At 41.0% G+C, this 57671-nt stretch carries 57 protein-coding genes and 5 pseudogenes (1 of these 62 cut by a window edge); 29 read left to right on the top strand and 33 right to left on the bottom strand.

Annotated elements, in window-relative coordinates:
• A pseudogene (locus CDC33_RS12480) lies at nucleotides 1–691 on the top strand (ISAzo13 family transposase); it begins 326 nt to the left of the window's first position.
• Between the two features lie 166 nt (nucleotides 692–857).
• Here CDC33_RS12480 and CDC33_RS38660 read toward each other — a convergent pair.
• The 3 genes from CDC33_RS38660 to CDC33_RS12470 all read right to left on the bottom strand — a co-directional run bounded on the left by CDC33_RS38660 (nucleotide 858) and on the right by CDC33_RS12470 (nucleotide 2037).
• A complete protein-coding gene (locus tag CDC33_RS38660; protein ID WP_181373986.1) occupies nucleotides 858–1019 on the bottom strand; it encodes a hypothetical protein in 162 nt (53 codons plus the stop codon).
• A gap of 576 nt (nucleotides 1020–1595) precedes the next feature.
• A complete protein-coding gene (locus CDC33_RS12475; protein WP_109008745.1) occupies nucleotides 1596–1781 on the bottom strand; it encodes a hypothetical protein in 186 nt (61 codons plus the stop codon).
• A gap of 64 nt (nucleotides 1782–1845) precedes the next feature.
• Nucleotides 1846–2037, bottom strand: a complete 192-nt coding sequence (locus CDC33_RS12470) for a hypothetical protein (RefSeq protein ID WP_244919214.1) — start codon at nucleotides 2035–2037, stop codon at nucleotides 1846–1848.
• A 12-nt stretch (nucleotides 2038–2049) separates the two neighbouring features.
• Here CDC33_RS12470 and CDC33_RS40360 point away from each other — a divergent pair, with 12 nt between their 5' ends.
• Both CDC33_RS40360 and CDC33_RS40355 read left to right on the top strand, forming a co-directional pair.
• Nucleotides 2050–2565, top strand: a complete 516-nt coding sequence (locus tag CDC33_RS40360; RefSeq protein WP_244919213.1) for a hypothetical protein — start codon at nucleotides 2050–2052, stop codon at nucleotides 2563–2565.
• A 27-nt stretch (nucleotides 2566–2592) separates the two neighbouring features.
• Nucleotides 2593–3357 (top strand): helicase HerA domain-containing protein, encoded by a 765-nt coding sequence (locus tag CDC33_RS40355; RefSeq protein WP_244919212.1) that lies wholly within the window; start codon nucleotides 2593–2595, stop codon nucleotides 3355–3357.
• A gap of 38 nt (nucleotides 3358–3395) precedes the next feature.
• Here CDC33_RS40355 and CDC33_RS12460 read toward each other — a convergent pair whose 3' ends face one another.
• Together CDC33_RS12460 and CDC33_RS12455 are read right to left on the bottom strand one after the other, a co-directional pair.
• Entirely contained in the window at nucleotides 3396–3635 is a 240-nt protein-coding gene (locus tag CDC33_RS12460; protein WP_280524447.1) for a double zinc ribbon domain-containing protein, read from the bottom strand.
• A 159-nt stretch (nucleotides 3636–3794) separates the two neighbouring features.
• The gene (locus tag CDC33_RS12455) at nucleotides 3795–4061 is read right to left on the bottom strand and encodes a helix-turn-helix domain-containing protein (RefSeq protein WP_244919211.1); all 267 of its coding nucleotides are present in this window, start codon (nucleotides 4059–4061) and stop codon (nucleotides 3795–3797) included.
• A 77-nt stretch (nucleotides 4062–4138) separates the two neighbouring features.
• Here CDC33_RS12455 and CDC33_RS40350 point away from each other — a divergent pair, with 77 nt between their 5' ends.
• The 3 genes and pseudogenes from CDC33_RS40350 to CDC33_RS12435 all read left to right on the top strand — a co-directional run bounded on the left by CDC33_RS40350 (nucleotide 4139) and on the right by CDC33_RS12435 (nucleotide 6868).
• Entirely contained in the window at nucleotides 4139–4390 is a 252-nt protein-coding gene (locus CDC33_RS40350; protein ID WP_109008744.1) for a hypothetical protein, read from the top strand.
• 121 nt (nucleotides 4391–4511) lie between these two features.
• Nucleotides 4512–5249: pseudogene (locus CDC33_RS12440) on the top strand (Tn3 family transposase); the annotation flags it as partial.
• Nucleotides 5250–5287: 38 nt separating this feature from the next.
• Complete coding sequence (locus CDC33_RS12435) at nucleotides 5288–6868, top strand: TniQ family protein (protein WP_109008743.1); 1581 nt, start codon at nucleotides 5288–5290, stop codon at nucleotides 6866–6868.
• 139 nt (nucleotides 6869–7007) lie between these two features.
• Here CDC33_RS12435 and CDC33_RS40345 read toward each other — a convergent pair.
• Nucleotides 7008–7644, bottom strand: a pseudogene (locus CDC33_RS40345) (ISL3 family transposase); the annotation flags it as partial.
• Between CDC33_RS40345 and CDC33_RS12425 the strand changes: the two are divergent.
• A pseudogene (locus tag CDC33_RS12425) lies at nucleotides 7640–8696 on the top strand (ISNCY family transposase); the annotation flags it as partial. The pseudogenes CDC33_RS40345 and CDC33_RS12425 overlap by 5 nt on opposite strands.
• Before the next feature lie 211 nt (nucleotides 8697–8907).
• Here the strand turns inward: CDC33_RS12425 and CDC33_RS12420 are convergent.
• The 6 genes from CDC33_RS12420 to CDC33_RS12395 form a co-directional block, all read right to left on the bottom strand.
• The gene (locus CDC33_RS12420) at nucleotides 8908–9528 is read right to left on the bottom strand and encodes an IS630 family transposase (protein ID WP_244919405.1); all 621 of its coding nucleotides are present in this window, start codon (nucleotides 9526–9528) and stop codon (nucleotides 8908–8910) included.
• Nucleotides 9459–9857, bottom strand: a complete 399-nt coding sequence (locus tag CDC33_RS12415; protein ID WP_244919209.1) for a helix-turn-helix domain-containing protein — start codon at nucleotides 9855–9857, stop codon at nucleotides 9459–9461. Before CDC33_RS12415 ends, CDC33_RS12420 begins: the two co-directional genes overlap by 70 nt.
• Nucleotides 9858–9901: 44 nt before the next feature.
• Nucleotides 9902–10237, bottom strand: a complete 336-nt coding sequence (locus CDC33_RS12410; protein ID WP_109008741.1) for an HNH endonuclease — start codon at nucleotides 10235–10237, stop codon at nucleotides 9902–9904.
• Complete coding sequence (locus CDC33_RS12405) at nucleotides 10234–10596, bottom strand: hypothetical protein (RefSeq protein WP_109008740.1); 363 nt, start codon at nucleotides 10594–10596, stop codon at nucleotides 10234–10236. The genes CDC33_RS12410 and CDC33_RS12405 overlap by 4 nt, the downstream gene beginning before the upstream one ends.
• A 227-nt stretch (nucleotides 10597–10823) precedes the next feature.
• Nucleotides 10824–11771, bottom strand: a complete 948-nt coding sequence (locus CDC33_RS12400; protein WP_109008739.1) for an IS5 family transposase — start codon at nucleotides 11769–11771, stop codon at nucleotides 10824–10826.
• Nucleotides 11772–11807: 36 nt separating this feature from the next.
• Entirely contained in the window at nucleotides 11808–12293 is a 486-nt protein-coding gene (locus tag CDC33_RS12395; RefSeq protein ID WP_244919208.1) for a PAS domain-containing protein, read from the bottom strand.
• Nucleotides 12294–12338: 45 nt separating this feature from the next.
• Between CDC33_RS12395 and CDC33_RS38645 the strand changes: the two genes are divergently transcribed.
• Nucleotides 12339–12476, top strand: a complete 138-nt coding sequence (locus CDC33_RS38645; RefSeq protein WP_181373985.1) for a hypothetical protein — start codon at nucleotides 12339–12341, stop codon at nucleotides 12474–12476.
• 23 nt (nucleotides 12477–12499) lie between these two features.
• Nucleotides 12500–12754 carry a hypothetical protein gene (locus CDC33_RS12390; RefSeq protein WP_109008737.1) on the top strand — a complete coding sequence of 85 codons (255 nt, stop codon included), beginning with the start codon at nucleotides 12500–12502 and terminating at the stop codon, nucleotides 12752–12754.
• Nucleotides 12755–12853: 99 nt separating this feature from the next.
• Here CDC33_RS12390 and CDC33_RS12385 read toward each other — a convergent pair whose 3' ends face one another.
• Entirely contained in the window at nucleotides 12854–14101 is a 1248-nt protein-coding gene (locus CDC33_RS12385; RefSeq protein ID WP_109008736.1) for an ISL3 family transposase, read from the bottom strand.
• A gap of 235 nt (nucleotides 14102–14336) precedes the next feature.
• On the opposite strand from CDC33_RS12385, the gene CDC33_RS12380 reads away from it, so the two are divergent.
• From CDC33_RS12380 to CDC33_RS12370, 3 genes are all read left to right on the top strand, one after another.
• Complete coding sequence (locus CDC33_RS12380) at nucleotides 14337–14537, top strand: aspartyl/asparaginyl beta-hydroxylase domain-containing protein (protein ID WP_109008735.1); 201 nt, start codon at nucleotides 14337–14339, stop codon at nucleotides 14535–14537.
• A 297-nt stretch (nucleotides 14538–14834) separates the two neighbouring features.
• Complete coding sequence (locus CDC33_RS12375) at nucleotides 14835–15035, top strand: hypothetical protein (RefSeq protein ID WP_109008734.1); 201 nt, start codon at nucleotides 14835–14837, stop codon at nucleotides 15033–15035.
• A gap of 181 nt (nucleotides 15036–15216) precedes the next feature.
• Nucleotides 15217–17130, top strand: a complete 1914-nt coding sequence (locus CDC33_RS12370; protein ID WP_109008733.1) for a sensor histidine kinase — start codon at nucleotides 15217–15219, stop codon at nucleotides 17128–17130.
• A gap of 5 nt (nucleotides 17131–17135) precedes the next feature.
• Here the strand turns inward: CDC33_RS12370 and CDC33_RS12365 are convergent, their stop codons facing one another.
• Nucleotides 17136–18116, bottom strand: a complete 981-nt coding sequence (locus CDC33_RS12365) for a sugar-binding transcriptional regulator (protein WP_109008732.1) — start codon at nucleotides 18114–18116, stop codon at nucleotides 17136–17138.
• A gap of 101 nt (nucleotides 18117–18217) precedes the next feature.
• Nucleotides 18218–19018 carry an SDR family NAD(P)-dependent oxidoreductase gene (locus CDC33_RS12360; RefSeq protein WP_109008731.1) on the bottom strand — a complete coding sequence of 267 codons (801 nt, stop codon included), beginning with the start codon at nucleotides 19016–19018 and terminating at the stop codon, nucleotides 18218–18220.
• Between the two features lie 148 nt (nucleotides 19019–19166).
• Here CDC33_RS12360 and CDC33_RS12355 point away from each other — a divergent pair, with 148 nt between their 5' ends.
• From CDC33_RS12355 to CDC33_RS12330, 7 genes are all read left to right on the top strand, one after another.
• Nucleotides 19167–20534, top strand: a complete 1368-nt coding sequence (locus CDC33_RS12355; RefSeq protein WP_109008730.1) for an ABC transporter substrate-binding protein — start codon at nucleotides 19167–19169, stop codon at nucleotides 20532–20534.
• Between the two features lie 141 nt (nucleotides 20535–20675).
• Nucleotides 20676–21599 (top strand): carbohydrate ABC transporter permease, encoded by a 924-nt coding sequence (locus tag CDC33_RS12350; protein WP_109008729.1) that lies wholly within the window; start codon nucleotides 20676–20678, stop codon nucleotides 21597–21599.
• Nucleotides 21600–21700: 101 nt separating this feature from the next.
• Nucleotides 21701–22522 (top strand): carbohydrate ABC transporter permease, encoded by an 822-nt coding sequence (locus CDC33_RS12345; protein ID WP_109008728.1) that lies wholly within the window; start codon nucleotides 21701–21703, stop codon nucleotides 22520–22522.
• Nucleotides 22523–22725: 203 nt separating this feature from the next.
• Nucleotides 22726–23883: an ABC transporter ATP-binding protein gene (locus CDC33_RS12340; RefSeq protein ID WP_109008727.1), complete on the top strand. Its 1158-nt coding sequence runs from the start codon at nucleotides 22726–22728 to the stop codon at nucleotides 23881–23883.
• On the top strand, nucleotides 23840–25345 hold the full coding sequence (locus tag CDC33_RS12335) for a mannitol dehydrogenase family protein (RefSeq protein ID WP_109008726.1): 1506 nt from the start codon (nucleotides 23840–23842) through the stop codon (nucleotides 25343–25345). The genes CDC33_RS12340 and CDC33_RS12335 overlap by 44 nt, the downstream gene beginning before the upstream one ends.
• A 329-nt stretch (nucleotides 25346–25674) precedes the next feature.
• Complete coding sequence (locus CDC33_RS39815; RefSeq protein WP_219930021.1) at nucleotides 25675–25890, top strand: FGGY family carbohydrate kinase; 216 nt, start codon at nucleotides 25675–25677, stop codon at nucleotides 25888–25890.
• Nucleotides 25824–26558: an FGGY-family carbohydrate kinase gene (locus CDC33_RS12330; protein WP_219930020.1), complete on the top strand. Its 735-nt coding sequence runs from the start codon at nucleotides 25824–25826 to the stop codon at nucleotides 26556–26558. Before CDC33_RS39815 ends, CDC33_RS12330 begins: the two co-directional genes overlap by 67 nt.
• Nucleotides 26559–26603: 45 nt before the next feature.
• On the opposite strand, the gene CDC33_RS12325 is transcribed toward CDC33_RS12330, so the two are convergent.
• From CDC33_RS12325 to CDC33_RS12310, 4 genes are all read right to left on the bottom strand, one after another.
• Nucleotides 26604–27131 (bottom strand): thioredoxin domain-containing protein, encoded by a 528-nt coding sequence (locus CDC33_RS12325; RefSeq protein ID WP_109008725.1) that lies wholly within the window; start codon nucleotides 27129–27131, stop codon nucleotides 26604–26606.
• 139 nt (nucleotides 27132–27270) lie between these two features.
• Nucleotides 27271–28662: an ATP-binding protein gene (locus tag CDC33_RS12320; protein ID WP_109008724.1), complete on the bottom strand. Its 1392-nt coding sequence runs from the start codon at nucleotides 28660–28662 to the stop codon at nucleotides 27271–27273.
• 18 nt (nucleotides 28663–28680) lie between these two features.
• Nucleotides 28681–30345 (bottom strand): FAD-dependent oxidoreductase, encoded by a 1665-nt coding sequence (locus CDC33_RS12315; RefSeq protein WP_109008723.1) that lies wholly within the window; start codon nucleotides 30343–30345, stop codon nucleotides 28681–28683.
• 62 nt (nucleotides 30346–30407) lie between these two features.
• Nucleotides 30408–30617: a hypothetical protein gene (locus CDC33_RS12310; RefSeq protein WP_109008722.1), complete on the bottom strand. Its 210-nt coding sequence runs from the start codon at nucleotides 30615–30617 to the stop codon at nucleotides 30408–30410.
• Between the two features lie 682 nt (nucleotides 30618–31299).
• Between CDC33_RS12310 and CDC33_RS12305 the strand changes: the two genes are divergently transcribed.
• The gene (locus CDC33_RS12305; protein WP_109008721.1) at nucleotides 31300–35100 is read left to right on the top strand and encodes a PAS domain S-box protein; all 3801 of its coding nucleotides are present in this window, start codon (nucleotides 31300–31302) and stop codon (nucleotides 35098–35100) included.
• A gap of 188 nt (nucleotides 35101–35288) precedes the next feature.
• On the opposite strand, the gene hpnI is transcribed toward CDC33_RS12305, so the two are convergent.
• Both hpnI and CDC33_RS12295 read right to left on the bottom strand, forming a co-directional pair.
• Nucleotides 35289–36506 carry a bacteriohopanetetrol glucosamine biosynthesis glycosyltransferase HpnI gene (hpnI, locus tag CDC33_RS12300; RefSeq protein WP_109008720.1) on the bottom strand — a complete coding sequence of 406 codons (1218 nt, stop codon included), beginning with the start codon at nucleotides 36504–36506 and terminating at the stop codon, nucleotides 35289–35291.
• A 444-nt stretch (nucleotides 36507–36950) separates the two neighbouring features.
• Nucleotides 36951–38570 (bottom strand): cyclic peptide export ABC transporter, encoded by a 1620-nt coding sequence (locus tag CDC33_RS12295; protein WP_109008719.1) that lies wholly within the window; start codon nucleotides 38568–38570, stop codon nucleotides 36951–36953.
• 201 nt (nucleotides 38571–38771) lie between these two features.
• Between CDC33_RS12295 and hpnJ the strand changes: the two genes are divergently transcribed.
• From hpnJ to hpnK, 3 genes are all read left to right on the top strand, one after another.
• Nucleotides 38772–40226, top strand: a complete 1455-nt coding sequence (gene hpnJ, locus CDC33_RS12290; RefSeq protein WP_109008718.1) for a hopanoid biosynthesis associated radical SAM protein HpnJ — start codon at nucleotides 38772–38774, stop codon at nucleotides 40224–40226.
• Nucleotides 40227–40629: 403 nt separating this feature from the next.
• Nucleotides 40630–41490 (top strand): ferritin-like domain-containing protein, encoded by an 861-nt coding sequence (locus CDC33_RS12285; protein ID WP_109008717.1) that lies wholly within the window; start codon nucleotides 40630–40632, stop codon nucleotides 41488–41490.
• A gap of 12 nt (nucleotides 41491–41502) precedes the next feature.
• Nucleotides 41503–42393 (top strand): hopanoid biosynthesis-associated protein HpnK, encoded by an 891-nt coding sequence (hpnK, locus tag CDC33_RS12280; RefSeq protein WP_109008716.1) that lies wholly within the window; start codon nucleotides 41503–41505, stop codon nucleotides 42391–42393.
• A 180-nt stretch (nucleotides 42394–42573) separates the two neighbouring features.
• Here hpnK and CDC33_RS12275 read toward each other — a convergent pair whose 3' ends face one another.
• The 5 genes from CDC33_RS12275 to CDC33_RS12255 form a co-directional block, all read right to left on the bottom strand.
• Nucleotides 42574–43881, bottom strand: coding sequence for a CO2 hydration protein (locus CDC33_RS12275; protein ID WP_109008715.1), 1308 nt, complete (start codon nucleotides 43879–43881; stop codon nucleotides 42574–42576).
• A 52-nt stretch (nucleotides 43882–43933) separates the two neighbouring features.
• On the bottom strand, nucleotides 43934–45430 hold the full coding sequence (locus CDC33_RS12270) for an NADH-quinone oxidoreductase subunit M (protein WP_109008714.1): 1497 nt from the start codon (nucleotides 45428–45430) through the stop codon (nucleotides 43934–43936).
• Between the two features lie 112 nt (nucleotides 45431–45542).
• Complete coding sequence (locus CDC33_RS12265) at nucleotides 45543–46259, bottom strand: carbonic anhydrase (RefSeq protein ID WP_181373984.1); 717 nt, start codon at nucleotides 46257–46259, stop codon at nucleotides 45543–45545.
• A 30-nt stretch (nucleotides 46260–46289) separates the two neighbouring features.
• The gene (locus CDC33_RS12260; RefSeq protein WP_109008713.1) at nucleotides 46290–48167 is read right to left on the bottom strand and encodes an NAD(P)H-quinone oxidoreductase subunit F; all 1878 of its coding nucleotides are present in this window, start codon (nucleotides 48165–48167) and stop codon (nucleotides 46290–46292) included.
• A 346-nt stretch (nucleotides 48168–48513) separates the two neighbouring features.
• Nucleotides 48514–48699: a hypothetical protein gene (locus CDC33_RS12255; RefSeq protein WP_109008712.1), complete on the bottom strand. Its 186-nt coding sequence runs from the start codon at nucleotides 48697–48699 to the stop codon at nucleotides 48514–48516.
• Between the two features lie 417 nt (nucleotides 48700–49116).
• Here CDC33_RS12255 and CDC33_RS12250 point away from each other — a divergent pair, with 417 nt between their 5' ends.
• Nucleotides 49117–50628 carry a hypothetical protein gene (locus CDC33_RS12250; protein ID WP_109008711.1) on the top strand — a complete coding sequence of 504 codons (1512 nt, stop codon included), beginning with the start codon at nucleotides 49117–49119 and terminating at the stop codon, nucleotides 50626–50628.
• Between the two features lie 177 nt (nucleotides 50629–50805).
• On the opposite strand, the gene CDC33_RS12245 is transcribed toward CDC33_RS12250, so the two are convergent.
• On the bottom strand, nucleotides 50806–50985 hold the full coding sequence (locus tag CDC33_RS12245) for a type II toxin-antitoxin system RelE family toxin (protein ID WP_219930019.1): 180 nt from the start codon (nucleotides 50983–50985) through the stop codon (nucleotides 50806–50808).
• Nucleotides 50978–51220 (bottom strand): hypothetical protein, encoded by a 243-nt coding sequence (locus tag CDC33_RS12240; RefSeq protein WP_109008710.1) that lies wholly within the window; start codon nucleotides 51218–51220, stop codon nucleotides 50978–50980. The genes CDC33_RS12245 and CDC33_RS12240 overlap by 8 nt, the downstream gene beginning before the upstream one ends.
• 39 nt (nucleotides 51221–51259) lie before the next feature.
• Here CDC33_RS12240 and CDC33_RS12235 point away from each other — a divergent pair, with 39 nt between their 5' ends.
• Nucleotides 51260–51574 carry a hypothetical protein gene (locus tag CDC33_RS12235; RefSeq protein ID WP_109008709.1) on the top strand — a complete coding sequence of 105 codons (315 nt, stop codon included), beginning with the start codon at nucleotides 51260–51262 and terminating at the stop codon, nucleotides 51572–51574.
• A 51-nt stretch (nucleotides 51575–51625) separates the two neighbouring features.
• A complete protein-coding gene (locus CDC33_RS12230; RefSeq protein ID WP_244919207.1) occupies nucleotides 51626–52054 on the top strand; it encodes a pentapeptide repeat-containing protein in 429 nt (142 codons plus the stop codon).
• Here CDC33_RS12230 and CDC33_RS12225 read toward each other — a convergent pair.
• On the bottom strand, nucleotides 52040–52660 hold the full coding sequence (locus CDC33_RS12225; protein ID WP_109008708.1) for a hypothetical protein: 621 nt from the start codon (nucleotides 52658–52660) through the stop codon (nucleotides 52040–52042). The genes CDC33_RS12230 and CDC33_RS12225 overlap by 15 nt on opposite strands.
• Nucleotides 52661–53057: 397 nt before the next feature.
• On the bottom strand, nucleotides 53058–53381 hold the full coding sequence (locus CDC33_RS39810; protein ID WP_219930018.1) for a hypothetical protein: 324 nt from the start codon (nucleotides 53379–53381) through the stop codon (nucleotides 53058–53060).
• A 63-nt stretch (nucleotides 53382–53444) separates the two neighbouring features.
• Between CDC33_RS39810 and CDC33_RS12215 the strand changes: the two genes are divergently transcribed.
• Nucleotides 53445–53915, top strand: a complete 471-nt coding sequence (locus CDC33_RS12215; protein WP_109008707.1) for a hypothetical protein — start codon at nucleotides 53445–53447, stop codon at nucleotides 53913–53915.
• A gap of 137 nt (nucleotides 53916–54052) precedes the next feature.
• Here CDC33_RS12215 and CDC33_RS12210 read toward each other — a convergent pair whose 3' ends face one another.
• Nucleotides 54053–54622, bottom strand: coding sequence for a Uma2 family endonuclease (locus tag CDC33_RS12210; RefSeq protein WP_109008706.1), 570 nt, complete (start codon nucleotides 54620–54622; stop codon nucleotides 54053–54055).
• Nucleotides 54623–54725: 103 nt separating this feature from the next.
• Between CDC33_RS12210 and CDC33_RS12205 the strand changes: the two genes are divergently transcribed.
• Both CDC33_RS12205 and CDC33_RS12200 read left to right on the top strand, forming a co-directional pair.
• Nucleotides 54726–56267, top strand: coding sequence for an FAD-binding oxidoreductase (locus CDC33_RS12205; protein WP_109008705.1), 1542 nt, complete (start codon nucleotides 54726–54728; stop codon nucleotides 56265–56267).
• Between the two features lie 30 nt (nucleotides 56268–56297).
• The gene (locus tag CDC33_RS12200; protein ID WP_109008704.1) at nucleotides 56298–57002 is read left to right on the top strand and encodes an actin-binding WH2 domain-containing protein; all 705 of its coding nucleotides are present in this window, start codon (nucleotides 56298–56300) and stop codon (nucleotides 57000–57002) included.
• 168 nt (nucleotides 57003–57170) lie between these two features.
• On the opposite strand, the pseudogene CDC33_RS12190 reads toward CDC33_RS12200, so the two are convergent.
• Nucleotides 57171–57290, bottom strand: a pseudogene (locus tag CDC33_RS12190) (L,D-transpeptidase); the annotation flags it as partial.
• A gap of 167 nt (nucleotides 57291–57457) precedes the next feature.
• Nucleotides 57458–57580 carry a hypothetical protein gene (locus CDC33_RS41220; protein ID WP_280524409.1) on the bottom strand — a complete coding sequence of 41 codons (123 nt, stop codon included), beginning with the start codon at nucleotides 57578–57580 and terminating at the stop codon, nucleotides 57458–57460.
• Nucleotides 57581–57671: the final 91 nt, after the last annotated feature.

The raw sequence follows: 57671 nt of genomic DNA, 5'->3' as shown, positions 1-57671 counted from the left end.
TAAAGATGATGAAAGCGTTTTACGTCTAAGTCTTGATGCCAAAGCTCGTGTAAATATTGGCGACTTTGACCGTGGAGGTAGAAATCGAGTTCCAACGGAGACTCAAGACCATGATTATGATCCAAAAACAACTGTAAAACCCTATGGTATCTTCCTTCCAGAGTTAGATGAACTATTTTTATACTTTACAGAATCGAAGGTGACAAGTGATTTTATTGTTGATATTTTAGCAGATTTTTGGAAAAGCGAGAGTTGGCGATTTGCAGATATAAAAACACTTGTTCTTAACCAAGATAATGGTGGAGAAAATAATTCTAGACGTACACAATTCATGAAACGTATAATCGAGTTTGCTCATCAATATCAACTTAACATACGTTTAGCTTACTATCCCCCATATCACAGCAAGTATAATCCAATCGAACGAACATGGGGGATCTTAGAAAAGTCTTGGAATGGCAGCGTTATAGATGAGGTAGAGACGGCTTTAAAATTTGCTGAAAACATGAGATGGAAAGGTAAACATCCAGTTGTAAAGTTAGTAACTCAAACTTACTCTATCGGAGTTAAGCTTACTAAGAAAGCTATGTCAGCCATCGAAAGTCAAATCCAGCGTCTAACCAATTCTACAAATGAAAAATTTCCCAATCTCGGAAATTGGTTTATTGATATCTGTGGTGGAGTAACCTAATTAGAGTCCATTTTTATAAAAGGTTGAAGCTGTCAAAATAATCAATACTAATTATTATCATGCACCTGAAATTTGCTACAGAGTGCAAAGCTTTTAATGGATATTTAAGGGGGGAGAAAGCGGTTGCCTTCAGCAACCGCTTTCTCCCCCCTTAAAATGATTATCATTATTGTTTAAGCGTGTATTCTTGATTTTTGTTGATTAATTTATTCTTTGGAAGTCCCTTATAAATAGTCTCTAAGGTATTGACTATTGCGGTTATCTCGTGGCGCAGCGATCGCCACCGAAAAGAGCGAGTACGCCATCGCTTAGGCTTAGTATCAGCCATTCCCCAAAGTCAGTAGACCGAAAAGTTTTCCAGAAGCGTTACCAGTCCTTGATCTGGGCTTTGGAATAGCAGGAGCCGAAATCAGCTTCTAAGGAGCGTTTCAAGAACTTTTGTTCTAGGCAGACTTAAGAGCGATCGCAACTGGCTATGATTGCTAGTCCCAAAACCGACGGCTGAAACCCTCATTGTTTCGTCAACTTCCAAAAGTTTTCGATCTACTGAAAGTATAGTGTCAGAAACTCGCTCGGGAAGCCATAGGGCGATTTTACTGGAAAAGCTTGAGTGGATAATGAGGGCCTTTGTTGTAAGTGAAAGGGACATTAATTTTAAAAAACTGGATTTACATAGCTAGACCATCATTTAACAGTGAACAGTGAACAGTAAACAGTTATCAGTGATCTATTTATCCCTGGGTTTAAGTCCCCCACCTCCAGGTGGAATGCGTTGGTGGCGGGTCTAAATCCCCCACCATACGCCTGATAACTGATAACTGATAACTGATAACTGATTTAAATTGCACAGAGCTAAAAAATCGAGCGTTTGGACACTAATTATTTAAAACTGACAAATAATTCTTTAATGGACACCAAATAATTGATTTAGTCTAGCTAGTCTCTCCTCGTTCGTTAATGGTGGTTGTGGTTCTATAATTTGATTGGCAATAAATTCTACGTCTATGATTATCTCTGTCCCATCTGGAATATTATTGAGTTCTTCTAATATTTCGATGTTTTGACCACGTTTTATCCCTCTAACCTTCATATTTGATTATCTCCTGTAATTATTAGTTGACGGTTGACAGTTGTCTGTTAATGGTGAACAGCCCTCAATCATCAATCTCTAAATTCAAACTCATTTGTCCATAATTTAAGGATAGCTCAGGTTGCAGATAAGACACTTTCGCTTTGATTTCATCCATAGCCAACCACAAATCTAATAACGCTTTTTCTTCAGTCAGGCGTTTCTTTTCATCACCAATGCGCGGAATTATTTTTAACGCTATTTCAAATGTCCGCATAAATAAGTAACTGTGTTTTCGCGTGAAGTGATTTATGATGTTGAAATCATCACAGAAATCAGCCCAGCCGATCAAAAACTGACTAGGCTAACTCAACAATTAATAACTAGGCGTTCGCGTCATGCGGAAATAAGTGCCAGCAAAAAAACTATCGACGTAGCATCACAGATTAATACTGAATGGTCGGTAAATGCACAAAAGCAGTTATACACAGGTGATGTGCCAGAAAATCTAGCATTAATTGTTCTTGTATACCGCAACTCCTTAGAAGAAATTGATGATGCTTGCAGACTGATTTCAGGTTATATAAACCAGCCAACGGAGTTAATACGGGAAACCCAGTATGCATGGTCTATCTGGTTAGATACTTTACTGATAAAACAAAAACCACAACTAACAAGCCCTTACAACAGACGGACAACATTTTTCACGAGCGAGATAATCGGATTAACGCCAGTAATACAGAATATGAAAGCCGATGAAAAAGGCTTTGAATTGATTGCGGATGAAGCGCACTCACCAGTTTAGATAGATTTCGCAAAAACGAAGAATGTAATGATTATTGGTACTACAGGGAGTGGGAAATCAGTATTAGTATCGTCAATTATTGCGGAGTGCTTGGCAAAAGATATGTCAATATTAATTATCGATCTGCCAAACGATGACGGTTCAGGAACATTTGGAGACTTTACGCCATACTACAACGGATTCTACTTTGATATCTCCAGACAATCAAATAATATTGTTCAGCCGCTAGATTTATCAAAAATTCCATTAGAACAAAGAGAGGACAGGGTAAAAGCACATCGCAATGATGTAAATCTAATAGTGTTGCAGTTGGTTTTGGGTTCACAGCAGTTTGACGGGTTTCTTGCTCAAACAATAGAATCGTTGATACCTTTAGGGACAAAAGCTTTTTACGAAAATGCAGATATAGAGCGACGTTTTGAGTTGGCACACTCAGCAGGAATCGGAACGCCAGAGTGGGATAACACGCCGACTCTAGTTGATATGGAACAGTTTTTCCAAGCCGATTGTATTGATTTAGGTTATGAGGATGAGAATGTTGAGAAGGCGCTCAATTATATACGCTTACGACTACAGTACTGGCAGGCAAGCTCAATAGGAAATGCGATTTGTAAACCTTCAACTTTCCAAACAGACAGTAAGCTAATTACGTTTGCATTAACAAATCTGCAATCGGACAGAGAAGCAGAGGTGTTCGGGATGTCAACGTATATTGCGGCATCGAGACAATCACTATCCTCGACAAACAGGGGTAAATATAGCAAAGCTGTTACCAGGGGCAAGATAGCCTGAAAGTATTGTGGAGTATGGGTTTGAGAAAAAAGAGTAGCTCATTGGATTTTAGCGTTTTTGACGGGCGTTTTATAAGCACAGCCACAAATTGGACAAAATCGGTGTCTCAAAGACAACACCAACTCACCGCAATTCGCGCAGTTAGCTCGAATCGGTGTACCGCAGAGATAACAAAACTTGGCTTTGACATGACCCCACATAGGGTCAACTGCAGCGCCAGGATTCCAACATTGGGGACAAAACTTAACCCCTCTAACCTGAGATACTTCCTCCCGGATTTCTCACAAAGGTTTAAACGAGTAGCCCAAAACGCTTATGCCATTTAGACTTGAGATAAAATACCCCGTTCACATACTGCTGTAATTCATGCAGTGTCTAAAACGCTCAAAATCTAAGCCTGATAAAGGTTTGGTCATAGCGATGCCTACGGCGGCAAGCTACGCACTGCTTGTGAGAAATGCGGGTTCCTCACCCTTGATCAGAGCATCCAAATATTCTTGAGGCACGCCAAGCGCGATCGCTAACCCTTGAAGTGTCCTACGATTAATTTTAACCGTAAGTCCCCGCTCAATTTTCCAGATAGAGCGTCCATGTATACCAGCAGCATCCGCCAACTGAAACTGAGTTAAATTGAGTTTCTTCCTGATCCGCGATACATAACTGGACAGAGATTCAGATGGCTGAGGAGTTTTAAAAGTATCCATAAAAAGCTGTTAGTTAACTGCTCAAAAGATATATAATTTATCAATAAAAAACCAAGCGAGAGAATACAGAAACAACCGTGAAATCGGCTGTAACTTTAGCCACTGTCACGACCGAATTTTTAGAGCGTCCTGGTCTAGCACCCAGTACTAGAGAAACCTATGAACTGACCCTCGGACTTTTACGTATTGAAGAATTATGCTCGTTAATGGGACATGAAAGCATTCAGACAACTTTACGTTACGCTAAAGTCACCTCACAGAAATCAGAATCAGCCGCACGTCATGCCTTGAATATACTAATTAATTCTGACCAAAAAGCTGACCTTTAAGGCAATTATATAGAATTACTCAGTTCCAGTATGTTTTTCACAGAGAAACAGCATTTTATCTCAGTTAAAGATTCTTACCCCAAAGAAGATAGAATACTGTTTGGTTGAAGAGTGAGACTTAATGAAAAAAACCTGGCAGCCAGAAGAATTAGTAGAGTATTGGACGCTACTCCCAGAAGAATTAGCACTACTGAATCAGAAAAATGACGAAAATCGGTTAGGTTTTGCTATATTGCTCAAGTTTTTTGAGATTTATGCCAGATTCCCTGAAAATAATCAAGAAATATCCAAAAATGTTGTTGATTATGTTGCCAAACTTTTAGATATTTCTCCCCAAAAATACTCTTTACTGGGTTTTCAGTTAATGCCGCGTCTTAAACGTATCAATGTTCAGAAATTATACCGTCCGTCAACTGGAAATAATGATGCTTATCCAAACTTGCAACCGATTTTAACTCGCGCTATTAATTGGGATTTAATTCGCCAACAATACGACCAAATGGTTAAGTATGCTACTGCTCTGCGTTTGGGTATGGCGGAAACTGAAGCCATCTTAAAGCGTTTTACTAGGGGTAATTTATTACACCCTACTTATCAAGCATTATCCGAATTGGGCAAGGCTGTAAAAACTATATTTTTATGTAAATACCTGCATTCGGTTGAACTGCGACAAGAGATAAATGCTGGACTAAATGTCGTGGAGAACTGGAATAGTGCTAACAGTTTTATTTTTTATGGCAAGGGTGGGGAGATTGCTACTAATCGTTTGTCCGACCAAGAATTAGCTGTGTTATCTCTGCATTTACTCCAGATATCTTTGGTATATATAAATACGTTGATGATTCAGGAGGTTTTGTCCACGTAAACCTCAACGGGATTCCGTAGGGATTGAAACTCATGAAGTATAAGAAATTAAGTATTTATGAATCGTTAGAATTACACCCACCGGAAATTTCCGAATGTAGCCGTTTATATTCTTTAGAGCCAATTGGAATTGGAACACCTGATTGTGAAAGTTTGACCAGTTATATAATTCGTTTATCTCAAGCTCATTGTGTGACTGTAAACAAGCTACTTCATCCCAACATTCTCAAGCATTTTGAAAGAAAAGATTTATCTGATTATAGCCAATTAATTTACCGATTACTTAGATTACCTCAGAATTTAAAATCTTTCAATGGATTAGGATTAATTACCACTAAATTATCTCAACAACTAGAAGCTTTAACTTTACGTAATGATTTATCTTTTCTCACTATGCTTTCTTGGTCTGAGGTTACTACTTATCATCAACTATTTCGTGGCCATCAAGCTTGGTGTCCAGTTTGCTATGAAGAATGGCAGATGAATAAAAAACCTTTGTATACTCCCCTACTTTGGTTTCTTCATCCAGTTAAAATTTGTCTTCACCATTGCCAATACTTACTTGAGGAGTGTCCTCATTGCCAGAAGATGCTCCCGATAATTGTAAAGCAAATGCAACCTGGTTACTGTTCACAATGTGGCAAGTGGTTAGGATCTTCCTCATCAATTAAAACCTGTCCTCAAAGCATATACGAAGATAATATTAAGTGGCATGAATATGTAACAATAAGTATCGGCGAGTTAATTGCTGCTGCTCCTCATCTATCTTCTCTGCCAACGAGGGACAGAACTGCTCAGGTTCTCAATGCTTATTTTAGTGCTAATAATATAACTAAAGGGAAGATAGCGACATTTACTCGTTTTATTGCTATTGATCCTGGAAATATATTTGCTTACATTTATAAAAAACGAATTCCCAGAATTGATAAGCTACTACAAATTACATCTGCCTTACAAGTATCGCCATTGAAATTCTTTACGGAAGATATCAATACTCTTATTGGTAAACTCCAGGTTAATTCTCAGCCATTTGTCAAAGTCCAAGACCAAGATAATAAACCAAAACAAACAAAATTAGACAAGATAAAAATTCAACAAGTTCTTACAGAAGCTCTTGGTGAAGAAGCACCTCCGAGTCTCACAGAAGTTGCTAAACGCCTTAAATGCTCCCGTCAGTCTCTCAAAAATTATTGTCCTGAACTACATCAAATACTCAAATTGCGTCATGCTGAATATGTGAAAACCATTAGTAAGTATTCTTTAAAAATGAGACATTTCTTGGAAGCAGGACTGATAGAAAATCCTCCTCCTTCAATGCAATCTCTTATCAAACGACTTGAGATAAATAACAGTCCCACGTTGTATAAACTCTTTCCTGAGCTTTGTCATCAAATCTCCAAGCGTCACAAAGAATATCGAAACGCTTGCACATTAGAGAAGAGAAATCAAGTGATTCATGAAATGAATGAAGCTATTTATAAGCTTCATAAGCAGGGAAAAGAACCTACCCTTGCTCAAATTAGGAAACTTTTAACAAAACCAGGATATACACGGGATCAATTTTTTCAAAATGCCTTATTTAAAACTCGAAAGGAACTCGGTTATGAAAATTGATATACCACGATAATAATGATTTGATAAATCATGCTCAACCTAGTTCTTTTAGGGGAAACCAATATTTTTGTTCATCTCTGCTTGGAAGCATAACTTTTCTGAGGTCTATGTCACTTAAAGGATAAGATGGTTCTTGGCAACTGAGGAGGTAATCATGATAAGGGTTGAGAAGACTCAGACCGTGGTCGCTACGTTCACGACGTTCGGTAAAAGTTGAGCTACGCAAGTAATTGAATACGGTAGTTTTAGAAACTCCCAGCTCTTGAGCGATTGCTAGCCCTGATAAGCCAATAGACCGCAGTCTCCAAACTTGCTCATGGATTTCCCTCCGTCTATCCCGTGCTTTGGCGGATTGAACTTTTCTTTTTAAAGATGTGTTTTGGGGAAACCTTGGCACAACTGGACTCTTATTAGTCTCAGCAATCATGGAAAGGTTATCGGGGAAAGGCAGAGAGCAGACGGCAGACGGCAGAATGTTGGTTTGAGGGTTTTCCTGTACAGTCAATCCGTCTGTATTCTCTGCCAAAAAGGGTTTAACATCGCCACACTCGTTTTGAATTTCAGTGGTCTGCAATTGTGTGGGGTATGTATCCTCATCCAATTCCCGAATGCCTTCAATTAGTGATGTTTCCACCTCTAAATGCACTTTAGTATCAGTACTAAATACTTGTTTTTCCACAACTTTTACGTACTTTGGTATTCATACCAAAGACTTGATAGAGCGTTTGAGATAAGTTCTGCAATAAGTGAAAACGGTCTGCAACTTGAATAGCTTCTAAGGGAAAAGATAATGCTGAAAGTTTATTTTCAATTGAGATAATTCCCAGTGATAATCAAATAAGAAATTTGTTAGATCCAGTTCCTGCTACCAGAATATTTAATTCTTTTGAAAAAGTCTATCAATGGTTAAAGTTAAATGGAGTTTTGAAAAAGTTTCTCTACTTAGATGGAGAAATTTTAATCGCCTTAGATGGCACAGAATATTTCTCATCTAAGAAAATTAATTGCTCTCATTGTAATTGTCGTCATCATCGAAATGGAACTACAACTTATTTTCATGGCTGTGTCACACCTGTTATGGTTTCTCCTAATCAAAAACAAGTGAAAAACTACGAACCAGAATTTATTAAAAAACAAGATGGGCATCAAAAATAAGATTGTGAAAATGCGGCTGTTAAAAGATGGTTAAATAAGAATCATCAAAATAAGTATGGCTATCCTGTAACCATTTTAGGAGATGACTTGTATTCTCGGCAACCTATTTGTCAATTAGCACTAAAACAAGGTTATAATTTCATTTTTGTTTGCCTAGAAACGTCACACAAAACTTTATATGAATGGCTAGAATTCTTAGAAAGAAGTGGAGAAGTTACAACTGTTGAAAAGAAACAATGGGATGGGCGAAAAAATCTAATTTATCGTTATCGTTATGCTTCTAGAGTTCCGCTACGAGATGGAGACTCAAGTCTTGAAGCTAATTGGTGTGAAGTAACTGTTATTAATGAGAAAACACAGAAAATTATCTACAGAAATAATTGGATCACTAATCATAAAATCACTCTCAATAATGTTGAGGAAATTGTCAAAGCTGGACGCAGTAGGTGGAAAGTTGAGAATGAAGGTAATAACGTTCTAAAAAATCACGGTTACAATTTAGAGCATAACTTTGGTCATGGTCAAAATCATCTGTGCGAATTTTTATTGTCTTTAAATTTACTAGCTTTTTTATTCCATACTGTTTTAGATTTAGTTAATTATACTTATCAAAAAGTTCGTGAGCTATTAGCAACTCGGACTAGTTTTTTTAATGATATTCGTACCTTATTAAAATTTATTTGGTTTAAAAGTTGGTCGGAGTTTTTCTTATTTATTCTTGCCGAATATATCCCGCTCACAAAAGGAAATTCTAGTTAAAAATGTCAAAATTCGAGGGGAGGTAAAGATTATTAATTGAGAGAACTTACAAAAAAAGGTCGGAATTTCAGCTATATTTATAAGTTGAAATCTATTTTTTAATGGGCAGATATTTACAGCAATTTTCAGGTAAATAGACCACAGTGATTGAACCAACCGAAGGCATCTTCTTCGGTAATGTAATTGACAGCAAGAGCCATTGCTTGGTCGAGTGATTCGAGCGTGCGTGCTTCACAGGAACGGAGAAATTGCTTGAGTTTCGACCAACATAATTCTATAGGAGATAAATCTGGAGAGTAGGGGGGCAAAAACTTGACTTTTGCACCGACAGACTCAATTGCAATTTTGACACGTTCGGCGTGATGAACTTTCAGGTTATCCATGACTACAATAGCTCCTTTCCACAACTGAGGTGCTAAGACTTGAGTGACATAAATAACAAATGCCTCAGTATTTATGCTTCCTGGCACGGTCATTGCTGCAACCAGTCCATCAAGGTTCAAAGCACCCACTAAAGAAACTTTTCCACCTTTATTTCCAGGAATACTACCAACTGCTCTTTCGCCATCTACTGCTCTGGCGAACAACCTTGTCATTGATAAATTTAATCCGGCTTCATCGACAAATAAGAGGTTTCGGACATCAATTTTATCTAAACTTCGCCGATAATCGTGCCTTAGCTCTTGCACTCGTGGGCTATCTTGCTCGCTGGCATAAAGACTTTTTTTTTTACACGTAAGCCTAATTTTTCTACAGCACGGTGCATTGTTGTGATACTCACATTTATCCCTGTATGTTCTGCATAGCGATCGCATAATTCTCTGAGTAACAAATCATTTTTTCCCTCAACCAAAAACTGGATAAACGATAGATGTTCGTTAACTATTGTCGGCTTTTGGTATCCTCCACGTCGTTTCGCCTCGATTTGTCCATTTGTCCGATATTGACGCAGTAGGTTTCGCACAAATGATAAGCTAACCTTAAATCTTTGCGCCAATTGACGTTGAGAGCCTTCTTTTGCTTCCCAAGCCCTAATCACACGCTCACGCAAATCCTTTGAGTAAGATACTGGCATCTATTTAAACAATGCTATCTCTTCAGTCTATCTGAATATGTGGTTCAATTACCTGAAAATTGCTGTAAAGGCACAAATTCAGACCCACTCAGGCGAAAATGTTCATGCCAGATGTCTTGGCGAGGATGATACAAGGGTACAATTTTTCCGGTTTCTGGATCGACAGAGGCGAGATCACTTCCTTTGTGCTTATTGCACAGAGTACAGGATAGGGCTAAATTTTCCGCTTCAGTCCGTCCACTATGTTTTTCCGCAATGATGTGGTCAATCTCATGAGGCGCAAAGGTAGCGACATCAGGAATCAGACAATACTCACAACAAGCTTTTGCCCGTTCATAAACCTGTCTTCGGAGAGCTACAGGAATATAGGTTTTACTCATTCTGCGTCAGCTTCTTTGATCTTCAAGAAGGCTCTAGCCTTAGCCATTCTGACAATATGCTCTAAATATTGATACCCCTGCCATTGCTGCTCTTCTGTTGCGGTTAAACCTACCGTCCGATTTTTTTCTAGGAGAGTGTTAATTTGAGCTTGCAGGGATTCAGAGGGACGCAGGGCAATAATAGCTTCAGCAGTGGGTAGGCTTGCCAGAAATTCTACAACTTCAGCCATACCTGAAAATCCTGACTGAGCGATCGCATTCAATTCTCGTAACCCTAACTCTAGGATTTGAGGCAGTTTGTCTGCAAAGGGTTGAAGCTGATTGACAACTTCATCAGGTAAGTCAAATGTAACTTGCATAGACGTTTGCTTTTACTACAAGGATACACTTTCTGGATTTTAGCTGACAGAATATTCCACAATTAAATCAATCGGATACCGCGTACCTTTGGTCGGCGTAGCCATCACAATTGTAATTAATCGTTTGGTTCTAAAAGCTTGCCCAAATGCTAATTCGCCGATAGTTATGTTCGGCTTTGTTGCATGAAACAGGAAAAAGACACACTAAATCTTAGCAGAGTGAATGATTATTTTTCCACTTTATAACTATCTGGTTTACCTAATTGAATCATGCGATTAAGTGCAGCACATTGCAAGAATAACTCAACAGCTTGATTGTCAAAAAAGCGCCGTTTTAGCTTACCCCCAAAAATAATTTTGAGTCTAAACATAGCTGTTTCAGATAAAGAACGTCGATGATATCTGCTTTCTTGCTTCCATTGTTGGCGACCAATTTGATGTATCCGACGCAAATTTTCATCTCTTTGATGTGGAGGTAGTTCAGAGTTATTAGGCTGTTGAATCTGAGCGTTACTGCGAGGTGGAATTACTGCTTTGGCTTGGCGTTGAGTGATTGTATTGTAACAGTTAAATGTGTCATAACCGCCATCACCAGATACTTGTTCAATATTGGAGTCAATCTGCTCCAACAAGTCGGGTAGTACCTCGCAATCAGCTATATCATTAGTAGTTACCACCGCAGCCAAAATCTCTCCGCTTCCTTGATCAACTCCCAGATGCAACTTCCGCCACGTCCGTCGTTTACCTACCCCATGTGTGCGAACTTTCCATTCTCCTTCACCATACACTTTTATCCCAGTTGAATCCACTACAAGATGGATTGCCTCATCCTTTGGGATTACGGGCAGTTCCACCGATAATTTGCTCAAACGACGGCATGGGGTGGAGTGATCTGGCACTTTCAACTCAACCCCCATTAAGATAAACAGCGATTCCAAAAATCCTTCCGTTTGCCGACCTGCTAAGTGAAACACCGATTGTACAGTTCCCATCGTAGCGATCGCCACGTCACTATAATAATTGGAGGCTCCTTTCCGTCCTGTCTTTTTTTCATTGCGCCATTGTTCAATTACTTCCTCATTCACCCAGAAAGTCAGACTACCTCGCTGCTTGAGCGCCGCGTCGTAAGAGTGCCAATTACGAACTTTATAACTGGCTTTAGCTTGAGTGTTCATAGTCAGGCTGTCGGGGTCTTACTGGAGAGGGGAAATTCATAAGTATAATTTACCATTTTCCCTAATCGTGCAACAACGCCTTCCTCGTATGTGCGGTTGACAAACCGATAACGCAATGACCGTTTGGTTCTCATCTCGCAAGGGGACAGTGTGGGTTTCCAACCAGCGATGCCTTCCCTTCAGTCCAACCATTTCAAACTCTAGCACCCCAGACTCGCCCTGAAAGACACGTTCTGTCAAGGCTTTCCGTGCGGCACGGTGTTCCTCAACCACAAGCGGATAAATTGAGCGTCCCTGCACCTCTTCGAGAGAGTCTGCCTCAATTATTGCGAGTCCTGCCGGATTCATGTCCAAAAGTGTGCCATCAGCCGCCACGAGCTTTACACACTCTGGTTCGGACTGTACAATCGTTCTCAGCAGAGTCTCACTCTTCGCTAGTTTTGTTTCGGCAAGTTTTCGCTTGGTGATGTCTTGAAAGGTGGCGATCGCATACGCCTCAAAAAGATGGATGTGGCTTTCCAATTGACAATTTGACAAGTACGAATGAACTGGGAGCAACGCGAAAAAGTGAGATCGGGGTTTAGTTCTCAATTACACCCCTATATTCTCAACAAAATCTGGTTTTTTAGTTGCGATCGCATCCTGAAACAAGCTATATACGTCCCAGATTTTAGCACCTCACAAAATCGCGTTGCTCCCGAATGAACTTGTGACAGTTAGAGTGCGGAATGTGGGTTAAAACTGCTGAAATGCCTACTATCTATACATTTTATCAGTTTTACGCTCCGGTTTTTTCTGAGTTTGTGAGAAATCCGGGTGTACTCCGTTGTCATCTGGGTTTAATTGTACCTAAGGGACTTCCAAAGAATAAATTATTCCAAGAAAAACAAGAGACAGGTTTTATCAAGAATGATAATCATTTTAAGAGGGGAGAAAAGGGGTTGCCCTCGGCAACCCCTTTTCTCCCCCTCATCTATGCATGAAGAATCTATACACTTGTCGTCTGCTTTGAAGTTAGACAGTGTAAAATTAGTATGTTTTGTAGCTAAATAAATGGGTTCTTCAGTACCTAGTATGCTAAATTAATAGTTAAAATGCCAGTTAAGTAAACTTCTAATTTTGAAATTATCAAAATTACTAAAGCCAAAAGCAGACCTTTTAATCAACTTCAATTTATTATTAATACCCTCTACAATTCCATTGGTAGTCCTGTGGTCAAAATAGGCAATTATCTCATCAAACCACCGCAGCATCGTGTTCTGATTTTCGGGATAATATTGCCTAGCTGAAACGAACCAATTGCCCAGTTCAAATAAAGCTGCTAGCCAATCAATTGGTTTTTGAAAAATCATTCTTAACTCTTCTTTTAGCTGATGCATCTTTCCAAGAGTGGGAGAGACTTCTTTAACTTGCTCTAACTTATCTCTTTGTTTTTCAGTCAAGTTATCTTCATTCTTGAGTAATGCATATTTACTCTTACTTAAGCCTGATAACATCTGCTCTTTATCTGATTGACAATCAATTTTCTCTGCCTCTCTTTTTTCCTTTTTTCTTTGGTTATCTAGTTCAGTATTTACTTGTTTCATTACATGAAATCTATCGGCGACTACCTGTGCATTTGGCATTAATTCTTCCACAAGATTTTTGTAAGGAATCCACAAATCTATGCTGACCTCTTCAATCTGTAACAAAACTTCTGTTCCCCATCTAGCAAGGACTTCGGCTATTTTCTCTTTTCGGCGTAGGTGAAACCCGCCGCAGGCATCGCTAATCATTTCGATAAGTTTACCTTGGTCTAAATCTACTAGAACTGCACAGTATTTTCCTTGTCCTTTGATTAACGCTATTTCATCAATTCCTAGCCGTTTTAATCCTATTGGTTTTTCATGATTTAATTGATGATATGCATCTTTTAACATTGTTTCAATTTCTTCGGGAGTTACGTTATTTCTTTCAGCGACACTTTTGATATCATTTTCTAGTACCTGCTCCACAATATTATTTGCTAATCTATTAGTATATTTCCTTCTTATCTTGACGAAATCAAGTTGTTCACTGAATGGTTTATTACATATTTTGCATTTGAATTGTCGTCGATTTATTTCCAGATATACTGGCTGACCCATTAAGGGTAAATCTTTTACTAAATAGCGATGATTTTGATGTATTTTATGACTCAAATTCCCACACCGAGGGCAAATAGCTTCATTTCGTTCTGATGCAAGATGTAATATTATACCTACACCTTCATGTTGAATGTAATTTATTACTTTTACTCCCTCTAGATTGACTAGCTCCGTTAAAATTTTTGAGTGGGATTTTGATAACATAGCGTGATAAAAACTTATTTAATTAATTTTGATAACCATAATTAACAGCAATTTTACTCTCTAAGTCAAGTCTGGCAACGATTATAGTTTTAAATTAATACGATAATTTCAGTTTTGTGTCGGATTTTTGCTAATTTTTTGGCATACTAGGTACTGAAGAACCATCATTATTCAAATTACTACAAAAGGGGGATGAAGGGGCTGCCGTCGGCAGCCCCTTCATCCCCCTTTTGAAATGATTATCATTATTGTTGATGGAATAGTTTATTTTCTGGAAGTCCCTAATGACTGTGCAATACGTGTAGGACATGAAACTAAAAATTGGGAAGAAGGCAAGTGCTTAGTTTTTGATGATACACTTGAGCATGAAGTTTGGAATCATGGTAACATTCCTAGAATAATTTTATTAATTGATTTTAAAAAGTCTAATTTTTGAAATTTACCTTACTTGGTGGTAGTACGTTTAGCCTTAAGGTCGATAATGCCAAAGTCGGGATTAAGGAGGCGAAAATCCGCGAGGAGATGATGGGATAAATTAACCATAAAGAATGCGTGTTTTAAATGTCTATAACTAGCAACTTGGGTTAATATACCAGTCCGCTTTGATTTTTGAAATTATTTGCGTGGTGCGCGTTCGCGGAGCGTGTCGCAGACAAGCCTCTCGTAGAGAAGCGTCTCGCAGAGAAGCACAAGCGCGATAGATAGGCAGTGGGAAATAAGGAGTAGCCTTGCCGTGACTTGTACTGAGCGACTTGCCTTGACTTGTGCCGAGCGAAGTCGAAAGGAGTCGAAGTGGCGTAGCCGAACGAGAATAGAGAATGATTTGGCAGACTTAGCCAATACTGAGTTAGAAAAAGCTGATTTTTGGGCAGACTACTTTAAACAAATAGCTGATTTAACGTTGATCAAGTATGAATACAGCAGTTGGTTGTGAAGAAAGCAGGAGACAAACGGCAGTAAGCTGTTCTACCTTTAAATTGCATGAGTTGGGCGGGCTTTTCGGCCCATGCCACAATAGTTATGTTTAATTCTATTATGCAAATTAGATGTTTTTTAGCTTATTCCTCCAGCAACATTAGCTTTGTTGTTAAATTTTAATTTGGAGCAAAGTAACAATGATGCTTAAATTACGCAGATGCTGGTTGAAAATCAACCCCTGGCGCTATGTTTCAATCAACAAAAGTTACTACTCATCGAAATGGCGATTGCGAAATTTACTGTTGTTATCAATTGTGGTGATTTTGTCTATTAGTATTAGCGCCACGGCTATCACTAGTTACAACATTGTTAAGGGATTGTTGCTCGATAGTCTCAAGGAGCAAGTACTGTTAAAAACATCCCAAGGTCAGGATGATATTGATAACTGGTTAGCCATTCGTAAAACAGAAATTAAGACTTTAGCAAATTCTCTTGTGGTGCGATCGCTAAATTTGTCTGCGATTCAACCTTACTTGCAATCTGAGGTAAAGCGGCTGCAAACGTTTTTACTTATGGCTTTGGCTACACCGGATGCTACATTAATTAATACTTACGGGGATCATCTTAATGTTAAAGATCGAGAATTTTTTAAGCGGAGTATGGTGGGTGAAACGGTAGCTGCCGATCCAATTATTGGTTATACAACTGATCAGTTACAGATTAGTTCGCCGATTCCTGCCGAAACAGGCACAAAGCCAGCAGGTGTATTGATGGGAGGAATTCCGATTAACCGGGTAGTTGAGGTGATCAGCAATTTACATCAAGGTAAGGGCAGCTATGCCTTTGCGCTGAATTCTCAAGGAGTTCCCATCGCCCATCCCAACATAAAACTCATTGGTACACCTGAAAAAGCTGCTCAGAGTTTCCTTAATTCGCCCAATCACAGGTTAGCGGAAATTGCCCAAAAAATGGTAGCTAAACGCACAAATATTGAATTGGTTCGACTGGATGGTAGATGGAGCTATATTGCTTACACTCCTCTCAGAGAAGCAAATTGGTCGGTAGCGTTAGTTGTGCCACAAGAAAATATTGAATCGCCATTGCACGCGTTGAACCTGTTGGCTACAGTTTTAGGAGGATTGCTGGTGGTTGGATTGATCAGTGCATGGCGACAGGTGCAACTATATGAACAAATTCGCAATCGCGCCTTTGTTTTCAGTCAGCAGGCGCAGGAACTCAGCAAAACCTTAAAAGAATTGCAAAATACCCAAGCTCAACTTATCCACACTGAAAAAATGTCTAGCCTGGGACAATTGGTGGCTGGGGTGGCACACGAAATCAATAATCCTGCTAATTTTATTCACGCCAACCTCAACCATGCAAGTGTTTACAGTCAAAACATCCTCGATTTGCTAAAGCTTTATGAACAAACCTATCCAAATCCTACACCAGAAATTCGCGATCGCGTCCAAGACCTTGATATTGAGTTTCTAGCAGAAGATTTACCCAAGCTCATGGCATCGATGCAAGTGGGAACCAAGCGCATTCGTCAAATTGTGCTGTCGCTGCGTAATTTCTCGCGCCTTGATGAAGCAGACATGAAATTTGTAGACATTCATGAAGGATTAGACAACACTCTGATGATTCTGAATCATCGTCTGACAGCCACGCCCAATCAACCAGAAATTCAGATTGTTAAGAAATACGGTGATTTACCCCTAGTAGAATGCTACGCAGGGCAACTAAATCAGGTGTTTATAAATGTTCTGATGAATGCGATTGATGCACTTGAAGAAGCCAGCCAAAAACGGAGTTTTGAGGATATTAAAACCAACCCCAATCAAATTAAGCTCCAAACCCAAATTGATAAATCAAGTCATTACGCGATCATTCAGATTTACGATAATGGTATTGGAATGGCAGAGGATGTCAAGCAACGGGTATTTGACCACATGTTTACTACTAAACCTGTGGGCAAAGGAATGGGATTAGGAATGGCGATCGCATATCAAATTGTTGTAGACAAACATGCAGGAATTATTGAAGTTGATTCTACGCCAGGATGTGGAACAGAGTTTACCATCCGTATTCCTTTAATAAGTAAAAAGTAAACTTATTAAATTTTAGAAAGAATCGCTTGGGCAGCAGCTTCATCGGTAATTAGTCCTGTAATTAACTTGCCATGCAGAGCAGCCAAAATCGCCTCCGACTTTCTCACAGTGCCCGCCACACCAATAATCAACCGATGAGCGGGTTGTTCGAGGGCTACACTGGCAACCCGACTGTTTGTCCCCTCTTGCAACAATACTCCGCGATCGCTATAAGCCCAACCTGCAATTTCTCCGACTGCTCCCAGTTCAATTAATTCAGCCACCTCATCGTCATTGATGAAGCCGTCTTGATGTAACGGAGCATTCCAAGCAATGTGGCTAATTCCGACAAAGGTTACTTTGGCTTGTTCTGCAAGAGTTTTGACGGTGAGAAACGATCGCTGAGTCTGCAAGAGTTCCCGTTCTTCGACACTGGTTGCAACAACGGGAGTCGGCACTGGGTAAGCTTGGGAACCGACGCGATCGGATAAATGCATAACTACTTCGTGACGACCTGCACGCCCAGAATGGGACATATTGCCAATAATTGACACAATCTTATGCTGGGGTTGGTTCATTGAGGGTATCTGCTCCACCATTGTTCGCAATGTGCGACCTGATGACAACGCTAGTATGGTCGGGGTTTTAGCCATCAGGTAAGCCTCTAGGTGGGTGGCAGCACATACACCAATTCCGTATAATGTATCACCACTACCTGCATCAGTTGGTACTACTTCACAAAGTGACAGATCAAAGCGATCGCGTAACGACTCAGCCAGAGCAATGCATTCACTCAGGGGATGATCGAGTCGAAATTTAATCAATTTTTCACTGACTGCTAGTGCCACTAAGCGTTGTGCAGCTTGCCGGGACACATTGAGCTTGGTGGCAATTTCTTCTTGCGTATTGCCAGCGATGTAATAGAGCCAAGCAGCATGAGCAGCCAAGTCTAATTTGCGCGCCCGAAGGGGAGTGGCATCGCGCCGCTCTAAAAAAGGTTGTCCCATATACTACCTGTAAAAACTATGTATCTATCAAAGGCATGATTGCATTATTTAGACTATATGCCCAAAGAAATAATCTTTGCTCAATTATTTTTAAATTTCTATTATCCCCCAGTCACCTCTAAGTTAAACCCAGTAATGTAGCTTGCCTCTTCACTCATCAAAAACGCTACCCCATTTGCCACCTCTTCCAGGCTTCCTAAACGCCGCATTGGTATTGAATTAATCATCTGTTGCTCAACTACTTTGGGATCGGCATCAAAGTACTGCGATCCCACTGCTGCTTGCAATTCGGTTTGTCGCGTCCACATAAAACCAGGGCCAATCAACGCAGGCGAGAGTGCATTCACCCGAATGCCATAAGGAGCCAAGTCTTTCGCTGCCGTCTGAGTAATTCCAATCACTGCAAACTTTGAAGCAGCATAAGCCAACATATTTGGTGGCCCAACTACCCCTGCATAACTCGCCATATTAACGATCGCGCCTCCACCTGCATCGCGTAATTGCTGTGCAGCCGCCTTGAGAATGTAGAAAACGCCGACAACGTTAATGTCGATCACCTTTTGAAAGTCGTCTTCAGGATATTCGTCAGTCTTGGCAAACACTCCTTGATAACCCGCATTATTAAATACATAGTCGATCCGCCCAAACTGCTTTACAGCGCCAGTAAAAGCTTTGGCAACATCATCACTAGCTGTAACATCACAACCAAACGTGCCAACTGGAACGTTGTAACCTTTTAGTTCCCCAGCCACATCTGCCATCTTTGGTTCATTCAAATCTAGCAAGGCTATTGCTGCACCATTGGCAGCAAAACGATGTGCAGTTGCCTTGCCAATATCTCCTGCACCGCCAGTAATTAGGATCGTCTTACCTGCAAATTGATAAGTTGCTTTTGCCGTCATAGATTCAACTTGTTATTGAAGAATTGTTGCAAATGACCGTGATCGAAATCAGATTGGTATGATTTCTATTATTGAGCTTTTGTCCAAAATTAGAGCATAAAATCAAAAATTTATTTCGTTCGGTTTTTTACTTTAAAGGAGTCATGCGATGCGTATCCACCGCTTCGCTAAAGTGGTAGCTGCATTTCTCGCTGGAGTGATGCTGGCGCAACTGCTATATGCTTGCTCACCGCGAGGTCTGCGACTGGCTACGCCTACGCAAGCCGCAGAGAAAACTAAACTAACGATCGCCACTGTTAATAATGGCGATATGGTGGTGATGCAAGGGCTTTCTCGGAAATTTGAGCAAGCTAATCCTGATATTCAACTCTGGTGGGTTGTGCTGGAAGAAAATGTGTTACGCCAACGCACAACTACAGATGTTGCTAGCCAGGGTGGGCAGTTTGATGTCATGACCATTGGTTCTTATGAAACACCAATCTGGGCTAGACGGGATTGGTTAAGACCCTTGGATCTAGGCGCAAACTATGACGTAAACGACTTGCTCAAACCTATACGAGAAGGACTTTCCAATAACGGCAAACTATATGCCGTGCCATTCTATGGGGAAAGTTCCATGCTGTACTACCGAAAAGACTTGTTTGAAAAAGCCGGGATTGCGGTTCCTCAACAGCCAACTTATCCCCAAATAAGAGAATGGGCAAGCAAAATCCACGACCCAGCGCATGGGGTTTATGGAGTTTGCTTGCGCGGAAAACCCGGTTGGGGTGAAAACATCGCATTTGTTTCCACATTGGTTAATACCTATGGTGGACAGTGGTTTGATATGAAGTGGCAACCAACGATTAATACTCCAGCTTGGAAAGAGGCGATCGCCTTTTATGTCGATTTGCTCAACAAATATGGGCCGCCAGGAGCTAGTTCTAATGGATTCAATGAGAATTTGGCATTATTCTCGACTGGTAAATGCGGTATGTGGGTAGATGCAACCGTTGCTGCCGGGTTGTTATCCAATCCCAAAGAATCCCAAGTGTATAACAAAGTTGGCTTTGCCCGTGCGCCAATTGAAAAATATCCCAACGGCTCAAATTGGCTTTGGGCTTGGGCGCTAGCGGTTCCAAAAACCTCAAAATCACCCGAAGCCGCACAAAAATTCGTTGCTTGGGCAACATCAAAGGAATACATTCAACTAGTTGCTAAGGAAAATGGCTGGGTTGCTGTACCACCAGGGACTCGGACTTCCACTTATGAGAATCCCAACTATCGAAAAGCTGCACCCTTTGCAAAAATCGTGCTGGCAGCAATCCAATCTGCTGATGTTACCCGTCCATCTGCACAACCAACTCCTTATAAGGGAGTTCAATATGTGGATATTCCAGAGTTTCAGGCGATCGGTTCTTCAGTCGGACAAACCTTGGCGGCGGCGCTAACCAATCGAACTTCGGTAGACCAAGCGTTACAGCAATCGCAGAAATCCACTGAACGTTTCATGAAACACACGGGTTATATCGAATAAAAAAAGGGGCATGGGGCATGGGGCATGGGGCATTGGGCATGGGGCATGGGGCATGGGGCATGGGGCATGGATAACCAGAACCAATGCTCACCCACAAAACTTTCACAATCTAAAATCCAAAATCTAAAACTTTATTAGATTATGTCTTCTTCATTAGCGGTAAAACCTCAACACGAAACGCCACCACCCACAAAGCAACGGACTACGCGGCAAGTGTCAACCTTACCTCTGGTTGCGCCTTCGGTCGTTCTCCTACTGCTGTGGATGATTGTGCCTCTGGTGATGACCGTATGGTTTTCCTTTCAGCGTTATAACTTGCTGAATCCAGATGCACGTAAATTCATTGGGATTGAAAATTTCACTTTCATCCTCAGTGACTCAGCTTTATGGACATCGATCGCTATCACAATAGTTTTGGTTGTTTCTGTTTTAGTAATCACAATTGGTCTAGGTACATTACTAGCAGTACTATTTGACCAAGACTTTTATGGTCGTGGAGTGGCGCGGGTGCTGGCAATTTCACCATTTTTCGTGATGCCCACAGTTAGCGCCCTGATCTGGAAAAATATGCTGATGCATCCAGTGAATGGGCTGTTTGCTCAAATTACTAGAGGTTTGGGTTTAGGAGCGATCGATTGGTTTGCCAGCGTTCCCTTGCTTGCCATCATTATTATTGTGTCCTGGGAATGGTTGCCCTTTGCCCTACTGATTTTATTGACTGCAATTCAGTCACTCGATCGCGATCAATTAGAAGCTGCGCGGATGGATGGTGCAAATGCGATCGCTCTATTCCGTTTTGTCATGCTACCCCATCTGAGCCGCGCCATTTCTGTGGTTGCCATGATTGAGACAATTTTCTTCCTGACAATCTTTGCCGAAATCTTTGTTACCACAGGCGGCGGGCCAGGACTTGCAACCACTAATCTAGCTTATTACATCTTCTTAAAAGCCTTGCTGGAATTCGATGTCGGCGGTGCTTCAGCTGGTGGATTAATTGCCGTAATCCTTGCCAACATCGTGGCAATCTTTTTGATGCGTAGTGTTGCCCGTAATTTGGATACTTAATAAACATCTCCAAAATAAGGCTACCAACGCAAACCAAAAAACCCAGATAAAACTGACTTACATAATTACGAATTACGAATTACGAATTACGAATTAGCATTATGGCACGTAAAACCTCGAAGATTTGGCTATGGACATTGCTCGGCTGGCTTGCTGCCTGCATATTGTTTTTTCCAATTTTCTGGATGTTTCTTACCAGTTTCAAAACTGAAGTAGCGGCAGTTTCAACTCCCCCTGAGTTGTTTTTCCGCCCGACATTGGAGAATTATATTGCCATCCAAGACCGGGCAAATTATTTCAATTATGCGTTTAACAGCGTAGCGATTTCCCTGGGATCGACTATAGTTGCGCTGCTGCTTGCCGTACCTGCCGCTTATGCAATGGCATTTTTCCCAACCAAACGCACCAAGGGCACTTTACTCTGGATGCTGTCCACCAAAATGCTGCCACCCGTTGGTGTGCTAGTACCAATCTACATTTTGTGTCGCAACGCCGGACTGCTGGATACTCACATCGGTTTGATTATTATTTATACCCTGATTAATTTGCCCATCGTCGTCTGGATGATTTACAGCTTCTTTAAAGAAGTTCCCAAAGAAATTCTCGAAGCCGATCGCATGGATGGAGCAACCACACAGCAAGAACTTGTGCATGTGTTGTTGCCATTAGCAGTACCCGGAATTGCATCCACTGCCTTGCTTTCGATTATTTTGTCATGGAACGAAGCATTTTGGAGCTTAAACTTGACAACAGCAGATGCCGCCCCACTTACAGCCTTTATTGCTTCATTCTCCAGCCCTCAAGGATTATTTTGGGCAAAACTTTCGGCAGCATCAACACTAGCGATCGCACCCATCCTTATTTTTGGTTGGCTGAGTCAACGACAGTTAGTGCGGGGTCTGACTTTTGGTGCTGTGAAGTAGAAGGCAGGCACTCTTACAGCTTTGCGTAAAATCTTGGCGAATTGAGGTTTTAAATTTAAACGCATTCGCCCTTGGCGTTCCCGAAGGGTAGGGGCGCAGAGGTAAGCGCAAAGGTACGCAGAGAATTTGCTACGAATTAATTAAATGTTGCACCTCTACGTCTGTGCGTGAGAAAAACTTAAACTCATTAATGGAAACATTTTATGTCAACAGTTGCTTTAAGAAATATCCATAAAACCTATGCTGACACAGAGATTATCAAAGGCATTGATCTCGATGTGGGCGATCGCGAATTTGTGGTTTTCGTTGGCCCCTCCGGCTGTGGAAAATCAACCTTACTCCGCATGATTGCTGGACTAGAAGAAATTTCCTCCGGCGATCTACTCATTGATGGACAAAAAGTCAATGATGTGCCACCCGATAAACGTGGTTTAGCAATGGTGTTTCAAACTTATGCCTTATATCCCCACATGACAGTGGCAGAAAATATGGCCTTTAGCCTCCGGCTTGCGGGTATGCAGAAAGCCCAGCGTTATGAAAGGGCGCGTGAAGTCGCTCGCATTCTGCAACTGGAGCCACTTTTGAACCGGAAGCCCAAAGAGCTATCAGGAGGACAACGGCAACGTGTGGCGATCGGTCGTGCTTTGGTACGTAATCCCAAAGTATTTTTGTTTGATGAGCCACTGTCTAACCTGGATGCTTCATTGCGGGTGCAGATGCGGATTGAGCTTGCCAGTTTACACGACAGCTTACAAGCCACGATGATTTATGTTACCCACGATCAAGTTGAGGCAATGACCCTTGCCGACAAGATTGTGGTGTTGCAGGGCGGCATCATCGAACAAATGGGTTCTCCCCTGGAACTTTACCACCATCCCCGCAATCTATTCGTTGCTGGATTTATTGGTTCACCGAAAATGAACTTTATTTCGGTGACAGTTTCAGCCGTCAATGACTCTGGAGCAACAGTCAGACTCCCTGGTGACGCAAGCGTAACGATTCCGGTAAAACCCAAAACCCTTTCAGTTGGGGATAGAGCAACATTAGGGATTCGTCCCGAACATCTGCGGCTCGATCAAAGCAACCCAAGCGTGAATGGTGAAGTATTAGTCGTAGAACGATTAGGCGGAGAAACCTTTCTCTACATCAAAATTGCGGGTGGCGAAACTATAGTTGTGCAAACAGACGGAGATAATCCAGCCAACATGCACGATTACGTTCCGATTTACATTAATGGTGAGCTTTGCCATCTGTTTGATCGCAACGGTGAAGCTATCCCCAAAGTTCATCGTCACCACCTAACCCAGAATGAATCCCATGAACAGCAATATCAGCACAGACTCAGCAATCAAGCTGAATGAAACATCTCTGTCTCATTTAGGAAATAACATTCGCGTACCCAATTACGATCGCCACCAAATTACTAACGGTATTGTCCATATCGGTGTGGGTGGGTTCCATCGCGCACATCAAGCGTTATACCTGGATAATTACTTTCATCAAAATCCCGGTAGTGAATGGGGAATCTGCGGGGTTGGGCTACTGGAATTCGACAAACGAATGCGGGATGCACTGAATTCACAAGATTGTTTGTATACCTTAGTTGAAAGATCCCCAGAAGGCGATCGCGCCCGTGTGATTGGAGCAATTACAGAATATCTGTTTGCCCCAGATAATCGCCAAGCAGTAATTGACACCTTAGCAGATCCCAAATGCCGCATTGTTACCCTTACAATTACCGAAGGCGGCTACTACTACATTGAAGGTAGCGGTGAATTCGATGCCAATCACCCGACAATCCAGTACGATTTGCAGCATCCTGATGAGCCAATTGGAGTATATGGCTTTTTGACAGCAGCCCTTAATCGCCGCCGTCAACAAGGAATCGCACCGTTTACTGTATTGTCCTGCGACAATCTGCAAGGTAACGGCAATATTGCCCGCAAAATGTTAACCGCATTTGCCCAAATGCAAAACCCAGAATTGGGGCATTGGGTTGCTGAACAGGTGGCCTTTCCCAACTGCATGGTCGATCGCATTACCCCCGCCACCACACCAGCAGATATCAAAATGGTGGCGGAACAGTTTAACATTGATGATGCCTTTCCAGTTGTTACCGAACCCTTCCTTCAGTGGGTAGTCGAAGACAATTTCAGCGCAGGTAGACCTAATTGGGAATCAGTTGGCGTTCAAATGACCAGTGATGTTCATCCCTACGAGATGATGAAAATCCGGTTGCTCAACGCCAGTCACTTGTTGATTGGCTATCTTGGCTCCTTGGCAGGTTATACATACGTCCACGAAGTCATGGCTGATCCCTTGATTCGGCAAGCCGTCGATCATTTGATGGCAGAAGTTACGCCCACACTTCAACCTGTACCTGGAATTGATTTAGATAATTATAAAAAGACCTTAATTGAACGTTTTGCCAATCCTAAGATTCGGGATCAACTGCCGCGTCTTTGCCTCAATAGCTCCGCCAAAATGCCAAAATTTGTTTTAGGGTCAGTTCGTGATGCGCTGCAACAAGGAGCAGCAATTGAATACATGAGCCTAACGGTTGCTGCTTGGTTCCGTTACCTCAATGGAAACGATGACCAAGGTAATACCATTCCCATTGATGACCCAATAGCAGGTACTCTGACTCAATTAGCTCATTTAAATGGCAGCGATGCCAAACCATTGCTCAACCTCACTGAGATTTTTGGCGATTTGTCCCAGTCATCACATTTTGTTGAGTCAGTTACGAATCATTTACATAGATTGTATGAGTTTGGAGCAAAAGAAACACTAGTACTCAACCATACTAAATCGGATAGGTAAGGGAACGAACCACAAACATATTAAATATGATGGGCTAACTCATTTTTATACCATTTAAATTGATGATTGCAACACATCTCCAGGTAAAGACGCGATGAATCGCGTCTCTACAAATGGTCTATTTGTCGCATTCTTCTTCAAATTGGTATTAACTTTTCTTCCTTTGCGCTCTTTGCGTCCTTTGCGGTTCGTTTCTCAACCCCCTCAAAATAAATGAGACAGACCACTAGCCCGATTGTGACAGAAAACTTAAAGAGAGATTAAAGCTGAGACTTTTCAAGACGCAAATTTCATTTCCGGCTTCTATTCTTAATAATTTGGAGGGGCAATTGACTGACATCGTAATAGGCTTAGACTTGGGTACAGGAGGAGTAAGAGCGATCGCAGTTAATCTGCAAGGGCAAGTTATCGCTCAGTCAACCAGAAGCTATCCCCTGTTAACTCCACAACCCGGTTGGACGGAACAGAACTCATCGGATTGGGTGGAAGCCAGTTTGGATGCTCTCTTCGATGTTACTCAACAGCTAAACGGACATCGGGAGTAATCTTTGCACCGTGCGATCGCGCAATTCCCGATCCCGAAGGTCGGGTACATTTATTCTGCCATGTGGATGGTGGTTATCATCTGCTGGGAGTGACGCTAGCAGCAGGTGGTTCTCTGCGTTGGTATCGAGATACATTTGCACCGCGTATATCTTACACCGAACTGATGGATATGGCAGAGCGATCGCAGCCTGGTGCGCGTGGTGTTCTATTTTTACCGCACCTCGCAGGAGAGCGCAGTCCCCACCTCGATCCAGATACTCGCGGTGCTTTGGTGAATTTGTCATTAGCTCATACACCAGCAGATATAACTCGTGCTGTACTGGAGGGAGTTGCATTTAGCTTGCGGTCAGCGTTGGAGGTAATTAGTGCGATCGCTCCCCTCGATCAACTCTTAGCAACCGGTGGAGGCGCACGTTCTCACATCTGGTTACAAATTTTGGCAGATATTTTGCAAACCAAACTCATAGCTCCCAAAGCCGAAGAAGGAGCTGCTTACGGAGCAGCTATTTTAGCAATGGTGGGGATTGGTGTTTACCCCAATTTAGAAACTGCACTCAAGATATTACCGCAAGATAATAATGTAGTACAGCCACAGGCAAATTCTTTGTATGAAGCAGGTTTTAAGCGTTACAAACTACTTTACGATACTTTGAAAGCTGTTCGTTGAGCTTGGACTTTTGATAAAAAATTTAAAAAAGCAAATACACACTCTTTATTGGCTTTGCATGTAACGAAAGTTCATATCTCCTTCGTAGCCAGAAGCTTTCGCAAGATCCTTAAGGTTTTGCACGCCACTATAAACATGTCCATTGATAACCCAAGTGGGAAAGCCAGGAACTTTCGCAGCTTTACATAAATCGGGATGAGGATTGATGCCTCTCTTGTCGCACTCAACTTGAATGCTGTCGTTGATAATCTGGTAGGCTTCTTTACCAAAAAGTAACTTCTGTTCGTGGCAATGAGGACACCACCAAGCAACGTATTCTTTCGCACCTATCTTCACCAAATGCTTTGCTAGGGCTATCTCTGCCTTGGTGGAAGTGGTGGTAATTTCCCAGCCGACTCCACGCTGAGGGCGTTCCTTCGGGAGAAAGAAAATAATTGATGGGGACTTTTGATTGTCCTTGGTCAGTGCTAGTGCTGTTGATATAGGTGAATGGAGTGTAGAGCCGGAAAGAGTACTAACACAGATAATCGAGACTGGTAACAGTGCAAGAAAAACAGGGTGTTTGATAACCATATTACATTAGTATTTGTTGAAGCTAATAATTGTACACTTAAGCTAAAGGCACATGGCTGGTACGTGGAAAAACGCAGCCCATGTTTATTGGAATGAGCAAACAGTTAGAGACGTTTTGCACAAATAGAGAAAGCAGGCTTTAGAAAGAAGGCAAGCGGATGGTGAAACAAGTTCTACCTGGCTGCGACTCAAATGAGAGCGTACCATGATGGCGATTTTCTACAATCCGGCGAACGGTTTCCAAACCGAGTCCTGAACCACGCCCCACTGATTTAGTGGTAAAGAAAGGTTCAAAAATGCGGGTTTGAATTTCAGGTGGAATTCCACTACCAGAATCGATGATGTCAATATGGGCAAAGCGATCGCAATGGTGTGTTGTAATTTCCAGCAATCCCTTACCATCCATTGCATCAATGGCGTTGTCAATTAAGTTCGTCCACACCTGATTGAGTTCGCTACCATAAGCAAGGATTTTAGGAAGATGTTGGTCGTAATTGCGTTGCACTTGGATGCCGCATTTGAGTTTATGAACAAACAATCGCAATGTATCTTCTAAACCTTGATGCACGTTCACTTCTTGCTGAACGCCTTGATCGAGGTAAGAATATGACTTCATCGCTTGCACAAGTTCAGAAATCCTCTCGGCTCCTCGCAAACCATGTTTAATCATTGACATGACTTCAAATGAGAGCGATAGCCAGTGCAATCCCATTTCTCGCAATTCAGTCTCGTCGTTGCGCCAACGTTCCATCATCTTATCTAAGGTTTCGACCTCAACACCACCTTCTGCTAAAGGTTCGGCTAATTTCCATGCTTGCTTCACGCCATAATCTTCTAACCATTCCAGCAACACCGTTTCGCGATCGCTTAATGTCACCGGATCTAGACGATTATTTAAAATCGCATCATAGCCCTGATCCCGGACTCTCAACCAGTTTTGAGTATGCGCTTCTTCAACATTGCGTTGCCCATAAACTAAATTCATTCGTTGTAGCTCTAGGATAGCGGCTGGCATTTCCCCTAAAGTCCGAACCAGTGCTGAAGCTGGGTTGTTAAGTTCATGAGCCAAACCGGCGGTAAGTGTCCCTAAAGCTGCCATCTTTTCGCGCCCACGAATAAAGGACTCTAGCCCCCGCATACGACGTTCCATAATGCGAAAGACCATCCGCTCAAAATCACGACATTCATGCAACAGTTTACGAAAATCTTCTGCCTTAATCTCATAAAGGTTGCAATCTGTCAATGCCCGGATTGTCACAGGTACAGGTTCATCTGTGAGGACTGGAATTTCCCCAAAAAATGATGGGGCTTCATGTTGCCCGATGGGAATTTCAACTCCTTGACTGCGGCGGGTAAGATTCATTTTACCTTTGACTAAGATAAATAAACCGCGTCCAGGGTCTCCCTCATGCGCCAACACTTCTGAAGCAGGGAGTTCAACTGTTTGAGCGCGATCGCAAACCCACTCTAATTGTTCTTTAGAAAGCTGTTGAAACGGGTCTAAGTTGATTAATTCCTCAACACACAACATCAATTAACCTCCTTTTAGCTAAACATTGCTCAGATAGCGGTGAACGAATTGAATAGCAATCGAACCCTCACCCACACCGGATGCCACCCGCTTAATTGACCCAAAGCGCACATCTCCGGCTGCAAAAATTCCAGGAACGTTAGATTCTAGTAAGAAAGGAGAACGTTCCAAAGGCCAACCTGGAGGAGATTTGCCATTATGCATCAAGTCGGGGCCTGTGATGATAAACCCCTGAGTATCGCGCCGAATAACCCCATCAAGCCAATCAGTTTTGGGACTAGCACCGATGAAGATAAAAAGCGATCGCGCTGGCACTGTTTCAGTTTGTCCAGTTTTGGCATGGGCAATCACTATTTCTTCTAGATGTTCATCTCCCTTCACTTCCACAACATTGCAACCCGTGCAAACTTTGATATTTGCAGTAGCTGCAATTTGGTCAATCAAATATTGCGACATACTCGATGATAGTGATTCTCCCCGTACCAGCATGATTACTTTGCTGGCATACTTAGAAAAGTGCATTGCTGCCTGTCCGGCAGAATTAGCCCCACCTACCAAGTAAACCTCTTCATTGGTACAGGTGATCGCTTCAGTCATGGCAGCACCGTAATAAATTCCTGCCCCTGTAAGCTTCTTGGCTCCTGGGACATTTAGCCAACGGTAGGAAACACCCGTTGCAACTAAAAGTGCATGGCAACTAATCTCGCTGCCGTCCGCTAATTGCAGAACCCGATAAGGATCTTGCAGCTTAACTCCGGTGACTACTTGAGGAGTGAGAATTTCTACCCCAAATCGCCGCGCCTGGGTGACTCCCCGCCTGGCCAAATCGCTGCCGCTCAAGCCAACAGGAAACCCTAAATAATTCTCAATGCGTGAACTCGTGCCTGCTTGTCCGCCCGGAGCCTCACGCTCAATTAAGACTGTACTCAATCCCTCCGAAGCGCCATAGACGGCGGCGGCTAGTCCGGCAGGCCCACCACCCACGATCGCCAAATCATAGAAGGGTCGCTCTGCCTGGGTTTGCAATCCAATTTTGGCAGCAATCTCTAAATTAGATGGTTGGATTAATCGGGAACCATCGGGAAACAGTACCAGGGGCAATTGTTGTCTGCCATCAGCTTGTGCGTATTCTACTAATTTTGCTGCTTCTGGCTCTAGTTCAATATCTAACCAGTTGTATGGAATCTGGTTACGCGCTAGGAAGTCTTTCACCTGATGGGAAAAAGGTGACCAGCGATTACCAATGACTCGAATACCTTCAAAGGGTGGGCGAAATCCAGCCAGCCAGTCATCTAGCAAATCATCCAAAACCGGATATAGTCGCTCTTCTGGGGGATTCCAGGGCTTAAGTAAGTAGTAATCAAGTTTGGCACTATTAATTGATTTAATGGCTGCATCCGTATCTGCATAAGCTGTTAGCAAAGCACGTTTCGCATCAGGAAAGATACCTTTCGCCTGTTCAAGGAACTCTACACCTCCCATTTGGGGCATTCTTTGATCAACCAAAAATAGAGCAACTGCTTCATTGTGCAATTTTAGTTGCTGCACCACGTCCAGAGCGGAAATACCGGAATCTGCCCGGACAATGCGGAAGCGATCGCCATACTGATGCCGCAAGTCTCTTGACACCGCTTGTAACACTTCTGGATCATCATCGACGGTTAAAATTGCAGGTTTCGCCATAACTACTGTTACTTGATAATTGCAGTGCCTAGTCTTATGTTCAAAACTTGTCATCAAAATATCTACTGTTCAACTAGTTGTTTTAAACGAAAGTATGCCTCTTCTGGTGTCAGCGCTTCTGATTGACTTTCATTAGGTATATAAAATACCCAGGTATCGGGAAAGTAATGTACCACAAAGCTGGGAATCAAACCTAAGCTTAGTGCTTGCTTTCCGAGTTTTTCAGTTTGTTCCTCTAAACTCAGTTGGTCATGAAATACATGTTCAGCCATACTTTTTCATCTCCCTGCACTTTCTTTGACTCTGAAACAACTTTCAATACCAGCATTGCACGAATCACCTAAAGGTGATTCACCATTTACTATGTTCCAGAATAAACTTGAGAATCTTTTGGTAGTAGACCTAAATAACTTCAAATATGCGTCTCATAAAAATCATAAAGCTATTTTAGATCCTAACGCTGAATTTGACTGAGACTACACCTCAAGGGTGCATTGGGATTATGAGTGCGGCTTTTAGGATGACTTACATAGCAGTACAAATGTTCTTTCAGTTACCATGCTTTTATTTAATTAACTAGTTAAAATATATACCAATAAACATGTTTTTTACACTGAATATATTGAATATCTCAGGTGCTTGAAAACGCTATATGATTAATTTCGGTAATTTTACTATTCTTTTAAAACTTTAAATCAAATAATATCATTATAAAAATCATACAAAAACAACTTAAGCTATAATTAACTTGTTTTATATTATTTATTTATCGTGAATTTTAAAATATCTATATCGACCAACTAATAAATTTATAAAAAATATTATTTTAATCAACTAAACTATAATTTTTTAATCTCTCTGTTAAGTTTTATTTTAATAACTTAATATTAACAAGCTTCTGAGCAAAAAAGGTTGTTTCTCATTAAATAAATGTTTTAAAACAGGCAGGTAAACATGGTTAATGAAAAGTCGCAAAATGCTATTAATCAAATAGAAGAAACTATAAAAGATGAGCAGGCAATTGATGCATTTATAGATAGTTCAAATAAATGCAAACAAGCTGAACTTGAAGATATAATAGTTAGCCATCAAATACTGAACTGTATTCCTACTTTAAGAGAAATATCCGAAGAAACTTTAAATATAGCAAATCAATCCCTAGCAATCGCATTTGAGGAACAAGCAGCAGAATTTAAGAAAGTACTGAGTAAATTAAATAATGAAATTGCAAAACGCCAAGAAGCTGAAACACATCTTTGCCAGAAAATTTTAGAAAATCAAGCAATTCTGCAATCAAATACTGATTTGTATTTTCGGATTGATGCTGATGCTAATATTCTTGATTATCAAATTCAAAATTTCCAAATAATAAATAAATTAACAGAAGTAGTTATAGGTAAAAATTTCTTAGAATATTTACCGGATAATATAATTAATCGTTATCAAGAAGCCATTCTCCAAGTACAAAAAAGCAAGTCTTCGGTAAAATTTGAGTATTTTGTATTAGAAGAAAATAGCAATTTTGAAGCTAAATTACTACCATTAGCAGAACAACAAATAATCATTCTCCTATCTCAAAGCAAGCAACTAGCATTTGCAAATAATTATATTAACTTTCAAAGGATTGTAGAAAATAGTAATAACATTATTTTTGCGTTGACACTTGAGGGAATATTTTCTTATGTTTCTCCTAACTGGACTGAGATTTTAGGGCATGAGATTGCGGAGCTTGAAGGAAATTCATTTGCTCCTTTTGTGCATCCTGATGATTTACCAATGTGTGCAGATTATTTTCAAAGAGTTTTGACAACAGGCGAAAAGCAAGAGCCAATTGAATATCGGGTAAAACATAAAAATGGAACTTGGCAATGGCATACAAGTAACTCATCAGCAATAAAAGATGCTAATGGAAATTTTTTGTATTTTGTTGGTATTTGCCATGATACTAGCGATCGCAAACACGCCCAAGAGGCACTAGCAGAGCGATCGCAATTAGCCAATTTTCGCGCCGATGTAGACGCCGCTCTTGCCCAAAGTCAAACGTTAGAGTCTATGATGCATCGCTGCACCGAAGCATTAGTCGAACATATAAATGCAGCTTTTGCTCGCATCTGGATACTGAACAAACAAGAAAATGTCCTAGAATTACAAGCCAGTTCTGGAATGTACACCCATATTGACGGCCCTCATAGACGGGTGCCAGTTGGTCAATTCAAAATTGGTTTAATTGCCCAAGAAAGTAAACCTCATTTAACCAACTCTGTACTAACAGATCCCCGCGTCAGCAATCAAGAGTGGGCGAAGCGTGAGGGTATGGTTGCTTTTGCTGGCTATCCTCTAATTATTGAAGGTGAGACTGTAGGCGTAATAGCGATGTTTTCTCGGCAAATAATTACGGAATCTGTTTTTAATGCCCTAGGATTTGCCGCCCAAGAAATTGCTATTGGCATCAAGCGCAAACAAGCAGAAGTTGCACTCAGAGAAAGTGAGGCCCGCTTTCGTCATCTTGTGGAAACTACCAATGATGGAGTGTGGGAGTTAGACCAAGAAGGCGTTTACACTTACGTCAGCCAAAAAATTGCTGACATTTTGGGGTATGAGGCAAAGGAAGTCTTAGGCAAAACTCTTTTTGATTTGATGCCACCAGCAGAGGCGAACCGAGTCCAAAAGATTTTTCAAGTTCTCAGCAACTCCAAACAGCCTCTAATTAATTTTGAAAATAAAACTCTTCATAAAAACGGGCAATTGCTTGTTTTAGAAACCAATGGAGTTCCTTTCTTTGATGAATCCGGCAATTACCTTGGTTATCGCGGCGTTTATCAAGATATCACTGAGCGAAAACAAGCAGAAGAGGCTTTGCAAGCTCTGGTAGCTGGAACCGCAGCAGTCACGGGCGAAGAATTTTTTCCTGTCTTGGTGCGTCACTTGGCAAATGCTCTGGGAGTCTGCTACGTCATACTAGCAGAGCGAATCACCGGAGACTCCGATAGGGCTAGAGTTTTATCATTCTGGGCAGGTGGTAAGCTTTCAGAAACTTTTACCGAGTATGCCTTAGCTAATACTCCTTGCGAAGTTGTGTTACAGGAAGGTATGCGTTCTTACCCATGTCATATACAGCAACTTTTTCCCCAAGCCAAGGATTTAGTAATGCTAGAAGCAGAAAGTTATTTAGGAACGCCTCTTGTCGATACATTTGGTATACCCATAGGCCATCTTTGCGTACTAGATACCAAACCGATATTACAGGAGGAACGCGCCAAAGCTATTCTGAGTATCTTTGCAGCGCGAGCTACGGCAGAACTACAGCGCCAGTGTACAGAAACCGCCCTGCGACAATCAGAGGCTAAATATAGAGCGATCGCTCAACGGGAAGCATTGCTCAACCATCTTGCCAGTCAAATTCGAGCTTCTTTGGAACTCAATTACATTTTAAAAACCGCAGTAGAGGAAATCCGCAACTTATTCCAGATTGATTACTGCGCTTTCTTTTGGTATCGCCAAAATACTGATCTACCTTATTGGGAATGTGTATATGAAGCAGAACATTTTACTTCCCCTAATCTGCTAACAGCCGAAGCAATCCATATAGAATTTGAAATAATCGCAGCAAAAACTTTAAACAGAGAAATTATCCGCATAGATGATGTTTTGACTCATGACGAGCGCACAATACAGCAGTTTTTAAATGATTTCGGTTTCACGGCTTTTATGTCCTTGCCTGTACACACTCAATCTGGTGAAATTGGAGCTTTCATCTGTGGTTACTGTAGTGGCTTTCGACCTTGGCAAGAAACTGAAGTAGAATTGCTACAAGCAGTGACAGTTCAACTAGCGATCGCTATTGACCAAGCCAAACTTTACACACATAGTCGCCTCACTGCCCAAACTGCCCAAGAAAAAGCACAGCAGCTAGAAGCGGCTCTGCTGGAACTTCAACAAACTCAGGCTCAACTCATTCAAACTGAAAAAATGTCCAGTTTGGGGCAGTTAGTAGCAGGTATTGCTCACGAAATTAATAATCCCATCAATTTTATCTATGGAAATATCAAGCATACCGATGAATATGTTACAGATTTGCTGCACTTGGTAGAAATCTTTCAAGAACATCACTCTCCACTATCAACAGAAATTCAAACCCAAATCGAAGATATCGATTTAGATTTTCTCTATCAAGATTTACCCAAAGTTCTACATTCTATGAAAGTCGGGGCTGAACGCATTCGGCAGATTGTCCTATCTTTACGTAACTTCTCCCGTCTAGATGAGAATGGTATCAAGGCAGTGGATATCCATGAAGGCATTAATAGCACCTTGCTGCTGCTGCGAAGTCGCCTGAAAGCTAAAGCAGAACGTCCCGAAATCCAAATTATTCAGGAATATGGCAACCTGCCACAGGTCTTATGTAATGCTGGACAGATGAATCAGGTGTTTATGAATCTGTTGACTAATGCGATTGATGCTCTAGAAGAGGGAGTGGGGGAAGAAACACTCCCTACCGCCCAGATTCGCATTCGCACCCTTGTTCAAGAGGATGAGTGCATAATTCGCATTGCTGACAATGGTTCGGGAATGACCGATGAAGTACGCAATCATATATTTGACCCCTTCTTTACTACTAAACCAGTGGGTAAAGGGACTGGCATGGGGTTGTCAGTTTGCTACCAGATAGTCGTCAAAAATCACCGGGGAAAATTCCAGTGTATCTCAGCACCAGGAGCAGGAGCCGAGTTTATAATTACGATTCCAATACATTAACAAAACTTGAAACCCCGGAAATTTCCTATAGTTCTACCAATTCAATTAATGATTGCAACACATCCTTGGGTAAAGACGCGATGAATCGCGTCTCTACAAATGGTCTATTTGTCGCATTCTTTTTTCAAATTGGTATTCTTATCATTTAGACCGCAGGGGGCAGGGGGCAGGGAACAACATCACTTTCGCTACAGTTTACTAATCAAAACTTTAATTGATAATTGAGAACTTCTGTCTTCTTGTAGTAGTAGCTTTCCCTCTTTAGTAAGCTTTAGTTGCTGCCCCCGCCACTCTATAGTGTTTCCGATAAAGCCAAAACACCAAATAACAAAGCTTAACAAGTCGCGCCCAGGAATGAGCCACAGAAACTTTTTGACAATTGGATCTTTCAGACTAATAGTACCAACAACCCAAGCCATCACCAATCTTGTTACCCAACAGATACATAGTCCTACCCATCCTAGTATTGAACCATTGGTGGCAATCAGCAGCAGCAAACTGGTGACTACACCGTAGGTAAAAATTAGTCCTAGATAACCCCAAGGACGAGAAATTCGTTTACCACGCGCCCAACGGATCTGGCGCTTGATAGCATCAACTAAGTTGTTGCTTTTTTGTACATGTTCAACTACATAGTCGGAAAGTACAACCTTGTAACCTGCTTGAACAGGTAGATAGCCAAGTTGGAAATCATCTGCCAGATAATCAGCAATTGCTTCAAATCCACCAATAGCTTCTAGTACTTTTTTAGGGATGGCAATAGTGGAACCAAAGGCATATTTTATACCGTTTTCTTGAATATTGCTGACTAAAACCCCAGCATGAAACTCAGTGCTAGTACCAATAGCCTCGAATGTCGATACCCATCCTTGAGTTAAGGATCGATACATACAGGTAACGACACCAACGCTTTCATCTTGTAACGGCTGGATAACTCTTTGTAAATAGTCTGTTCCAACTCGGATATCACTATCAGCAAGGACTAAAATTTCGTATTTAGCTTTGGCTGCGGCATTGGCCAAGTTGCTAACTTTGAGGTTTGTACCGATGACGCGATCGCTTACTATCAGCAGAATATCCAAATCTGAATAATTATGGATGATTTTCTCTACAACCTCTATGCAAGGGTCTTTAGAATTTCGCACAGCAAAGATGATTTGATATTCTGGATAGTCCTGCTGACAAAATGAGGCTAGGTTTTCATAAGCATCGCTATCAACTCCACAAAGAGGTTTGAGGATACTAACAGGTGGATGAAACTCTCGATCCGTTGGCTGGGGATGACCAAAAAAGGTTATTGCTGCATAAATTGCATAGTGATAAAAGCAGACAGAGAATATGCATAAAATTACGAGAAAATCAATGATAATTGAATGAGAAATTCTTAAAAAGTTAGATACAAACATGGTTATTAGACCTACCTTTTAAATAAATTTTGAGGAAATATAAATAAATTCAGTGAATTTCTCGTGGATCAATTGCTATCAATATTTTCTACAAATATAAATCATATTTGCATGAGTTAAAGCGATTAACTGGAATTAAATTTAACAATCCTATTTGAGTTATGAAAAATATAAATTAAAAAACGAACTGCCTTTCCTTCGGAACGCTACGCGAACGCGTAGTGTCCCGTTAGAGAATGACACAAAGGAAAGGAAGAAAAAAGAGATATAATTTTCACAAATAATTTAGGACTGCGATTATATGAGGATTTTATCGCGTTAGCAGAATAAGTGCATTTAGAAAAACAGCATAAATTGAAAAAATAAAAGTTTGTTTAATTGCTTTTGGAGAAAAATATAAAGCAGAAATGACACCGAATAATGAAGTGTGTTTTTGCTAGTACATTAAGTTTTGTCGTATTCTATTTTTCCATAGTCAAGTTTGATAATTCGATCTGCTAAATGAAAATAGCGATCATCGTGGCTAATCACCAGTACTGTTTTACCCCGCGATCGCAGTTCTGGTAGAAGTTGAGTATAAAATATTTCCTTGAATACTGGATCTTGATCGGCTGCCCATTCATCAAATAGATAAATTGGTCGATCTTCCAGGTATGCTGTGAGTAAAGCTAATCGTTTACGTTGTCCTTGAGAAAGAGCAGTGGTAGAAAGTTGACCATTTTCAACTTTTACCTTATGGTCTAGTTGCAATTGTCGTAAGTATTTTGTGGCTTGAGCATCCAAATAAGAATTTTTTAAGCCGAGAAGTTCTTCAAATAAATAAAAGTCAGAAAATACAACAGAAAAATGCTGACGATACCATTCTCGATTCGTTTCGCTAATTAAGTTGTCATCAAACCAAATTTCGCCGTTTTCAGGGATATAAAGTCCGGTAATTAGTTTCACTAATGTAGATTTACCGCTACCATTACCGCCGATAATGAAAACTAATTCTTGAGGATATAGTGTCAGGTCGATGGGCCCAAAAATAAAGCTATTGTCTTCTTCAACTGTATAGTAGATGTGAGTAACATTTTTAAATTTTAAGCTGTGCCAATCAGATTTAATTGCAAGTGGAACAGTAGATATTTCAGATCGACTAGCTAGAGATAAACCCAATGACTCAATTTTTTGCCAGGCAATACTGGCTTGACTTAATAGAGGAAGTTTGCTGATGATGTTATCCATTGGTAACACCAAGTAAGTAAAGGTCAAAATGTAACCAGAGAGAGTTTCGGCATTGATAGTAAGCAGATTAGGCAGCACAAACATGACAAAACCGAGGGCAAAAAAGAATACGAGTTGCCCCCAACTAGAAGTTGTGGCAAATAGGGTTAGACCTTGAATATTATGATGGCGGAACTTGTTAGCAGTTGGGTGGAGTTTTCCTTCTAAAAAATCTTCACGCCGCCTGTGGTTTAGTTTGAGTTCCTTAACTCCTTCGGTAATAGTGCGAAAATGTTTAAACAGTTGATCTTCATCTTCACGAGCTAGAGCCAGCAATTTCTCTCCTTTGTTGAGTAGCCATTGACAACTAGCGATCGCTACTATTGAAATACCACAAACTAGCACCAGTACTAACCAAGAGAGCCAGGTTATATATGCTATGCACCCCAGAACGATGGCTAAATTAATAAAGATAAAAGGCATCTGATAAACAGCATTAGCAACCGCCTGAATATCTTCTGTGAGAGTTGCCAATAATCGAGGATTCCCTAACCGTTCTAAATGAGTCAACTCAGAACTGATAATTTGCCGACTCAAACGCATCCGTAATTGCAAAACCGCATTCTGAGACAGGTGAATCAGCATCACTTGAGAAATGATACTGGTAATTAATACAACTATCGCCAGCCCCACAAAACCCCAAATTATGGATGTGAGACGAGAAGCACCACTGCTACTTGCAGCATGGCTAATTAAGGCAATCAAACCCGCACTACTACCGCCACTCAAAAATCCCGTAGCGATCGCGATCGCTACCATCCCCCAAGAAGAACGCAAAAGAAAGTAAATCAAATTCATGATAGATGCCTATGCCCCATGCCCCATTTTTAAGATAGTTATTGCAGATCAATTGAGGTTGCGTTTCTAGGGTGAATTTTCCATCCTCACAGTTCAAAACTTCTGAAATATGACGGTAAGCTAATTATAATTACACTGAAAACGTATTTGCACAGTATCTCGTAGACTGTGCGTAGAATTATATATTGAGGAAATATACTTGTGAAAAAAACTTTGTTTCTCAGTCCTCCTTCCTTCGATGGATTTGATGGTGGAGCGGGTTCACGATACCAAGCCAAGCGCGAAATTACTTCCTTTTGGTATCCGACATGGCTAGCGCAACCGGCAGCCCTTGTGCCTGGTAGCAAGCTAATTGATGCACCACCACACGATCAAACAGTAGAAGATGTAATCGAAATTGCTCAAGATTACGAGCTAATTATCATGCACACTAGCACGCCTTCGCTACCTAATGATGTGAAGTGCGCCGAGACAATCAAGGCTCAAAACCCGAATATCAAGATTGGCTTCATTGGAGCGCATGTAGCAGTGTTACCAGAGCAGACGCTGACTGAAAACCCAATCATTGACTTTGTGTGTCGCCACGAATTCGACTATACCTGCAAAGAACTAGCAGAAGGTAAATCTTGGAATGAAATTACAGGTCTAAGCTACCGCGATCGCCAGGGTAATATACATCATAATGAAGATCGCCCCTTAATTCACGATTGGGATTCTCTGCCCAGTGTATTGCCGATTTATCATCGGGATTTGGATATTACTAAATACTTTATTGGCTACTTACTGCATCCATACATTTCCTTTTACACTGGGAGAGGCTGTCCGGCAAAATGTACCTTCTGCCTTTGGCCACAAACAATTGGTGGACACTTATACCGCACTAAAAGCCCGGAAGCCGTCGGGCGCGAAATGGAAGAAGCTAAAGCGCTCTTTGGCGATAAGGTGCGAGAATATATGTTTGATGACGACACCTTTACCATTGACAAACATCGAGCGATCGCAATTAGCGAACACATGCGCCGACTCAAATTGACTTGGAGTTGCAACGCCCGTGCTAATCTCGACTATGACACCCTGAAAAAACTACGCGATAATGGCTTACGCCTACTCTTAGTGGGATTTGAATCTGGCAATCAGCAAATTTTGGATGGGATTAAGAAAGGAATCAAACTGGAAGTAGCGCGGAAGTTTATGGAAAATTGTCATAAACTCGGCATTACCGTACACGGTACATTTATCATTGGTTTACCCGACGAAACTCAACAAACAATCGAAGAAACAGTCCGTTTTGCTTGCGACGTTAGTCCTCATACAATTCAAGTTTCCATCGCAGCCCCCTATCCCGGAACAGAACTTTATCGTCAAGCAGAAGAAAATAATTGGTTTAGTAACAATTCCTTAGTTGCTAGTTCTGGAATTCAAATGTCCACACTGCAATATCCAAATCTTTCTAGTGCTGAGATTGAAGACGCTGTTGAGAAGATGTATCGGAAGTTTTACTTCCGTCCCAAAGCGATTATCCCAATTGTTACTGAAATGCTCACCGATCCGCAAATGTTAGTTCGTCGCCTACGTGAAGGGCGGGAATTTTTCTCTTACTTGAAAGATCGTCGCACTCAAGCAACTGCAAAAGCAGCATCAGTAGTTGTTAGTTAATGATTGTAATTCAAGGGTTTCAGACCCTAAGCATTACATATAGCATCCTCGACTGCAACTTGCTTGCAGCCGGGGTTTAAACCAATTCGCAATTCGCAATGGGCTAACGCCCCGCTCCGCTAACGCAATTACGTTTTGTGACGGGGATTTAGACCCCGACACAAAACGTGCTGCCTATCTTGCTGGGGACTTAAACCCCCAAAGTTCGTTAAATCTCCGTCTCAAATGTCTTGAATTTTGAATGTTGAATTGTTAATAGTTATTTTTGTGGATGAATTGACGATAACCCAGCCAAATAAGTAAATGAAGACAAATATTTATTTACAGTGATTGCGATCGCAATGACATCATGTAATTAATTATGTCCTATATACTGCTCAAAAAGTAAAAAATTTCTTCAGCCATGAAAATAGGAAGCAAAGAACACAAAGAACTTTTTTGCCGTAGCTTTATTGAAAGTCACTTAGAGTACGAGCCAGAACACCTCTCTTGGCCGACTCTAGACAGTGTAGCTCTCGAAAGCTTGCGTAATATTCCTTTTTGGAGAGAAGCACTGAATACAGAACAAGAAGCAGGAGTGATGGTGAACGCTTTTGCAGCCACAATTAGCGACCCTTTATTAAAAGACGCGATCGCTCTACAAGGTATGGAAGAAGTTCGCCACGGGAGACTAATTAAATTTTTGATCGATCACTACGATATTCAAATTTCTCCACCTCCTGCACCTGTACTTCCTAGTAATATTAAAACGGCCTTCCTTGACTTTGGTTTTGGTGAATGTCTTGACTCTTTTTTAGCCTTTGGTCTATTTGGACTCGCTCGCCGTCATGTTAACTACATCCCAGAAGCATTATTTGATATCTTCGATACGGTTCTAGATGAAGAAGCCCGTCACATCATGTTCTTCATTAATTGGGTTACTTACCTGCAAATTCAAGAAGGCAAAAGTAATTGGTTACGGGCAATTAATGCTCTTATTCATTACAGCAGAGCCTTACAAGATAAGATTCAAGCCTTTAGTGGTTCTAACGAGGAACAACAAGAGGGTTTCACAGCCACCGGCGCTAGCAACTTTATAGATAATTTAACTCCAGAGTTATTGTTATCTACTTGCTTGAAAGAAAACAGCCGACGGCTTGGGGTATTTCATAAAGAATTACTCCAACCGCAGCTTATGCCGAACCTGGCCAAAATTGCCTTAGTTACTCTCAGACTCATACCTCGGCGTCAATCTCATTCAATAGCTCAATTATCAGAACCTTAAAAATAGAAACTTATGCTAGCACAGCGATTCGCCATCATTAATGGTGATGACTTTGGTTTTTCTGAAGGAGTTAATCAAGCAATTATCAAAGCACACAAACAAGGAGTGCTAACTAGCACCAGCTTGATGGTGAGCGCTGATGCTGCAAACGAGGCTGTCGCCTTGGCAAATTCTTACCCAAATCTGGCTGTTGGGTTACATCTCGTCTTAATATGTGGACGTTCTGTGCTACCGCCAGACCAAATTCCTCATTTAGTTGACAAAGAAGGTAACTTTTCTAACAGTCCGTTCCTGGCTGGGTTGCGGTATCAATTTGTCAAGGAAACCCATCAAGAACTACGACAAGAAATTCGCGCCCAGTTAGAAAAATTCCGTTCTACTGGTTTGCCTCTTTCTCATGTAGATGGACATTTGCATTTGCATATCCATCCAATAGTTTTGCGTATTTTAGTTGATCTAGCAGCAGAATTTGATATTAAAGTAATTCGGCTGCCCAGTGAAGAACTGGGGTTGACCCTCAGAGTTAATCGCAGTAATTTACTGACAAAACTAGTTTGGTCAGGAGTATTTGGCAGACTACGCCGCTATGGTGAGAGAATACTAGAGTCTGAAGGGATTAAATTTACCCAAAGAGTTTACGGTTTATTGCAAACTGGTGGTATTACAGAGGAATACTTACTTGGGTTGATACCCCAAATCCAAGCAGACTTGGTAGAGATTTACTCTCATCCAGCGATGCCTACGACGGGCTACGCCAACGCTATTCATGGTGATCCTTTAAATGGAACACTAGCAGGTGAAGCAGAACTTGCTGCCTTGTTAAGCGATAGGGTACGCGAAGCGCTCCTCAGTAACGGCTTTGAAATTACCAACCACCATTTCCTATGCCAACGTAGCATCTAAACAGAAGACTTGCAGTTAAGCCAACCAGTCGCCAGAGATAAGGCGATCGCAACTAAACCACTAGAAAGTATTTTTCTGAATAAATACTTTTAATTTAGCCTACGGATATTATAAAGAGAAACCGTAAATCCACTATTAGTAAAAAAAGCCCCCTTTTTTAAGGGGGCTTGGGGGGATCTCTTATCTATAATCTTGCTTTTGAATACTCCCTAAACGCGCAGCATCACGAATATTGTAATCGGATCGAGTAAAGCGATTTAGCTGCATCTCAAAGAAATCTCGATTGGCTTGTAAATGCTTGGGATTTGGGTCATCTAATGGATATAAAAGTGCAGTTCGCAAGGCTTGAATGACCGCAGAAGTTACACAGTACATTGACCGTTGAAAACTAACTCCCAACTGAATCAACATATCTTCTTCGCCCCGGCAATGTTGGCTGTAGTAATCAACAAGATATGGGGGCAAAAAATGCAACATATCTTGCATTAATAATGTGGGAGGAATGCCAGCAGTACCCACTGGAAATACATCAGCGTAAAGAATACCAAAGTGAAAGTCTTTCTGGTCTTCTGGTACTTGACGCGCTTGAGCATTATAAGATTTTGTCCCCCGGAAGGGTGCAGTGCGGTAGAAAACAGCTTCTACATAAGGTAATGCTGCTTCATATAGCCACATAAAACCCTTGGATTTGGGGATAATTTCGTAGCATTCACCACGAATATAAACATGATGGTAAATGGGACGACCTGCGATCGCAAATATACCATTAACTAAGAAACTCATCGCCTCTGGGACGCTGCTAATGCTACCTTCGTCATAGCGATCGGACATTTCAAAGAACACTGGGGCCATGACTTCCCAGAATAAGCCCAGATTAGCGTAATACGACATCTGGCGGCACTGTTCCAAAAACATATCTGGGAACAGCTTGTAAAGTCCCAGCATTACCGGGTTTCCTTGGAAGTAAGCTTTAATTGCCCTGTCAGCGTTGGCTTTGTATTCGTCTGAATCCAGGTAAGGGTCAAATTGTCCACCCATCCCTCTGTGCCACAACATCGCCCGCATACAAGCTTCCGCAAATTCCATGTTAATGCGATCGTGGAACAAGTGATGCAACAACTTCGGCATTTTGAAAGTTTCACCTTTTTCAATAAATGCCAAAAGTTCTGGATGTGCAGTAGCTTCGCCGCGCCAAATTCGCAAATCGGCATCATCGCCAGCGTAATGATTATGCCGTTCTAAATACTCTTTGGGTAAGAAGTATTTAAAGAAGGGAAGCGGGTTTAAAAATTCACGTTCGGCAATATAAAGTAGGTCGCGCCAGTAAAAATCCATCGGCACAGCATAAGCTTTATATAAACCGATGATTTGCATCAAATTTTCTGGAGTATCGGGTAACATTGCACCACCTGCTTCTAAGCGGTGAATGACTTCAGCAAATTCGTGCTTGGAAGGAGGTAATTTAATTGCTGTTTTAACTGCTGTCATGGGAATGGGGAATGGGGAATGGGGAATGGGGAATGGGGAAGAAACTGTAACCCTATTTCAGGGCGACTTCAGAGATTACGGTTTTTTCTAAAGCGGGAATTGCAGCTACCATTGTTGTAGTTGTCGATTCACTCCAACGCACTAACCAAGTGGGTTGTACTCCCAAAAAGATGATAAAAGCTGCCAAAATTAAAGCTGGTATTTTCTCAGCCCAAAGAACTTTAGGATAGTAGGCGATGTTATCGAGTCTGCCAAAACAAGTGCGGTTGAGGAGGATGACAAAATAAACTGCGGTTAATCCACTAGCTACTACACACAAAATTGTCGGAATGGGAAAGATGGAGAAACTACCTTGAAAGACGATAAATTCGGCGATGAATCCTGTTAAACCAGGAATACCTGCACTAGCCATCCCACTTAAAACTAGTAAGGCACTAATTAGGGGTAAACCGCGTATAGGACTCATCAAACCATTGAGTTTATCTAACTCGCGGGTGCCAACTTTGGCTTCTACAACTCCCACCAAGTGGAAGAGAATCGCTAAGATGATACCGTGGCTAAACATTTGAGCGACTGCACCCACAAGTGCCAAGGGAGTACTAGCAGCACCAGCTAGCAAGATATAGCCCATGTGACCGACGGAACTATATGCTACCATGCGCTTGATATCTTTTTGAGCGATCGCAATTACTGCTCCATAAATAGCGCTGACTGCTCCCCAAATTGCCAAAGTCGGTGCAATGATACTCCAAGCATGGGGAAACATACCCAACCCAAATCGCAACAGTCCATAAGTTCCCAGCTTTGCTAACACGCCACCGAGAAGAATGGCAATTGGTGCTGAAGCTTCAACATAAGCATCCGGTAGCCAAGTATGGAAGGGAACTAAGGGGATTTTAATACCAAAACCTAGTACTATCCCTGCTAGTAAAAGGATTTGTTTTGCTGTTGAGAGATTTTCTGTAGAGACTGCATCAAAAGCAAAATTGGTAGAACCACTCAGCCACACCATACCCAAGAATGTTGCCAGAATAAATGCTCCTGAAACAGCAGTATAAATCAGGAATTTAATTCCAGCATAAGCCCGTTTTTCCCCTCCCCAAATGGAAATTAGCAAGTAGAAAGGGATTAATTCTAGTTCGTAGAATAGGAAGAATAACAGCAAATTTTCAGCGAGGAAAGCGCCTGCAACTCCTCCACTCACTAATAAAATCAGGGAGTAGAACATCCGGGGGCGTTCAGTTTCTTTACTGCTGCTGTAAATAGAAATCCAGGTGAGCAGGCTATTTAACACTAACATTAATATAGAAAGCCCATCAACACCTATTTGATAGCTCAAGCCAAGGGTTTCGTTCCAGGGTAAATACTCTTTAAATTGCAACCCTGGATTACTAATATCAAATTTTAGCAGGATAAAAAAGTTCCAGAAAAGAACTATCCCAGAAAAAATTAATGCTGTTAAACGAATACGATGTTTAGGGAAACTTGCAGGTAATATTGCTATAACAATAGCAGCGAAAATTGGGAGCCAAATCAAAACGCTTAACATGGCAATTGGGGATTTTAGAAAATTGGTAATTGTTATAAATGTCTCTGAATTCGCGGTAGCATAGCAACAAAGTACATTTCCAGGTGAAACCTAGAAACGAGATTTAAAAAATCTAACTAACTAAACTGATTCTGCCAGTATCTAAATCGTAATAACCACCGACTATTTTCAGCTTTTCTGACTTGATTAATTCAGATAAAACTGATGACGATTTCAATTTTTCAATTTGTGCTAAGACATTTGCTTTACAAGCATTTTCTAACTTATCTCCTTCTTTTCCTTTTGAACTTTCTACACTCGGTTTAATTGCCTCAAGCAAACTTCCAATTTGTCCTGGTACCGGAGCGCCTTTGATTGCAGCATCCACTGCACCACATCTTTCATGTCCCACTACCATGATGACTTTGGAGCCTAATATTAAGCTGCCAAATTCTAGGCTACCAATTTCTTCTGGTGTCGCAATATTACCAGCTACACGGCAGACAAATAAATCTCCAAGCCCTTGATCGAAGACAATCTCTGAAGGCACTCGTGAATCTGCACAACCTAGAATCGAAGCAAAGGGCTTTTGACCTTTAGCTACTTCGACTAGGCGCGAACGGGTTTGGTGGGGATTGCGACGTTTTGCTTTGACAAATCTATCATTACCCTCTAATAATTCTTGCAATGCCTTGTCAGGGGTAATATTATCTTCTGCTGGGGCTTTTTTTTCGGCTGCAAGTAAGTTTGAGCTAAGTCCGGCTGTCAATACACCTGTACCGATCGCACCTGCACCAAACTTGAATAAACTTCTTCTGGAAAGGTTGATTTGGGGATATTTTCTACTCATTGAATTCTTCTCAAAATATTATAGTTACTGCTACCCAAGTGTGGAAATTTGGAAAATCAAATTTAAAAACTGTATTCCCCAAAATTGCCAAGTTACCCACATTCCTAAAACACCTACTCCTAAAAGAACGGTTAAGGCATAAAACTGGGTTTGTCCAGAGGTGCTGTATTTTAGACCTTCGCCACCTAATAGCGAAAATAAACCAACGAAATTGACGATGCCATCGACTACAAAGCGGTCAATCATATCGGCAAGTTGGGAAATTTTGGCAACTCCAAAAATTATGGTCATTTTATAGAGTTTGGGGGTGTAAAAGTCGTATGCAATTAAGTCTTGTAAACCTTGCCAAGGGAGACGAATCGGTTTAGGTATATTGCCTAAATAAATCACGCCAGTTATACTGCAACCGAAAATACTCGACCAAATTAAAAGCAGTGCGACATCTTTATTGAGAGTTGCCCAATCGGGTAAAAGTGATAAGCTTTGCAACACTAAAGGAAGATGTAGACTAACACCAAGTAAAATCGTCATTGGCAGAACCATAGGCCAGTGTGCTTCAGGCGATCGCTGACTCATTTGTCTAGGTTTACCGCCAAAGATTAAACCAAATTCTCTGGTTAAACTCACGGCTGTTAAAGCATTTACCGCTATCACTACTCCCACTAACCAAGGTTGCGTTTCCCACAAGCCATCTGCTAGTTTCACTAACGCCCAAAAACTACCCAAGGGTGGAAAACCAATTAATCCCAAAGTCCCGACGATAAAGGCTATTGCTGAAATCGGGCGACGTTTCCACAATCCGCCTAATTGGGTTACGTCTTGGGTAATGCTATTCCAGATAATTCCGCCAGTACTCATTACCAACAATGCTGCGGATATGGCATGAGTGAGTACTAACAATAGCGCCGTTTCGTATTGTTGCACTCCCACGGCGATGAATACTAAACCCATGTAGGCACTGACAGAATAGGATTGACAGCGCTTAAGATCAATTTGAGCGATCGCTATTAAAGAAGCACCCAACGCTGTCACTACCCCAATGGTCACCATAGCCGAGGAAACTATAGGCGAGATGGTTAACACAGGTTCCAATTTAATCAACACCCATGCACCACTAGCTACTACTACCGAATTCCGCAAAATCGTACTCGGAACAGGGCCTTCCATTGCTTCATCTAACCACAGATGCAGGGGGAACTGGGCACATTTACCCATCGGCCCGGCAATTAAGGCTAAACCTACCAGTGTCATTGTTGTCGGGTTGACGTTAGCAGTAGCCGCCCACTTGGCTAGTTCTGGATAACTCCAAGTTCCGGCTAGGGGCCATAGTGCCAACACGCCCATGAGTAAGAATAAGTCTCCCACCCGTTTAGTTAAGAAAGCATCTCTCGCACCTGAGACTACTAACGGCTGGCTAAACCATAAGCCGACTAGTAAGTAGGTTCCCAGCGTCAGGACTTCCAAAATTACATAGCTGAAGAACAAGTTATTACATAAAACAAGGGCACATAGTCCCGCTTCAAACAATCCTAATAAGGAATAGAAGCGTCCCCAACCCCAATCCATCTCCATGTAACCGATGGCATAAATCTGCGCCAGCAAATTCATGCCAGTAATCACAACTAAAGCGCCGACACTCACCGAGGATATTTCTAAAGCAATGGTCAAGTCTAAACCAGCTGTAGATAACCAAGGAATAAATACTTCTTTGGCCGGATGATTCCAAGTTGCTTGTAAGGCGATCGCACTATGTAGAAACGCCAAAAATGTCATTACCAAATTTACATAACCCGCCGGTCTTGGCCCTGTTTTCCGAATGATCCCTGGCGACCAAGGGACGGCTAACAAGCCACCTATTAAGGCATAGCACGGAACTAGCCAAACAGTCTCTAGTAGAAACTGAGCCATTTACTTACCTCTATCTTTTCATTAAAAATTTGGGGTTTTGAGTCAACTCGCGTTGATCCCCGTTTACTTAGCCATGTCTACGATGGGCTATTCGGCCTCGCAGATCAGACAAATTTATCTTTATTTAATTTTCTTAAAAACAGCTTACCGTTATATTTGACAAAATGGTATTACTTTATCTAAATAAATTTGAGATAAATCCTCTAAATAAATCTTATATAAACAATTATTTGAGTAATCAATAATAGCTATTGTTTTTTATCTATTCATCATGAGTTTTTACTTATTGACATAAATGATAAAAGACGCAAGTCCTTTGCGTCTCTACAATTCAGCTAAATATGGATTACACTTCGGTAATTTTGTCAACCTGCCAAAAAACAGAAATAATCGCAGGCGTTTGGTCAAATTGGCTGATGGGGGCGGGTTTCATGTCCCGGTAGTCCAACAGTTGGACTAAGATGAGGTAGGCGATCGCTAAAATGACCGAAATCGCACCTGTAATAATGGCAACTAATTTTGAACGCTCCATCAGTATTTCCTTTAATGCAAATTATTGTGCTGTATCTATATCTACATTAATACTTGAGAGATACTTGCAGTTGATCAAGGCAACGGTTTAGACCTTCCGTTAGTAATGCATTCGATTTATTTCTCTTTACATAGTTTAGTTTTTTCGTGCCTACCTGCTTATTAAAACAAGATATAAATATGCAGTTTTGCTTACACTGCAAACATTTGCAAGCTATAAAAAGTGTAGCAAAACATAGCATAGTTAAGATTAAAGTTAAGTAATAAGAGGCTTATAGCCATTCACGATTACAGTTTCTTTACAGTTTATAAACATTATCTAAACATTATTGGTGACAAAGAAGCTCCATACTTACTGTTATCTCGCTAGGAGATTCACTAATGCGGGATAGTCACTTATATTTAAATTAAAAGTGTCATGATTAGTACTACTAAATTAAATAGAATTGACTTTCTAGTTATAATTGTTATTGTCATAATTGGTCTTATACATTTACCTTTTCCATTTGACGGAGATCAAGCATTTTTTAGGCTAGGTGCTTTAGAGATGCAGCAAGGAAAGGTACTCTATCGTGATTTTTGGGATGTAAAGCAACCAGGAATTTTCTGCTTTTATTTTTTGGCAGGAACTTTGTTTGGTTTTAATGAGATTGGCATCCATGCTTTTGAACTTATTTACATGGTATTTTTTTCGATAATATTGCTGCTGACTCTAAAAAGCTATTTTCGGCATCAGATAATTGCAAGCCTAGTACCTTTATTAACTGTTGGTGTTTACTATGTTGTTTCAGGGGCATGGCATCTTACTCAAGTGGAAGCACTGGTTGGTTTTCCTTTATTCCTTTGTCTTTGGCTAACTTTTCAATCTTTTAAAAGCGAAGGAAAGCAAAGATTTATCTTACTTTTACTCTCAGGTTTTATTGGGGGAATTGTCCTCTTATTTAAATTAATATTTTTATTGATATTATTTTCATTTTGGCTAACTATATTAATGTATTCTGTATTAATAAAACGACAAAGCATTCAAAAAATATTTCTTGAAATTTGTTTGCCAATATTTATAGGGATTATATTTCCTCTTTTAGTGGTTGCCAGCTACTTTGCGTGGTTTAATAGTTTTTCAATAGTGTATCAGACATTTTTTATATATCCGCCTCTTATTATTGCTAATTCTGCATTAAATCAAAAGGATGTGGTTTCGGGAATCAAATGGTTCTTACAGAATTTTTATCCTTTAGCTTTAATGGCTATTGTGGCAATAGATGTTTCATGGCGTAAATCTAAGAATATATTAACTTGGTTACTTGTTGCTTGGTGCATTTTTGGTTTAAGTGTGATTGCTCTACAATACAAAGCATTGTGGGAATACCATTTTTTACTATTGTTTGTACCCATAGGTATTTTAGCAACAAAAGGATTAGATGGATTATGGGACTATTTAAAAGAATTAAGTTCCCCAATCCCAACAATTCTGCTCATATTTTTATTGTTCTTACCTTTGTCATCCACTCTTATAAAAAAGAGTGTAACTCTGGTTAATAATAACTTTGCTTTAACTGAAGATACACGATTAAAATATCAAACTGTGTTTAGAAAAAAATATCCATCTCTTCACTCAGAGGCTAATTTAATATCTCAACCAGGAAGCCTTAGTGGTGAGATTTATGTAGCTGGCGATCCAGCTATTTACTACTTTTCTGGTCGGACTCAAGCAACAATCCTACGTGGTTGGGCGCTTGAATATTTTCTGCCTGAGCAATGGTTAACACTTTTAGAGCAGTTAGATTCATCAAAGCCTCCTTATATTTTCATTGATTATGAACCACAGGCGATAATCAAAGAAAATTTTCCCAAACTGCTAGAATTTGTTGAGCAAAAATACCAAATTTTACGTCAAAGTAATAACGGTATTTGGTATATCATCAAATGATCGGGGTAGCCTAGTAGTTGGACTAGGATGAGATAGGCGATCGCTAAAAGACATCTGCGCCTATCTCTACATTAATACTTGAGATACACTAAACACTTACCGATATACATCACTCCGATGGGCTATTAGTAAAATAGTAATTAGTTGCTATTCTTCATCTACCTTATAAACAACTCGTTAGACACCAACTCGATAGCGAAAAAGACCCGCGAAATCACCTTTGAGCCGCTTGATGTTTGGGTGTTCATAAGCATTCTGTCGCAGTTGGTCAAAGCAACGGTTGAGTCGTTGGGCTAGTGATGCATCTACTTCTTGATAAAACTTCTGTGCTTTGCGAGTCAGTACCAGTTCATACATGACGACGAATACTGTCAAATGATACTACTTCCCCAGCCTCAGCTTCCTGCATAGCTTCACGCAAAGCTTGCTCAAAACCAGGGATATTCAAAACTTCCGTTGTCGCCTCATTTTCTTCTCTTTCTTCTAGATCAGCTAGAAAATCACTCACTACCCGCAGCCTTTCTGGAGACAGTCGCCGTAAACGCTTCTCAGCTTCCTGAAGAATAGTAACGTCATCTTGCTTTGATTCCATAGTTATTTCTACACTTATCACTATTTATTATCGATTTGTTTGCTTCTTTATTATATTATTGACTTTCTGAGGCTCAACGTTGACCTTCTAAACCTCGACGTTGACCTTCTGAGCCTCAAAGTTGCGGCTTTTATCCTCGAAGTTGCGCCTTTTATCTTCAACGTTGACCTTCTAAACCTCGACGTTGACCTTCTGAGGCTCAAAGTTGCGGCTTTTATCCTCGAAATTGCACCTTTTATCCTCGAAGTTGCACCTTTTATCCTCGACGTTGACCTTCTGAGGCTCAACGATGACCTTCTGAGCGTCAAAGTTGCGCCTTTTATCCTCGAAATTGCACCTTTTAAGCTCAACTAACAAATATATCTAACCATTTCTGAATTTACAGGGGTGAGCGTGTAGTAAAATTTGCTCACCTCTGTAAAGTGCAACATAGCTTTAGACTTCTTTGGTCAAAATCTTCGAGGACGCAACTTCAAAGGTAGACAAGACCTTGCGGGTGCGAACTTTAGCTATGCCGACATCCGAGGGGCAAACTTCACCAACGCTAACCTGACAAGGGCAAACTTCAGCCACGCCAAAGCTGGACTGCAACGACGTTGGGCAATTGGTTTAGTTATTATCTCATTCTTATTGTCGGGGCTGTCAGGATTTTTCTGGGCTGTCAATGGTTACTTGGTGTCGCTGATATTTAGCTCATCTAGTGAGGATCGAATTGGGGGCTGGGTTGCTCTAATCACATTGATTGTCTTTTTCTTCATCACGATTCGCCAAGAAATAATAGCTGGTTTAGGAGCCTTCGCCGGAGCCGGTTTTCGATTTTCAATCTTTCAATAACTTTACTAATATTCTCATCAACTCCTCAATATCTTCGACAACTCTGTAGCTATTAATCCCTAGAGTAAAATGTTTATTTACTCTATCAAGACAAGCAAACTGCCACAAGCTGCCCGTACTGACCGAACCTGTTAATACAGCCTGTTCTGTAAGAGTTGGTGAATCTTCCCATAAATCTAGTGCAATCATTTCCGCTACTAATTGAGTAAAGCCTCTACTTAAATCAGCTTGCTTTGCTTCTATGACTAATAGTTGATATGGTTGGGAAGTTCTAATTAAATAATCTAGGGTTCCTTGAAGCTGATTATTCACTCTCAGGCTAAATTCTATTCTCAGTTTTGCTTTAGTATAGTGAATCAACTCTAGTACAATTCTAGAAATTATTACTTCTCTCCTAGCTAACTCTGTAGTCAACTCTACATAAGGTAGTGCTTCTTCTATCCTTTCTCTCAATTCGACCAACCTATCCAATTCGCCAGAGTATTGTGGTAATTGAAATACTTTGTACTCCGATGAATAACCGAAAGCTTGGGCTAAGTCTTCAGAATAGTAACCGCTTTCAAAATATTTGCTAAAGGTATATGTCTGAGTAGGATCTAGCTTCATGAGATTTTAGATTGTGGTGATATGTCGGGAAATGGGTTTTAAACAACATTGGGGTTAAATACGCGCACTGTAAGGCTTAAGTGCGTATTACACTGCTGAAAAGACTTCTCTAAAAAAGGTTATTTTTGCGATCCTTGCTGACTATCTCTACTAGTCTATACAAAGCGCGAATGCTGGTAATAATCAGCCTTCACCAAAATAAACAAACCTCCCTCAACCTCTTACCAGTAGTAGCTTATGAGGTTTCGGAGGGTTTGTAAAACCTATTAGGACTTACGCAAAAAGCGCTAAAAAGCTTAATTTCTCGAACCGCCAAGACGCCAAGAAGGCCAAGAATCGTAGAGTTTGCGTAAGTCCTACCTATGAAAATTCCATTCCCGATTCGGGAATCAAGGGATTATTCTTCACCATCAGTCAGTTTGATATAGTCGTTAATGATAGTAGCCACGGCATTATGGCAACTTTTGTCAGTGTCCAGCACTTGGGATAAAAATGCCCACAACGTTATTAATGGATCAAATAATCGCTTTTTGTATTTAATCTTTAGCTCAGAGATTGCAAGTCTTATTGCAGATTCTGGCAATAGTTCTTTAAAAGGTAGCCCCAAACTCTGACGCTCATTTGTCAAGAGAGAATTTGTACTCGTAATGTCACAGTAGTAATTAACGTATGTGCTTGCTCGTTTTAAAGAAAGTATTTCATAAACTTTTCTTAGTGCCATTCATCGCAGAATCAGCAATTATTGCTTGTAGAAAAAGATAAGCGCATTATTAGTTTATAAAATATGGTAGATACTGCTCTCAAGCAGCCAAAAATTAATACACAAGGAAATACCATCATGTCAGATATCAGTGGCATCAATATTGAAGGCAGCAGTAATGTTAGCGGTATCGCTGGCAATAATTCTATTGCTAATCTAGGAACCATTAGCGGTAACGTGAGTATTGCCCTCAATCAGTTACCTGATGCAACCGATGCCGAGAAACCAGGAATTAAAGAATTATTGTCGCGGTTGCAAGATGCAATCATCCAATCCACATATTTACCAGAAGAAGAGAAAACCGAAGCACTAGAACAGGTAAAAGCTTTAGCTGAAGCGGGGAAAAATCCCCAAGAATCTACCAAGCAGAAAACTGCAAAAACAGCAATCACTATGTTGAAAGGGATATTTACAGGCTTACCTGCTGTTGCTTCTCTAGTTGAAGCGGGTAATAAATTATTGCCTGCGATCGCAAAATTATTTGGTTTAGGATAATTTTGTGTGAGTTAGACGAACCTCTCCCTGCCTTGAACTAAAGTTCAAGTCTGTCCCTCTCCGAGTCGGAGAGGGACGGTTTTGCGTAGTAAAACCAGGGAGAGGTCTTTTCATTAAGCTAATTCGATAAAAAATTTCTAAGCCGTTAATACTTGCTGCGCTGTCAGTTTTAACTCAGGAAAAGTCGGAGAAAAAATTTGCTGGTTTCCTGTAAATACTGTTTGGTTATAACGTCCTTCATCCAACAAACAGACTGTCACCTTTGCCTCTAGAGGATCAACAATCCAGTATTCAGGGATAGAAAAGGCTGCATACTCAAGTGGTTTCCTTTGATAATCTCGCTTCACAGACTCAGCACTAACCACTTCTATTGTTAACAGTGGAGGTAACTCAAGCACAGCCGATTTACCCTGAATAGATTGTCGCTGTTCTTCAGTCATCACAATTAAGTCAGGGAGACGGGATTTTTTGACGGAGGTACGAACGCCAGTACCGCTAGGGCGAACTTGCCAATCTAACCCTAGTCGTTGGATTTCTAGATAGAAGCGGATTAACAAGAAAGTGATGATAGCTTCATGCAAATCTGAGGCTGGAGGCATTTCTAGCAGTACCCCATCCTCAAGTTCATAGCGCTTGTCAGTGCCATCATCGTAGGTGAGATATTCTTTAAAAGTATACAGAGGTTCTACAGGTTTTGTAGCGGACATACTTATGTCTCCAGTTCCTCAAGGGACGGGTGGGAGTGTCACGATCATATCTACTTTCTTCATTCTCAGGTAATTTTGGAATGTAGAGTTGAGTTTTTCCAAAATGTCTTTAACTGAAGAAATTCTTTCCCAATTACCCGGCGATGCTTTAGCAGGGTTACGCCAAAGCGATCGCATCCTAACATCTCTGCGCGAAAATTCCGCACCAGTACCAACGTTAGTTAAAGAAAGTCAACAGCCTTTAGGCGTTGTAGACAACGATTTGCTTATCTGCGGTGGTACTTTGGGTATTTTAATTGGTTGCGCCTTAGCGGTGAAGGGACTGCGGGTGGCGTTGATGGAACGGGGTATTTTGCGGGGGAGAGAGCAAGAGTGGAATATTTCTCGCAAAGAATTAGATGTGTTTGTGGAATTAAACTTGCTGACTGAGGAAGAATTAGAGAGTGCGATCGCAACTCAATATAACCCAGCGCGAGTTAGTTTTGCTGGCGGTACAGAAGTTTGGGTAGAGGATGTTTTGAATATCGGTGTAGATCCAGTTTATCTATTAGCTACATTGAAAACTCGATTTCTCGCCGCAGGGGGAAAGTTATTAGAAAACACACCCTTTACCGAAGCGGTAGTTCATCCAGATGGGGTGATGGTAAATAACCAATTCAAAACTCGGTTATTAATCGATGCAATGGGACATCTTTCACCCATCACTCAACAAGCACGCCAAGGTAAAAAACCAGACGCACTATGCTTAGTTGTAGGAAGTTGCGCCCAAGGTTTTGCGGAAAATAACTCAGGCGACTTGTTATTATCATTTACACCTTTGCAGAATCAATGTCAGTATTTCTGGGAAGCTTTTCCAGCTAGGGATGGCAGAACAACTTACTTGTTTACTTATATGGATGCAGATCCCCAACGTTTAAGTTTAGAAGCTCTATTTGAGGAATATCTGCGTCTATTACCAGAATATCAGGGAGTGGAATTGAGCGAACTGAAATTTCAGCGATCGCTATTTGGTTTCTTTCCTACCTATCGTCAAAGCCCTATCAAAACCCCTTGGAGTCGCATTCTACCAGCCGGAGATAGCAGTGGTAATCAATCTCCTTTGAGTTTTGGTGGTTTTGGGGCAATGGTACGTCACCTGAAGCGTTTGACTTATGGCATTTACGAAGCACTGGAAACAGAACAATTATCTGCAAAGGACTTAACACTACTGCAACCCTATCAACCAAGTTTGACAGTTACGTGGTTGTTTCAAAGGGCGATGAGTGTTGGTATAAATCAGAAAATTGCCCCAGATCAAATTAACCAACTACTCTCGGCGGTATTTGAGGAAATGCAACAGTTGGGTACACCAGTGCTAAAACCATTTTTACAGGATATAGTGCAGTTTCCGGCACTAACAAAAACACTGTTAAAAACTGGTTTATATCATCCAGTATTAGTTGCCAAGATAATTCCGCAAGTAGGTTTGGCAAGTTTGTTAGATTGGATGTTACATTACAGTAATTTGGGTGTGTACACTGCCTTATTTTGGCTAAGTCCAATGCTAGAAACATGGATTAAGAATCAACCAAAAGAACAACAATATTATTGGCATCGTTTGATTGATGCTTGGAAGTATGGTTCTGGCGGTGATCAAGGAAGATGAAACTTAGAATTTTAGCTGTGTGAGGGTAACATGAGAGAACAGAAATCATTAGGAATCAAATACTTTGCGGTGCTGATTGGATTCCTGCGCGATCGCCAAGGATTTCTAGAGGAAGTTCGTCAAGGTACGAGATTACCAAATAAAATTATTTCTCTACTAGTTTGCAGTTCCTTATTTCTCGCTGCTTATGGCGGAATCATTGGTGCATACCATAGTTGGATGCAAGCTTTGTCTTCTGCCATTAAACTTCCAGCCCTTTATTTAATTACACTCCTAATTTGTATCCCAACCTTGTATTTTGCTAACATTATTTTTGGTTCAAAGCGAACTTTTGGACAGCATTTAGCACTAGTCTTGACTGCTGTTTCAGTTACGAGTGTACTTTTATTCAGCTTTGCGCCAATCACACTGTTTTTCTTAATTACCACCAATAACTACCAATTTTTAATTCTGTTAAATGTATTCATCTTTGCATTAACAGGATTTATTGGTATTTCGTCTTTATATCAAGCCACAAGCTTAGTTTTAGAACAAGATAGTGAAGGTAGTAAAACACGCCAGAAAATTTTACAATTTTGGCTATTTCTTTACGCTTTCGTCGGCAGTCAATTAGGATGGACTCTCAGACCATTTTTTGGTACGCCTGATTCTGCTTTTCAACTATTCCGCGAAAGAGAAGGTAATTTCTATTTAAGTGTGATTCAAGCTATTAGCTATCTCTTGGGAATCCGTTAATCAGTCATTAGTATTACACAAAATCTAAAAGATATAAAAATATGCGGAATAAGGAAAAGTTTGGGATTCAACAATTTGGTGTATTGGTTAATTTATTGCGCGATCGCCAGGCGTTTCTAGAAGAAATTCGTCAGGGAGTCCGATTACAAAATAAAATCAGTTCTTTGTTTATTCTTTCACATCGTTGTTGTACATCCGAATACAACCGTGTGAGGCAGCCTTACCAACTGAATCAGGATTAGGCGTTCCGTGAAAGCCAACCCAATTTTTACCGTTTGTCCAAAATCCAGTACACACAAGTCAAATTACCCCCCTTAATCCCGCCGATATATTGGGGGAAACAGGAAATCCAGTTCTCTTCCTAATATATACGAGGAGGGTTAGGGTGGGGTAATTCGAGAACTGGTAGTGATTCGATAACTTGTGTGTACACCGTAGGGTAAAACCCAGATTTATCAAGCAACAGCCTCTTGCTTGGGCTTTCGCACCGGACGTTTGCGATCGCTCCGACGAACGCCCCCCGCCATTTTGTACTCATCGCTATTCTTGCCATACTTTGCAGCTACACTCAGTAACATGTGTTCTGTTAGTTTGACACCCGCATTATTCAGTATAAATTAAATTATTTACTACAAATATATAAAATAGTTTTGCGTAAATTCTTGTAGG

The sequence above is a fragment of the Nostoc commune NIES-4072 genome (genome assembly GCF_003113895.1).
GTDB classification, from domain to species: domain Bacteria; phylum Cyanobacteriota; class Cyanobacteriia; order Cyanobacteriales; family Nostocaceae; genus Nostoc; species Nostoc commune.
The sequence above is the reverse complement of the archived record's forward strand: the minus strand, read 5'-3'. Positions and strand labels throughout refer to the sequence as shown.

Excerpts from the sequence above, each read along its gene's own strand:
- CDC33_RS12390 (WP_109008737.1), top strand. The coding sequence starts at position 12,500 with ATGTGGGTTAAAACTGCTGAAATGCCTACTATCTATACATTTTATCAG.
- CDC33_RS12345 (WP_109008728.1), top strand. The coding sequence starts at position 21,701 with ATGGCACGTAAAACCTCGAAGATTTGGCTATGGACATTGCTCGGCTGG.
- CDC33_RS12240 (WP_109008710.1), bottom strand. The coding sequence starts at position 51,220 with ATGGAATCAAAGCAAGATGACGTTACTATTCTTCAGGAAGCTGAGAAG.
- CDC33_RS12405 (WP_109008740.1), bottom strand. The coding sequence starts at position 10,596 with ATGCAAGTTACATTTGACTTACCTGATGAAGTTGTCAATCAGCTTCAA.
- hpnK (WP_109008716.1), top strand. The coding sequence starts at position 41,503 with ATGCTAGCACAGCGATTCGCCATCATTAATGGTGATGACTTTGGTTTT.
- CDC33_RS12365 (WP_109008732.1), bottom strand. The coding sequence starts at position 18,116 with ATGGGACAACCTTTTTTAGAGCGGCGCGATGCCACTCCCCTTCGGGCG.
- CDC33_RS12305 (WP_109008721.1), top strand. The coding sequence starts at position 31,300 with ATGGTTAATGAAAAGTCGCAAAATGCTATTAATCAAATAGAAGAAACT.
- CDC33_RS12275 (WP_109008715.1), bottom strand. The coding sequence starts at position 43,881 with ATGACAGCAGTTAAAACAGCAATTAAATTACCTCCTTCCAAGCACGAA.
- CDC33_RS12315 (WP_109008723.1), bottom strand. The coding sequence starts at position 30,345 with ATGGCGAAACCTGCAATTTTAACCGTCGATGATGATCCAGAAGTGTTA.
- CDC33_RS12325 (WP_109008725.1), bottom strand. The coding sequence starts at position 27,131 with ATGGTTATCAAACACCCTGTTTTTCTTGCACTGTTACCAGTCTCGATT.
- CDC33_RS12355 (WP_109008730.1), top strand. The coding sequence starts at position 19,167 with ATGCGTATCCACCGCTTCGCTAAAGTGGTAGCTGCATTTCTCGCTGGA.
- CDC33_RS12335 (WP_109008726.1), top strand. The coding sequence starts at position 23,840 with ATGAACAGCAATATCAGCACAGACTCAGCAATCAAGCTGAATGAAACA.
- CDC33_RS12205 (WP_109008705.1), top strand. The coding sequence starts at position 54,726 with ATGTCTTTAACTGAAGAAATTCTTTCCCAATTACCCGGCGATGCTTTA.
- CDC33_RS12470 (WP_244919214.1), bottom strand. The coding sequence starts at position 2,037 with ATGCGGACATTTGAAATAGCGTTAAAAATAATTCCGCGCATTGGTGAT.
- CDC33_RS12225 (WP_109008708.1), bottom strand. The coding sequence starts at position 52,660 with ATGAAGCTAGATCCTACTCAGACATATACCTTTAGCAAATATTTTGAA.
- CDC33_RS12350 (WP_109008729.1), top strand. The coding sequence starts at position 20,676 with ATGTCTTCTTCATTAGCGGTAAAACCTCAACACGAAACGCCACCACCC.
- CDC33_RS39810 (WP_219930018.1), bottom strand. The coding sequence starts at position 53,381 with ATGGCACTAAGAAAAGTTTATGAAATACTTTCTTTAAAACGAGCAAGC.
- CDC33_RS12270 (WP_109008714.1), bottom strand. The coding sequence starts at position 45,430 with ATGTTAAGCGTTTTGATTTGGCTCCCAATTTTCGCTGCTATTGTTATA.
- CDC33_RS12435 (WP_109008743.1), top strand. The coding sequence starts at position 5,288 with ATGAAGTATAAGAAATTAAGTATTTATGAATCGTTAGAATTACACCCA.
- CDC33_RS12455 (WP_244919211.1), bottom strand. The coding sequence starts at position 4,061 with ATGGATACTTTTAAAACTCCTCAGCCATCTGAATCTCTGTCCAGTTAT.
- CDC33_RS12295 (WP_109008719.1), bottom strand. The coding sequence starts at position 38,570 with ATGAATTTGATTTACTTTCTTTTGCGTTCTTCTTGGGGGATGGTAGCG.
- CDC33_RS12250 (WP_109008711.1), top strand. The coding sequence starts at position 49,117 with ATGATTAGTACTACTAAATTAAATAGAATTGACTTTCTAGTTATAATT.
- CDC33_RS12255 (WP_109008712.1), bottom strand. The coding sequence starts at position 48,699 with ATGGAGCGTTCAAAATTAGTTGCCATTATTACAGGTGCGATTTCGGTC.
- CDC33_RS12410 (WP_109008741.1), bottom strand. The coding sequence starts at position 10,237 with ATGAGTAAAACCTATATTCCTGTAGCTCTCCGAAGACAGGTTTATGAA.
- CDC33_RS12380 (WP_109008735.1), top strand. The coding sequence starts at position 14,337 with ATGATTATCATTATTGTTGATGGAATAGTTTATTTTCTGGAAGTCCCT.
- CDC33_RS12320 (WP_109008724.1), bottom strand. The coding sequence starts at position 28,662 with ATGTTGTGTGTTGAGGAATTAATCAACTTAGACCCGTTTCAACAGCTT.
- CDC33_RS12245 (WP_219930019.1), bottom strand. The coding sequence starts at position 50,985 with ATGTATGAACTGGTACTGACTCGCAAAGCACAGAAGTTTTATCAAGAA.
- CDC33_RS12400 (WP_109008739.1), bottom strand. The coding sequence starts at position 11,771 with ATGAACACTCAAGCTAAAGCCAGTTATAAAGTTCGTAATTGGCACTCT.
- CDC33_RS40355 (WP_244919212.1), top strand. The coding sequence starts at position 2,593 with ATGATTATTGGTACTACAGGGAGTGGGAAATCAGTATTAGTATCGTCA.
- CDC33_RS12200 (WP_109008704.1), top strand. The coding sequence starts at position 56,298 with ATGAGAGAACAGAAATCATTAGGAATCAAATACTTTGCGGTGCTGATT.
- CDC33_RS12210 (WP_109008706.1), bottom strand. The coding sequence starts at position 54,622 with ATGTCCGCTACAAAACCTGTAGAACCTCTGTATACTTTTAAAGAATAT.
- CDC33_RS12310 (WP_109008722.1), bottom strand. The coding sequence starts at position 30,617 with ATGGCTGAACATGTATTTCATGACCAACTGAGTTTAGAGGAACAAACT.
- CDC33_RS12215 (WP_109008707.1), top strand. The coding sequence starts at position 53,445 with ATGGTAGATACTGCTCTCAAGCAGCCAAAAATTAATACACAAGGAAAT.
- CDC33_RS12475 (WP_109008745.1), bottom strand. The coding sequence starts at position 1,781 with ATGAAGGTTAGAGGGATAAAACGTGGTCAAAACATCGAAATATTAGAA.
- CDC33_RS12260 (WP_109008713.1), bottom strand. The coding sequence starts at position 48,167 with ATGGCTCAGTTTCTACTAGAGACTGTTTGGCTAGTTCCGTGCTATGCC.
- CDC33_RS12265 (WP_181373984.1), bottom strand. The coding sequence starts at position 46,259 with ATGAGTAGAAAATATCCCCAAATCAACCTTTCCAGAAGAAGTTTATTC.
- CDC33_RS12415 (WP_244919209.1), bottom strand. The coding sequence starts at position 9,857 with ATGCCAGTATCTTACTCAAAGGATTTGCGTGAGCGTGTGATTAGGGCT.
- CDC33_RS12340 (WP_109008727.1), top strand. The coding sequence starts at position 22,726 with ATGTCAACAGTTGCTTTAAGAAATATCCATAAAACCTATGCTGACACA.
- hpnI (WP_109008720.1), bottom strand. The coding sequence starts at position 36,506 with ATGTTTGTATCTAACTTTTTAAGAATTTCTCATTCAATTATCATTGAT.
- CDC33_RS12360 (WP_109008731.1), bottom strand. The coding sequence starts at position 19,018 with ATGACGGCAAAAGCAACTTATCAATTTGCAGGTAAGACGATCCTAATT.
- CDC33_RS12385 (WP_109008736.1), bottom strand. The coding sequence starts at position 14,101 with ATGTTATCAAAATCCCACTCAAAAATTTTAACGGAGCTAGTCAATCTA.
- CDC33_RS12370 (WP_109008733.1), top strand. The coding sequence starts at position 15,217 with ATGATGCTTAAATTACGCAGATGCTGGTTGAAAATCAACCCCTGGCGC.
- CDC33_RS12285 (WP_109008717.1), top strand. The coding sequence starts at position 40,630 with ATGAAAATAGGAAGCAAAGAACACAAAGAACTTTTTTGCCGTAGCTTT.
- CDC33_RS41220 (WP_280524409.1), bottom strand. The coding sequence starts at position 57,580 with ATGTTACTGAGTGTAGCTGCAAAGTATGGCAAGAATAGCGATGAGTAC.
- CDC33_RS38660 (WP_181373986.1), bottom strand. The coding sequence starts at position 1,019 with ATGGCTGATACTAAGCCTAAGCGATGGCGTACTCGCTCTTTTCGGTGG.